General features: G+C 56.4%; 52 protein-coding genes (2 of these 52 cut by a window edge). 17 read left to right on the forward strand and 35 right to left on the reverse strand.

All coding sequences use genetic code 11. The annotated features are described in order from the left end of the window. Positions 1-487: the 3' portion of a cob(I)yrinic acid a,c-diamide adenosyltransferase gene (cobO, locus tag GUC22_RS18835; protein ID WP_004133429.1), read on the forward strand. The gene continues 116 nt to the left of window position 1, outside the view; 487 of the gene's 603 nt are visible here — the last part of the coding sequence; the start codon falls outside the window, past its left edge; it ends in the stop codon at positions 485-487. A gap of 615 nt (positions 488-1,102) precedes the next feature. Here cobO and GUC22_RS18840 read toward each other — a convergent pair. The 10 genes from GUC22_RS18840 to sdhC form a co-directional block, all read right to left on the reverse strand. After that, positions 1,103-2,005 (reverse strand): LysR family transcriptional regulator, encoded by a 903-nt coding sequence (locus tag GUC22_RS18840; protein ID WP_004133431.1) that lies wholly within the window; start codon positions 2,003-2,005, stop codon positions 1,103-1,105. Positions 2,006-2,388: 383 nt separating this feature from the next. After that, positions 2,389-3,081: a helix-turn-helix transcriptional regulator gene (locus GUC22_RS18845; protein ID WP_004133433.1), complete on the reverse strand. Its 693-nt coding sequence runs from the start codon at positions 3,079-3,081 to the stop codon at positions 2,389-2,391. A gap of 252 nt (positions 3,082-3,333) precedes the next feature. After that, the gene (gene sucD / locus GUC22_RS18850; protein ID WP_004100288.1) at positions 3,334-4,203 is read right to left on the reverse strand and encodes a succinate--CoA ligase subunit alpha; all 870 of its coding nucleotides are present in this window, start codon (positions 4,201-4,203) and stop codon (positions 3,334-3,336) included. Further along, positions 4,203-5,369, reverse strand: a complete 1,167-nt coding sequence (sucC, locus tag GUC22_RS18855) for an ADP-forming succinate--CoA ligase subunit beta (RefSeq protein WP_004130532.1) — start codon at positions 5,367-5,369, stop codon at positions 4,203-4,205. The genes sucD and sucC overlap by 1 nt, the downstream gene beginning before the upstream one ends. A gap of 99 nt (positions 5,370-5,468) precedes the next feature. Then, a complete protein-coding gene (gene odhB, locus GUC22_RS18860) occupies positions 5,469-6,692 on the reverse strand; it encodes a 2-oxoglutarate dehydrogenase complex dihydrolipoyllysine-residue succinyltransferase (protein WP_004130530.1) in 1,224 nt (407 codons plus the stop codon). Between the two features lie 14 nt (positions 6,693-6,706). After that, the gene (gene sucA, locus GUC22_RS18865; protein WP_004130528.1) at positions 6,707-9,514 is read right to left on the reverse strand and encodes a 2-oxoglutarate dehydrogenase E1 component; all 2,808 of its coding nucleotides are present in this window, start codon (positions 9,512-9,514) and stop codon (positions 6,707-6,709) included. A gap of 380 nt (positions 9,515-9,894) precedes the next feature. Then, positions 9,895-10,611: a succinate dehydrogenase iron-sulfur subunit SdhB gene (gene sdhB / locus GUC22_RS18870; protein WP_004130526.1), complete on the reverse strand. Its 717-nt coding sequence runs from the start codon at positions 10,609-10,611 to the stop codon at positions 9,895-9,897. A 15-nt stretch (positions 10,612-10,626) separates the two neighbouring features. After that, on the reverse strand, positions 10,627-12,393 hold the full coding sequence (gene sdhA / locus GUC22_RS18875; protein WP_009651647.1) for a succinate dehydrogenase flavoprotein subunit: 1,767 nt from the start codon (positions 12,391-12,393) through the stop codon (positions 10,627-10,629). After that, positions 12,393-12,740, reverse strand: a complete 348-nt coding sequence (sdhD, locus tag GUC22_RS18880; protein WP_004100278.1) for a succinate dehydrogenase membrane anchor subunit — start codon at positions 12,738-12,740, stop codon at positions 12,393-12,395. Before sdhD ends, sdhA begins: the two co-directional genes overlap by 1 nt. Further along, the gene (gene sdhC, locus GUC22_RS18885; RefSeq protein ID WP_004130523.1) at positions 12,734-13,138 is read right to left on the reverse strand and encodes a succinate dehydrogenase cytochrome b556 subunit; all 405 of its coding nucleotides are present in this window, start codon (positions 13,136-13,138) and stop codon (positions 12,734-12,736) included. The genes sdhD and sdhC overlap by 7 nt, the downstream gene beginning before the upstream one ends. 639 nt (positions 13,139-13,777) lie before the next feature. On the opposite strand from sdhC, the gene gltA reads away from it, so the two are divergent. Beyond that, positions 13,778-15,061: a citrate synthase gene (gene gltA, locus GUC22_RS18890; RefSeq protein WP_004100276.1), complete on the forward strand. Its 1,284-nt coding sequence runs from the start codon at positions 13,778-13,780 to the stop codon at positions 15,059-15,061. A gap of 45 nt (positions 15,062-15,106) precedes the next feature. Here the strand turns inward: gltA and nei are convergent, their stop codons facing one another. From nei to ybgI, 8 genes are all read right to left on the reverse strand, one after another. Beyond that, positions 15,107-15,898: an endonuclease VIII gene (gene nei / locus GUC22_RS18895; RefSeq protein ID WP_004133438.1), complete on the reverse strand. Its 792-nt coding sequence runs from the start codon at positions 15,896-15,898 to the stop codon at positions 15,107-15,109. 15 nt (positions 15,899-15,913) lie between these two features. Then, complete coding sequence (gene pcp, locus GUC22_RS18900; protein WP_024358784.1) at positions 15,914-16,558, reverse strand: pyroglutamyl-peptidase I; 645 nt, start codon at positions 16,556-16,558, stop codon at positions 15,914-15,916. Between the two features lie 9 nt (positions 16,559-16,567). Further along, positions 16,568-17,563 carry a DUF979 domain-containing protein gene (locus GUC22_RS18905; protein WP_049088759.1) on the reverse strand — a complete coding sequence of 332 codons (996 nt, stop codon included), beginning with the start codon at positions 17,561-17,563 and terminating at the stop codon, positions 16,568-16,570. Continuing rightward, positions 17,560-18,285 (reverse strand): DUF969 domain-containing protein, encoded by a 726-nt coding sequence (locus GUC22_RS18910; RefSeq protein WP_024358785.1) that lies wholly within the window; start codon positions 18,283-18,285, stop codon positions 17,560-17,562. The genes GUC22_RS18905 and GUC22_RS18910 overlap by 4 nt, the downstream gene beginning before the upstream one ends. A 62-nt stretch (positions 18,286-18,347) precedes the next feature. After that, positions 18,348-19,094, reverse strand: a complete 747-nt coding sequence (gene pxpA / locus GUC22_RS18915) for a 5-oxoprolinase subunit PxpA (protein WP_004132170.1) — start codon at positions 19,092-19,094, stop codon at positions 18,348-18,350. After that, positions 19,084-20,016 (reverse strand): 5-oxoprolinase subunit PxpC, encoded by a 933-nt coding sequence (gene pxpC / locus GUC22_RS18920; RefSeq protein WP_024358786.1) that lies wholly within the window; start codon positions 20,014-20,016, stop codon positions 19,084-19,086. The genes pxpA and pxpC overlap by 11 nt, the downstream gene beginning before the upstream one ends. After that, positions 20,010-20,666, reverse strand: coding sequence for a 5-oxoprolinase subunit PxpB (pxpB, locus tag GUC22_RS18925; protein WP_004132173.1), 657 nt, complete (start codon positions 20,664-20,666; stop codon positions 20,010-20,012). Before pxpB ends, pxpC begins: the two co-directional genes overlap by 7 nt. A gap of 15 nt (positions 20,667-20,681) precedes the next feature. After that, the gene (gene ybgI, locus GUC22_RS18930; protein ID WP_024358787.1) at positions 20,682-21,425 is read right to left on the reverse strand and encodes a radiation resistance protein YbgI; all 744 of its coding nucleotides are present in this window, start codon (positions 21,423-21,425) and stop codon (positions 20,682-20,684) included. A gap of 270 nt (positions 21,426-21,695) precedes the next feature. Here ybgI and dtpD point away from each other — a divergent pair, with 270 nt between their 5' ends. Next, a complete protein-coding gene (dtpD, locus tag GUC22_RS18935; RefSeq protein WP_004132624.1) occupies positions 21,696-23,177 on the forward strand; it encodes a dipeptide permease DtpD in 1,482 nt (493 codons plus the stop codon). On the opposite strand, the gene phrB is transcribed toward dtpD, so the two are convergent. Then, positions 23,146-24,588: a deoxyribodipyrimidine photo-lyase gene (gene phrB / locus GUC22_RS18940; RefSeq protein ID WP_064342357.1), complete on the reverse strand. Its 1,443-nt coding sequence runs from the start codon at positions 24,586-24,588 to the stop codon at positions 23,146-23,148. The genes dtpD and phrB overlap by 32 nt on opposite strands. Before the next feature lie 202 nt (positions 24,589-24,790). Continuing rightward, positions 24,791-25,000: a YbfA family protein gene (locus GUC22_RS18945; protein ID WP_162626030.1), complete on the reverse strand. Its 210-nt coding sequence runs from the start codon at positions 24,998-25,000 to the stop codon at positions 24,791-24,793. A gap of 306 nt (positions 25,001-25,306) precedes the next feature. On the opposite strand from GUC22_RS18945, the gene kdpF reads away from it, so the two are divergent. Genes kdpF through kdpE form a run of 6 tightly spaced genes read left to right on the forward strand, consistent with a single transcriptional unit; the run spans position 25,307 to position 33,094 of the window. Then, positions 25,307-25,396: a K(+)-transporting ATPase subunit F gene (gene kdpF / locus GUC22_RS18950; protein ID WP_049250631.1), complete on the forward strand. Its 90-nt coding sequence runs from the start codon at positions 25,307-25,309 to the stop codon at positions 25,394-25,396. Further along, a complete protein-coding gene (gene kdpA, locus GUC22_RS18955; RefSeq protein WP_024358789.1) occupies positions 25,396-27,075 on the forward strand; it encodes a potassium-transporting ATPase subunit KdpA in 1,680 nt (559 codons plus the stop codon). The genes kdpF and kdpA overlap by 1 nt, the downstream gene beginning before the upstream one ends. 21 nt (positions 27,076-27,096) lie before the next feature. After that, positions 27,097-29,145, forward strand: coding sequence for a potassium-transporting ATPase subunit KdpB (gene kdpB / locus GUC22_RS18960; protein WP_024358790.1), 2,049 nt, complete (start codon positions 27,097-27,099; stop codon positions 29,143-29,145). A 10-nt stretch (positions 29,146-29,155) separates the two neighbouring features. Beyond that, on the forward strand, positions 29,156-29,731 hold the full coding sequence (kdpC, locus tag GUC22_RS18965) for a potassium-transporting ATPase subunit KdpC (RefSeq protein WP_004132632.1): 576 nt from the start codon (positions 29,156-29,158) through the stop codon (positions 29,729-29,731). A gap of 1 nt (position 29,732) precedes the next feature. Further along, positions 29,733-32,420 (forward strand): two-component system sensor histidine kinase KdpD, encoded by a 2,688-nt coding sequence (gene kdpD / locus GUC22_RS18970; protein WP_098067082.1) that lies wholly within the window; start codon positions 29,733-29,735, stop codon positions 32,418-32,420. Next, positions 32,417-33,094 carry a two-component system response regulator KdpE gene (gene kdpE / locus GUC22_RS18975; protein WP_116944038.1) on the forward strand — a complete coding sequence of 226 codons (678 nt, stop codon included), beginning with the start codon at positions 32,417-32,419 and terminating at the stop codon, positions 33,092-33,094. Before kdpD ends, kdpE begins: the two co-directional genes overlap by 4 nt. A gap of 231 nt (positions 33,095-33,325) precedes the next feature. Here kdpE and araD read toward each other — a convergent pair whose 3' ends face one another. From araD to seqA, 11 genes are all read right to left on the reverse strand, one after another. Continuing rightward, positions 33,326-34,021 (reverse strand): L-ribulose-5-phosphate 4-epimerase, encoded by a 696-nt coding sequence (gene araD, locus GUC22_RS18980; protein ID WP_049088755.1) that lies wholly within the window; start codon positions 34,019-34,021, stop codon positions 33,326-33,328. Continuing rightward, positions 34,011-34,910, reverse strand: coding sequence for an L-ribulose-5-phosphate 3-epimerase (locus tag GUC22_RS18985; RefSeq protein ID WP_049086590.1), 900 nt, complete (start codon positions 34,908-34,910; stop codon positions 34,011-34,013). The genes araD and GUC22_RS18985 overlap by 11 nt, the downstream gene beginning before the upstream one ends. Then, positions 34,907-36,385: an FGGY-family carbohydrate kinase gene (locus GUC22_RS18990; protein WP_049086592.1), complete on the reverse strand. Its 1,479-nt coding sequence runs from the start codon at positions 36,383-36,385 to the stop codon at positions 34,907-34,909. Before GUC22_RS18990 ends, GUC22_RS18985 begins: the two co-directional genes overlap by 4 nt. A gap of 27 nt (positions 36,386-36,412) precedes the next feature. Next, the gene (locus GUC22_RS18995; RefSeq protein ID WP_049086598.1) at positions 36,413-37,342 is read right to left on the reverse strand and encodes an ABC transporter permease; all 930 of its coding nucleotides are present in this window, start codon (positions 37,340-37,342) and stop codon (positions 36,413-36,415) included. Between the two features lie 67 nt (positions 37,343-37,409). Then, positions 37,410-38,894: a sugar ABC transporter ATP-binding protein gene (locus GUC22_RS19000; protein WP_049086600.1), complete on the reverse strand. Its 1,485-nt coding sequence runs from the start codon at positions 38,892-38,894 to the stop codon at positions 37,410-37,412. Between the two features lie 105 nt (positions 38,895-38,999). Next, positions 39,000-39,866, reverse strand: coding sequence for an ABC transporter substrate-binding protein (locus GUC22_RS19005; protein WP_014228426.1), 867 nt, complete (start codon positions 39,864-39,866; stop codon positions 39,000-39,002). Between the two features lie 282 nt (positions 39,867-40,148). Then, positions 40,149-41,222, reverse strand: a complete 1,074-nt coding sequence (locus GUC22_RS19010; protein ID WP_160183719.1) for a zinc-binding dehydrogenase — start codon at positions 41,220-41,222, stop codon at positions 40,149-40,151. A gap of 116 nt (positions 41,223-41,338) precedes the next feature. Beyond that, on the reverse strand, positions 41,339-42,136 hold the full coding sequence (locus GUC22_RS19015; protein ID WP_160183720.1) for a DeoR/GlpR family DNA-binding transcription regulator: 798 nt from the start codon (positions 42,134-42,136) through the stop codon (positions 41,339-41,341). A 322-nt stretch (positions 42,137-42,458) separates the two neighbouring features. Then, positions 42,459-42,878, reverse strand: a complete 420-nt coding sequence (locus tag GUC22_RS19020) for a hypothetical protein (protein WP_049086596.1) — start codon at positions 42,876-42,878, stop codon at positions 42,459-42,461. Between the two features lie 56 nt (positions 42,879-42,934). Next, positions 42,935-44,575, reverse strand: coding sequence for a phosphoglucomutase (alpha-D-glucose-1,6-bisphosphate-dependent) (pgm, locus tag GUC22_RS19025; protein WP_004130488.1), 1,641 nt, complete (start codon positions 44,573-44,575; stop codon positions 42,935-42,937). 32 nt (positions 44,576-44,607) lie between these two features. Continuing rightward, positions 44,608-45,156, reverse strand: coding sequence for a replication initiation negative regulator SeqA (gene seqA, locus GUC22_RS19030; protein ID WP_004132642.1), 549 nt, complete (start codon positions 45,154-45,156; stop codon positions 44,608-44,610). A 184-nt stretch (positions 45,157-45,340) separates the two neighbouring features. On the opposite strand from seqA, the gene ybfF reads away from it, so the two are divergent. The 8 genes from ybfF (at position 45,341) to GUC22_RS19070 (ending at position 52,996) form a co-directional block, all read left to right on the forward strand. Beyond that, on the forward strand, positions 45,341-46,114 hold the full coding sequence (ybfF, locus tag GUC22_RS19035; protein ID WP_154963875.1) for an esterase: 774 nt from the start codon (positions 45,341-45,343) through the stop codon (positions 46,112-46,114). A 133-nt stretch (positions 46,115-46,247) separates the two neighbouring features. Beyond that, positions 46,248-46,541, forward strand: a complete 294-nt coding sequence (gene ybfE / locus GUC22_RS19040) for a LexA regulated protein (protein ID WP_004130480.1) — start codon at positions 46,248-46,250, stop codon at positions 46,539-46,541. Positions 46,542-46,690: 149 nt separating this feature from the next. Then, a complete protein-coding gene (fldA, locus tag GUC22_RS19045; RefSeq protein ID WP_004130478.1) occupies positions 46,691-47,221 on the forward strand; it encodes a flavodoxin FldA in 531 nt (176 codons plus the stop codon). 291 nt (positions 47,222-47,512) lie between these two features. Continuing rightward, on the forward strand, positions 47,513-47,965 hold the full coding sequence (gene fur, locus GUC22_RS19050; RefSeq protein WP_004130476.1) for a ferric iron uptake transcriptional regulator: 453 nt from the start codon (positions 47,513-47,515) through the stop codon (positions 47,963-47,965). 129 nt (positions 47,966-48,094) lie between these two features. Further along, positions 48,095-49,021, forward strand: coding sequence for a tricarballylate utilization LysR family transcriptional regulator TcuR (gene tcuR, locus GUC22_RS19055; protein ID WP_004134132.1), 927 nt, complete (start codon positions 48,095-48,097; stop codon positions 49,019-49,021). A gap of 97 nt (positions 49,022-49,118) precedes the next feature. Continuing rightward, complete coding sequence (gene tcuA, locus GUC22_RS19060; RefSeq protein WP_049088751.1) at positions 49,119-50,522, forward strand: FAD-dependent tricarballylate dehydrogenase TcuA; 1,404 nt, start codon at positions 49,119-49,121, stop codon at positions 50,520-50,522. Then, positions 50,509-51,648, forward strand: coding sequence for a tricarballylate utilization 4Fe-4S protein TcuB (gene tcuB, locus GUC22_RS19065; protein WP_024358796.1), 1,140 nt, complete (start codon positions 50,509-50,511; stop codon positions 51,646-51,648). The genes tcuA and tcuB overlap by 14 nt, the downstream gene beginning before the upstream one ends. Before the next feature lie 52 nt (positions 51,649-51,700). Further along, positions 51,701-52,996, forward strand: a complete 1,296-nt coding sequence (locus GUC22_RS19070; protein WP_160183721.1) for an MFS transporter — start codon at positions 51,701-51,703, stop codon at positions 52,994-52,996. Positions 52,997-53,048: 52 nt separating this feature from the next. Here the strand turns inward: GUC22_RS19070 and chiQ are convergent, their stop codons facing one another. From chiQ to nagE, 4 genes are all read right to left on the reverse strand, one after another. Continuing rightward, positions 53,049-53,381, reverse strand: coding sequence for a ChiQ/YbfN family lipoprotein (gene chiQ, locus GUC22_RS19075; protein WP_004134140.1), 333 nt, complete (start codon positions 53,379-53,381; stop codon positions 53,049-53,051). Positions 53,382-53,427: 46 nt separating this feature from the next. Next, positions 53,428-54,831, reverse strand: a complete 1,404-nt coding sequence (chiP, locus tag GUC22_RS19080; protein ID WP_024358798.1) for a chitoporin ChiP — start codon at positions 54,829-54,831, stop codon at positions 53,428-53,430. A gap of 436 nt (positions 54,832-55,267) precedes the next feature. Then, positions 55,268-56,935: a glutamine--tRNA ligase gene (glnS, locus tag GUC22_RS19085; protein ID WP_004134144.1), complete on the reverse strand. Its 1,668-nt coding sequence runs from the start codon at positions 56,933-56,935 to the stop codon at positions 55,268-55,270. 178 nt (positions 56,936-57,113) lie between these two features. After that, positions 57,114-57,671: the 3' portion of a PTS N-acetyl glucosamine transporter subunit IIABC gene (gene nagE, locus GUC22_RS19090; RefSeq protein ID WP_004134146.1), read on the reverse strand. 1,395 nt of this gene lie beyond the right edge of the window; the window shows 558 of its 1,953 coding nt (coding positions 1,396-1,953); the start codon falls outside the window, past its right edge — the gene reads right to left on this strand; its stop codon occupies positions 57,114-57,116.

Raw genomic sequence — 57,671 nt, forward strand, 5'->3', positions numbered from 1 at the left:
CGGCAACGGTAAAGGCAAATCCACTGCCGCCTTTGGCACCGCAACGCGCGCCGTCGGGCATGGTAAAACCGTCGGCGTCGCGCAGTACATCAAAGGCCAGTGGGATAACGGTGAATACAACACTCTGCAACCGCTCGGCGTTGAGTTTCACATCATGGGTACCGGTTTTACCTGGGAAACGCAAAACCGGGAGGCGGATATTGAGGCGGCGTCGGCCGTATGGCATGAGAGCAAGCGGATGCTGGCCGACCCGGGCTACGATCTGGTGGTGCTGGATGAACTCACCTATATGCTGGCGTATCGCTATCTGGATACTCAGGAAGTGATTGCCGCTATTGTCAATCGTCCGCCCGGGCAGAACGTGATTGTCACCGGCCGCGGCTGCCACGCCCGATTGCTTGAGCTTGCCGATACGGTCAGTGAGCTGCGCCCGGTAAAGCATGCCTTTGACAAGGGCATTCAGGCGCAGGTAGGAATTGACTGGTAGTCTTACCCGGCTCGCGCTGCGCCGACCGGGCTACGGGTCCACTGCGTTCTGCGGGACGGTAGCCCGGACAGGCGCGCCAGCGCCGCCTCCGGGGAAAGTGCCCGGCCTGATACCTCGGCGCGACTTCTTCCCGGTATCGCTACGCTGACCGGGCTACGGACTCACAGCGTTCTGCGGGACGGTAGCCCGGACAGGCGCGCCAGCGCCGCCTCCGGGGAAAGTGCCCGGCCTGATACCTCGGCGCGGTTTCTTCCCGGTGGCGCTGCGCCGCCTCCGGGGAATGCGCCCGGCCTGGTACCTCGGCGCGGTTTCTTCCCGGTGGCGCTGCGCTGACCGGGCTACGGGTTCACAGCGTTCTGCGGGACGGTAGCCCGGACAGGCGCGCCAGCGCCGCCTCCGGGGAAGGTGCCCGGCCTGATACCTCGGCGCGGTTTCTTCCCGGTGGCGCTGCGCCGACCGGGCTACGGGTCCACTGCGTTCTGCGGGACAGTAGCCCGGACAGGCGCGCCAGCGCCGCCTCCGGGGAAAGTGCCCGGCCTGATACCTCGGCGCGGTTTCTTCCCGGTGGCGCTGCGCTGACCGGGCTACGGGTTCACTGCGTTCTGCGAAACGCCATCAGGCAGCCGACACCACCGATTTTTGCAGCAGCCACTCGCGGAATACCTGTAGATGCCGGGATTCCGCTTTATCCTCCTGCCACGTCATAATAAAGCGGTTTCCGGTACGAATCGGCACATCGCAGGGGATCACCATCTCGCCACTATCCAGGTCATGTTGAATAGCAAAACGCGGCAGCAGCGCAACGCCCAGGTTCGAACGCACCGCCGCAATCAGCATCGAGAGCAGGTCAAAACGCGGACCAATGTTGATCTGCGGGCTGGTGATATTCGACAGCGCAAACCACTCCTGCCAGCCGTGAATTCGCGTGCTTTGATGCAGCAGCGGAAACTCGCTCAGCAGCTCCTCCACCGCCAGCTTCTGCCCGGGTTCGGGCAGCAGCCCGCAGCCGCACACCGGCAGAATTTCCTCTTCGAACAGATACTCAACCTCCGCCCACGGCGAGCAAAAATCCTCGCGCATAATGGCGGCATCGTACTCGCGGCTAAGAAAATCGCCAATATTCGCCAGCGAATGAATATTAACGATAATGCCCGCATGTAATTTATTAAACTCGCGCAGATTGGGGATCAGCCAGTGGGTGCTAAAGGTAGGGTTGACGGCCAGCTCAAGAACCTGCACCGTCGGTTGCCATGTCATAATCGAATTGGTATCACGCTCCAGTTTGTTAAGCGTTTCCTTAACGATAGTCAAATAATGCTTGCCAGCCTCATTTAAAAAAATCCTTTTTTTAGCATGGTTAAATAATGACGTATGGAGGAAATCCTCCAGCGCCGTGACTTGTCGGAACACGGCGCTTTGTGTTAAAGCCAACTCTTCCGCAGCTCGCGTATAACTTTCGTGGCGAGCCACAACCTCAAAGGTCACCAGTAATTCAGTTTTGGGTATTTTTCCTCTCATAACGTCTTCCATTTACGCCGTGCAAAAATTGTTTAATAGATAAAAAAAGCGCGCAAGGACATCCGGTTAGCCCCGTGTGTTATATTTTATTTTACCCTCAGATGTCATTGATCTATTCCATGATTAACGCATACTATAATCGATCAAATAATAACCAATGATACCCAGGCGCTACAATAAACACAATTTAAACAATGTGATTGCCATGCAAATAACGGCAAGAAGTTGTCAATATTTTTTCATATTAACTTGTTTATTTGCGAAGTCAGTCGATGGGCGGTGAAATTTAATTATACGCTGATGAACATAAATGGAAAATTTTCCGCGATCGGTCACACATAATGGACGCTCCAGGAAAAATCTGTATTAAGGTTAAACGGCGGCTAATCGGCCTGCGGAGAAGCCGCCGAGAGACGCCGATCGCGGAACAGTTGCGGGCTGGTGCGGTGAGCCGCGCGAAACACCCGGCAAAAATAGCTGGTTTGCGCGAACTGAAGCTTACGCGCTACGCTATCTATCGAATACCTCGGATCGGCGAGCAGTTCCCCGGCCCGCTGCATTTTTCGCTGATTAACCCAAACTTTAAAATTCACTCCCTGGCGTTTTTTAAAAAACCGGCTAAAATAATTCGCACTCAGACAAACGTGGGAGGCAACAGACTCCAGAGACAACTCGCCATATAAATTCTCATCAATATAGCGTAGCGCCGATATTAATTTTATTTCATGCGGAGATTTTTGCGAATAATAAAACCCCCTTTTCTCCAGCGATGTTTTCGAGCCCTCTTCTTTTTCCTCTGCAACCGCAGAAATATTATTAATGATAAAATTAAGTAATCTTATTGCCGCCGCCCGATGATGATTATCGGTCGATTTATGATGGTCGCATATAATATAGCCGAATAACTTATCGCCCTGAATCAGCGGTAAGACCAGGAAATTGACGCTACCATAGCAATCAGGCAATCGATTGTCTTTCACATCAATCACCGTTGCCACCAGCCCTGTTGCCCGAGAAAAAACCTCTGCCAGCGCCCTGAAATAATCCAATACTGCATCTTTGCTCTTTTGCGCCACGTTATTCTCCACAACTTTTGCAAACGCTTAATATGCAAAATAGTGCGGATAAAAAGGATGATGCCGGACGCAAAAAATAATCTCATTTGCGCAGGTGAAAATGATTAAATTGCATGAACGTGCGGCCGGAAGCCGAGTGATACCGGATAGCTCATCGCCAGGCAAAAAAAAAGGCCATCATCAGATGGCCAACCATGTCGAAATTGGACCAGCCCTTAACCATGCAGAAAGTCAGGGCTGTTTTTTTACTTATTACTTAATCACGGTTTTCAGCGCTTCGCCGATATCGGCCAGGCTGCGAACGGTTTTCACGCCTGCTGCTTCCAGCGCCGCGAATTTCTCGTCCGCAGTGCCTTTGCCGCCCGCGATGATGGCGCCCGCGTGACCCATACGTTTGCCTTTCGGCGCGGTCACGCCGGCAATGTAGCCGACAACCGGTTTGGTCACGTGATCTTTGATGTAAGCAGCCGCTTCTTCTTCCGCGCTACCGCCGATCTCGCCGATCATGACGATCGCTTCGGTCTGCGGGTCTTCCTGGAACAGCTTCAGGATATCGATGAAGTTAGATCCCGGGATCGGGTCGCCGCCGATGCCCACGCAGGTGGACTGGCCGAAGCCGTAGTCGGTGGTCTGCTTAACCGCTTCATAGGTCAGGGTACCGGAGCGGGAAACGATGCCCACTTTGCCCGGCTGGTGAATGTGGCCCGGCATGATGCCGATTTTGCATTCGCCTGGGGTGATCACACCCGGGCAGTTCGGCCCGATCATGCGCACGCCCGCTTCGTCCAGCTTCACCTTCACGGTCAGCATATCCAGCGTCGGGATACCTTCGGTGATGGTGATAATCAGTTTAATGCCCGCATCGATAGCTTCCAGGATGGAGTCTTTGCAGAACGGCGCCGGAACGTAGATAACGGATGCGGTTGCACCGGTCGCTTCTACTGCTTCGCGCACGGTATTGAACACCGGCAGGCCCAGATGGGTGGTGCCGCCTTTGCCCGGCGTTACGCCGCCAACCATTTGCGTACCGTAAGCAATGGCTTGTTCAGAGTGGAATGTACCCTGGCTACCGGTGAAGCCCTGGCAGATAACCTTGGTATCTTTATTAATTAAAACGGACATTATTTCCCCTCCACTGCGGCAACAACCTGCTGAGCTGCATCCGTCAGACTTTTCGCTGCAATAATATTCAGGCCGCTGTCAGCCAGTTTCTTCGCGCCCAGTTCGGCGTTGTTACCTTCCAGACGAACCACTACCGGGACGTTAACGCCCACTTCGGCTACCGCGCCGATGATGCCGTCGGCAATCAGGTCGCAGCGTACGATACCGCCGAAGATGTTAACCAGAACCGCTTTAACGTTGTCATCAGAGAGGATAATTTTGAACGCTTCGGTGACGCGCTCTTTGGTTGCGCCGCCGCCAACGTCAAGGAAGTTAGCCGGTTCGCCGCCGTGCAGCTTAACGATGTCCATGGTACCCATCGCCAGGCCCGCGCCGTTCACCATGCAACCGATGTTGCCGTCCAGCGCGACGTAGTTCAGTTCCCACTGCGCCGCCTGAGCTTCACGCGGATCTTCCTGAGACTGGTCGCGCATTTCGCGCAGATCCGGCTGGCGGAACAGCGCGTTGCCGTCAGCGCCCAGTTTACCGTCGAGGCAGATCAGGTCGCCCTGCCTGGTGATCACCAGCGGGTTGATTTCGATCAGCGCCAGGTCGCGCTCAAGGAAAATGGTCGCCAGACCCATAAAGATTTTGGTGAACTGCTGAACCTGTTTTCCTTCCAGACCCAGTTTGAACGCCAGCTCACGGCCCTGGTAAGGCATCGGACCCGCCAGCGGATCGATGGCGATTTTGTGGATCAGGTGCGGGGTCTCTTCCGCCACTTTTTCGATTTCCACGCCGCCTTCGGTAGAGGCCATGAAGACCACACGACGGGAGCTACGGTCAACGACCGCGCCGAGGTACAGCTCTTTATCGATATCGGTCGCCGCTTCCACCAGGATCTGGTTAACCGGCTGGCCGTTTGCATCTGTCTGGTAGGTCACCAGGCGTTTGCCCAGCCAGTGTTCAGCAAATGCGCGAATGTCTTCTTTGCTCTTAACTACTTTCACACCGCCCGCTTTGCCGCGGCCACCAGCGTGAACCTGACATTTCACTACCCACGGACCCGCGCCGATTTTTGAAGCGGCTTCTTCTGCTTCACGCGGAGTAGTACAGGCATAACCCACCGGCGCCGGTAAGCCATAGCGGGCAAAGAGTTGTTTTGCCTGATATTCATGTAAGTTCATGTGTTCAGTCCATCCTTCAGGGAATAATTATAAACCTGTAGGCCTGATAACGGCGCTAGCGCATGTTAGCCGGCCTACGGTAGGTAATACTCTTGCTGACTACACGTCCAGCAGCAGACGAGTCGGGTCTTCCAGCAGCTCTTTAATCGCAACCAGGTAGCCTACCGATTCACGTCCGTCTATCAGACGATGGTCGTAGGAGAGCGCCAGGTACATCATCGGCAGAATTTCGACCTTACCATTCACTGCCATCGGACGATCTTTAATGGCATGCATACCCAGAATCGCGCTCTGCGGCGGGTTGATGATCGGCGTGGACATCAGAGAACCGAATACGCCGCCGTTGGTAATGGTGAAGTTACCGCCGGTCAGGTCGTCTACGGTGAGCTTGCCGTCGCGGCCTTTTACTGCCAGCTCTTTAATTTTCTTCTCGATATCCGCCATGCCCAGCAGGTCGACATCGCGCAGAACCGGGGTAACCAGGCCGCGCGGCGTGGAGACCGCCATGCTGACGTCGAAATAGTTGTGGTATACCACGTCATCGCCATCGATAGAGGCGTTCACTTCCGGATAGCGTTTCAGCGCTTCAACCACCGCCTTCACGTAGAAGGACATGAAGCCCAGACGGATACCGTGACGTTTTTCAAACGCGTCACCATACTGCTTACGCAGATCCATAATCGGCTTCATGTTGACTTCGTTGAAGGTGGTCAGCATGGCGGTAGAGTTTTTCGCTTCCAGCAGACGCTCGGCAACGCGTTTGCGCAGACGAGTCATCGGCACGCGTTTTTCAGAGCGGTGGCCCAGCTGCGGAGCCGGAGCAGCTGCAGCGGGCGCAGCCGCCGGGGCTGGAGCTTTAGCCGGAGCGTTCGCCAGATGTTTCTCTACGTCTTCGCGGGTCAGGCGGCCGCCAACGCCGGTGCCTTTAATGGCCGCCGCGTCGAGGCTATGTTCCGCGAGCAGACGGCGAATCGCCGGGCTCAGCGCATCGTTGTTTTGTTCTTCCAGAGAAGCCTGCTGGCGCTGGGCCGGCGTCGACTCTTTGGCATCGGCTTTCGCGCCGGACTCTTTGCCCGCGCTGTTGCCTTCACGCAGGCGGCCGAGGATCTGACGAGACAGAACGGTGGCGCCTTCGTCTTCAATCACTGCGTCCAGAATGCCATCCGCTGAAGCCGGTACTTCCAGTACCACTTTGTCAGTTTCGATTTCTACCAGCACTTCGTCACGAACAACCGCATCGCCCGGTTTTTTATGCCAGGTGGCAACCGTTGCGTCAGCTACGGACTCAGGCAGGTCGGGAACCAGAATATCTACGCTACTCATTATGTATCCTTTAATTAATCGACGTTCAGCGCGTCATTGACCAGATCTTGTTGCTGTTTCTGGTGAACGGACAGGTATCCTACCGCCGGAGAGGCGGAGGCCGGGCGGCCTGCATAACGCAGAGAGGCCCCAAACGGAATCACTTCACGGAAGTGATGCTGGCTGCAGTACCACGCGCCCTGGTTGAGCGGTTCTTCCTGGCACCAGACAAAATCATGCACGTGCGCATAGGGTTTCAGCGCTTCCTGTACCGCCTGGTGCGGGAACGGGTAGAGCTGCTCTATGCGAACGATAGCGACATCTTTTTGCTCTTTCTTGCGGCGCTGTTCCAGCAGGTCGTAGTAAACCTTACCAGAGCACAGCACAACACGCTTCACGGCTTTCGGGTCGAGATCGTCGATTTCACCGATTGCCGGCTGGAAGGTGCCGTTCGCCAGTTCGTCCATGCTCGACACCGCCAGCGGGTGACGCAGCAGCGATTTCGGCGACATCACGATCAGCGGGCGACGCATACCGCGCAGCGCCTGACGACGCAGCATATGGTAAACCTGCGCCGGCGTGGACGGTACGCAAACCTGCATGTTCTGCTCGGCGCAGAGCTGCAGATAGCGTTCCAGACGCGCGGAGGAGTGCTCCGGTCCCTGGCCTTCGTAGCCGTGCGGCAGCAGCATCACCAGACCGCACATACGGCCCCACTTCTGCTCGCCGGAGCTGATGAACTGGTCGATAACCACCTGCGCACCGTTAGCGAAGTCGCCGAACTGCGCTTCCCAGATGGTCAGGGTGCGCGGCTCCGCGGTAGCGTAGCCATATTCAAACGCCAGTACCGCTTCTTCCGACAGTACGGAGTCCCAGACTTTGAAATGGCCCTGGCCGTTGTGGACGTGCTGCAGCGGCGTATAGGTTGAACCATTTTTCTGGTTGTGGATCACCGCGTGGCGGTGGAAGAAGGTCCCGCGCCCGGAGTCTTCGCCGGACAGACGCACCGAAATGCCTTCATCGACCAGCGTAGCGTAGGCGAGGTTTTCCGCGCCGCCCCAGTCGAACAGCTTCTCACCGGCGGCCATTGCCTGACGGTCGCCGTAGATTTTCGCGACGCGCGACTGCATCTCAACGGCTTCCGGCACCGTACTGATGCGTTTCGCCAGCTCCTGCAGACGCTTAGGTTCAACTTTATCCGGGTAGCTCTCATCCCACTCGTGGTTGAGGTACGGGGACCAGGTAAAGGAGTGCATGTTCATCGGACGCCACTCCTGCACCACGCATTCGCCGGCATCCAGCGCGTCGCGGTAGAGGTTCACCTGCTCGGTAGCGTCTTCCAGCGTCGCGACCTTATCGGCTTCCAGCTTGTCAGCGTAGATTTTGCGCGGGGTCGGATGCTTTTTGATTTTCTGGTACATCAGCGGCTGGGTCGCGCTCGGCTCGTCGGCTTCGTTGTGGCCATGACGGCGGTAGCACACCAGGTCGATGAAGACATCGCGTTTGAAGGTATTACGGAAATCCAGCGCCAGGCGGGTGACGAAAGCCACGGCTTCCGGGTCATCGGCATTAACGTGGAAAATCGGCGACTGAACCATCTTACCGATGTCGGTGCAGTACGGGGTAGAACGCGCATCCAGCGGGTTGGAGGTGGTGAAGCCAACCTGGTTGTTGATAACGATGCGTACGGTACCGCCCACTTCGTAACCGCGCGCTTTGGACATGTTCAGGGTTTCCTGAACCACGCCCTGGCCGGTAACCGCAGCGTCGCCGTGAATAGTGATCGGCAGAACTTTGTTGCTGCTCGGTTCGTCGAGACGATCGAGACGCGCGCGTACGGAGCCGATAACCACCGGGCTGACGATTTCCAGGTGCGACGGGTTAAACGCCAGCGCCAGGTGCACCAGACCGCCTTCGGTTTCCATATCGGACGAGAAGCCCATGTGGTACTTCACGTCACCGGTACCAAGGTGCTCTTTATGTTTACCGGCGAATTCGTCGAACAAGTCCTGCGGTTTTTTACCCAGCACGTTGACCAGTACGTTCAGACGACCGCGGTGCGCCATGCCCAGCACCACTTCGCGGGTGCCGCTCTTACCCGCGTGGCGGATAATCTCTTTGAGCATCGGGATCAGCGCATCGCCGCCTTCCAGCGAGAAGCGTTTAGCGCCCGGGAATTTTGCGCCGAGGTAGCGCTCCAGGCCTTCCGCCGCGGTCAGCTCGCTGAGGAAGCGCTTTTTCTCTTCGGCGCTAAAGCTCGCTTTGCCCGCTACCGACTCAATACGCTGCTGGATCCAGCGTTTTTCTTCGGTAGAGGTAATGTGCATATATTCCGCGCCGATGGAGCCACAATAGGTCTGCTTCAGGGCGGAGATCAGATCGCCCAGCTTCATCGTGTCTTTACCGATGGCAAAAGAGCCTACGTTATAGATCTCCTGGAAATCGGCCTCGGTCAGATCGTGGTAAGCCGGATCGAGATCCGCCACTCTCTCTTGCTGCCACAGGCCCAGCGGATCGAGATTCGCATGCTGGTGACCACGGAAGCGGTATGCGTTGATGAGCTGCAGGACTTTAACCTGCTTCACATTGGTGTCAGGGTCGGAAATCGAAGAAGTGTAACGCGAGGCATCCTTCGCCAGGCGGCGGAAATAATCACGCGTTTTGGAATGAAATTGATCCGGTTTGACTCCGGTGCCAGGTAACTGCTGGAACATAGAACGCCAGTTGGCGTCAACAGAGTCAGGATCGGTTAAGAAGTCTTCATAGAGCTGTTCTATCCAGCTCTGGTTCGAACCAGAGAGGTAAGAAGAGTCCAGCCAGGCTTTCATTGCGCCGTTCTGCATCGTGATCCCTTAAGCATTTATATGCTTATTTCGCCGTAGAAACTACCACGCACAGAAGTTGTACGTGCCGGGGTTCACTTTTTGCGGAGGAGTTGTGGTTTCGTCCGCTAAGGAACCTTTAAAAACTGTCTAATAATCTTCTTTGTTCAGGCTGCGACTGTGTTGCGACCCTCACTCACTCCGGTCACATCGTTCACTATGCTCCCGGAGATTCGTTCTGCTCGCGCCTTGTCTCGCGCTGAACATCTCGATTATTACTATTAATGTGGCAGTTTTTAGAGGTTTCCTGCTATATCCCCCGGCGGCGCGAACGCTTGCCGGGGCAACTGCTTCGGGTAGCCCGGATAAGCGATAGCGCCATCCGGGACAGACCGGGTTGCTTACGCACTGCGCTGCAGCAGCATCGACTTAATATGGCCGATGGCGCGCGTCGGGTTCAGCCCCTTAGGACACACACTGACGCAGTTCATAATGCTATGACAGCGGAATACGCTGAAAGCATCGCTCAGCCCTTCGAGGCGCTCGCTGGTTTCGGTATCGCGGCTGTCGATCAGGAAGCGATACGCGGCCAGCAGGCCAGCCGGGCCGATAAACTTGTCCGGGTTCCACCAGAACGACGGGCAAGAGGTTGAACAACATGCGCAGAGAATACACTCGTACAGACCATCGAGTTTCTCACGCTGCTCTGGCGACTGCAGATGCTCGCGAGCAGGAGGATTTTGCCCATTATTCAACAAGTAAGGCTTAATCTTCTCATATTGTGCATAGAATTGCCCCATGTCTACCACCAAATCACGGATAACCGGTAATCCTGGCAGCGGACGGATAACAATTTTCTTGCCCGGCTGATTCAGCGCCGAGATCGGCGTGATGCACGCCAGACCATTTTTCCCGTTCATGTTCAGACCGTCGGAGCCACATACCCCTTCACGGCAGGAGCGGCGGAACGACAGCGACGGATCTTTCTCTTTCAGCTGGATTAACGCATCCAGCAGCATCATGTCACGACCTTCTTCCGCTTCGAGGGTGTAGTCCTGCATGCGCGGAGCATCGTCTACGTCCGGGTTATAACGATAAACTGAAAACTCGAGTTTCATATTCCTGTCTCCGCATTAATAAGTACGAATCTTCGGCGGGAATGCCGGACGCAGCTTCGGTTCCATATTGACGCTACGACGCGTCATGGATTCCGACTCTGGCAGATACAGGGAATGGCACAGCCAGTTTTCATCATCACGATCCGGGAAGTCGAAGCGGCTATGTGCACCGCGGCTTTCGGTACGGTAGTTCGCAGACATTGCGGTGGCGTAAGCGGTTTCCATCAGGTTATCCAGCTCCAGACACTCAACGCGCTGAGTGTTGAACTCGCTGGAAGTATCATCCAGGCGGGCGTTTTTCAGACGCTCGCGGATCGCTTTCAGCTGCTCAAGGCCCTTCGCCATTGCGTCCCCTTCGCGGAATACCGAGAAGTTATGCTGCATACACTCTTGCAGCGCTTTGCGGATTTCGACCGGGTCTTCACCATTGCGGTTGCCGTTCCAGCGGTTCAGACGTTCCAGCGAAGCATCGATCTCGTCATCCGTCGCATCGCGCAGTACGCCCTGTTCGGCGATAGACTCCTGCAGATGCAGGCCCACCGCGCGGCCAAAGACCACCAGGTCAAGCAGCGAGTTGCCGCCCAGACGGTTCGCGCCGTGTACCGATACGCAGGCGATTTCGCCTACCGCGAACAGCCCCGGAATCACCACGTCTTCGCCCTGCTCGTTAACGGTCAGCGCCTGGCCGCTCACTTTGGTCGGAATACCGCCCATCATATAGTGGCAGGTTGGGATAACCGGAATCGGCTCTTTCACCGGGTCGACGTGAGCAAAGGTACGAGAGAGTTCCAGAATACCCGGCAGACGGGATTCGAGAACCTCTTTACCGAGATGGTCAAGCTTCAGCTTGGCGTGCGGGCCCCAAGGACCGTCACAGCCGCGACCTTCACGGATTTCGATCATGATGGAACGCGCCACCACGTCACGACCCGCCAGGTCTTTCGCGTTCGGCGCATAACGCTCCATAAAGCGCTCGCCGTGTTTATTCAGCAGATAGCCGCCTTCACCGCGGCAGCCTTCGGTCACCAGAACGCCCGCACCGGCGATACCGGTCGGGTGGAACTGCCACATTTCCATATCCTGCACCGGAACGCCGGCGCGGATCGCCATACCCACGCCGTCGCCGGTATTGATATGAGCGTTGGTGGTGGACTGGTAAATACGGCCTGCGCCGCCGGTCGCCAGCACGGTGGCGCGAGCTTTAAAGTAAACCACTTCACCCGTTTCGATGCACAGGGCGGTACAGCCGACCACCGCGCCATCGGCGTTTTTCACCAGATCCAGCGCGTACCACTCGGAGAAAATAGTGGTGTGGTTTTTCAGGTTCTGCTGATAGAGGGTGTGCAGCAGGGCGTGACCGGTACGGTCAGCCGCCGCAGCGGTACGTGCCGCCTGCTCGCCGCCGAAGTTTTTCGACTGGCCGCCGAACGGACGCTGATAAATAGTGCCATTTTCGAGACGCGAGAACGGCAGACCCATATGGTCCAGCTCCAGAATCGCTTCCGGGCCGGTTTTACACATATATTCGATGGCGTCCTGATCGCCAATGTAGTCCGACCCCTTGACGGTGTCGTACATATGCCATTCCCAGTTATCTTCATGGGTATTACCGAGCGCGACGGTGATGCCGCCCTGCGCGGAAACGGTATGGGAACGGGTCGGGAAGACTTTGGAGAGCAGCGCACAGGTCTGGCCGCTTTGGGAAATCTGCAGCGCCGCGCGCATACCTGCGCCGCCGGCACCGATCACAACTGCATCAAATTCTCTGACTGGCAATTTCATTACACACCCCACACCACAACAAATCCATAAAGAACGTAAGCCACCAGCGCAACAACGATCAGCAGTTGCAGAATTAAGCGCACGGCCAGTGGTTTAACGTAGTCCGTTAACACCTGCCACATCCCAATCCAGGCGTGGATCAGAATGGAAACGAGAGCCAGCAGGGTGAAGACTTTAGTGAACGCGGAGGAGAAAAAGCCCGTCCAGACTTCCCATGAAATTTCACCGGTGGTGGCAAAAAAGCCCACCATATAGATGATGTAGAGGGTCAGAACGATAGCGGTAGCACGGACCAGAATAAAGTCATGTACGCCGTTGCGTCCTAGTGCTGAGGCGTTGCTTACCATACGAGGACTCCTGCGAGAAGTGAAAGCACGACAGTAATAACAAAAGAAATTTTGGCGGAGCGTGTCCCTACTTCGAGGGTTTCTTCAAGGTAGCCAAAATCCATCAGCAGGTGGCGAATACCGACCACCGCGTGATACGCCAGCGCGGTCAGGATGCCCCACATGATGAACTTCACAAAGAAGCTATCCATAATGGATGCCGCAGTGAGAAAACCTTCGGGAGAGGAAAGGCTGGTGCCCAGCAGCCAAAGCAGAATCCCGACCGCCACGAAGGTGATCACTCCGGATACGCGATGGAGAATGGACGCTATCGCCGTGATTGGGAACCGGATCGTTTGCAGATCCAGATTGACAGGTCTTTGTTTTTTCACATTTCTTACCATGAATAACGCCCACATGCTGTTCTTATTGTTTCCTTCCTCCGGTCTGCTTGCGGGTCAGACAGCGTCCTTATCTATAACTAAAAGTCATGTTAAAACGCCTTTTCAGGAGTTAAAGCGTGACAAAATAACGCTGGGTGGCTCGGGATTGCAGGGTGTTCCGGAGACCTGGCGGCAGTATAGGCCGTTCACAAAATCATTACAATTAACCTACATATAGTTTGTCGGGTTTTCTCCCGAACAGTGATCAATGTCACGATAACAACATATTTTTAATTTTTAATCATCTGATTTGACAAATATTAAACATTATTGTTACAACCATTACCAGATAAATGCAATAATACGCAAAAGTTATGGGGTCACTCTTTTACCTGAGAATAAGTTATGCAACAGTGAGAGAGTATTGACCGATGTAATCAGGACAGTTATTAGTGGTATATAGTTTTAAAATATTCGGGCTGCTAAAACGCTGATTTGCTGTTGTTTCATCGTAGGCTGAAGTCGTACCATCAAGCGCCCTTGCTCTGTACCCTGCCCCTTTCGCGACGCAGAGCGATGTGCAACATAACAAACTGGTAACGTCATCTGCTACGGGCCGAATGCAAATCCACCACCCGGCAGTCTTAAGCAATAAAGGCGCTAAGGAGACCATAAATGTCTGATGCTAAAGCAAAAATCACCCTGGGTGGTGATACTGCTATCGAACTGGATGTGCTAAAGGGCACTCTCGGTCAGGATGTTATTGATATTCGTAGTCTTGGTTCAAAAGGCGTATTTACTTTTGACCCTGGTTTCACCTCAACCGCATCCTGCGAATCTAAAATCACCTTTATAGACGGTGATGAAGGTATCCTGCTGCACCGCGGTTTTCCGATCGATCAGTTAGCAACCGACTCCAACTATCTGGAAGTATGCTACATCCTGCTGAACGGTGAGAAGCCGACCCAGGCCCAGTACGACGAATTCAAAACTATCGTTACTCGCCACACTATGATTCACGAACAGATTACCCGTCTGTTCCACGCGTTCCGCCGCGATTCACATCCGATGGCCGTTATGTGCGGTATCACCGGTGCGCTGGCCGCCTTCTATCACGATTCGCTGGATGTGAATAACCCACGCCACCGCGATATCGCCGCATTCCGCCTGCTCTCCAAGATGCCGACTATGGCGGCAATGTGTTACAAATATTCTATCGGCCAGCCTTTCGTTTATCCGCGCAACGACCTCTCCTACGCGGGTAACTTCCTGAATATGATGTTCTCCACGCCGTGTGAAAAATATGAAGTGAACCCGATTCTGGAACGCGCCATGGACCGTATCCTGATCCTGCACGCCGACCATGAACAAAACGCTTCGACTTCCACCGTGCGTACCGCCGGCTCTTCCGGCGCCAACCCGTTTGCCTGCATCGCTGCGGGTATTGCCTCCCTGTGGGGACCGGCGCACGGCGGCGCCAACGAAGCGGCGCTGAAGATGCTCGAAGAGATCAGCTCCGTTGAGCACATTCCGGAATTCGTCCGTCGCGCGAAAGACAAAAACGACTCTTTCCGCCTGATGGGCTTTGGCCACCGGGTGTACAAAAACTACGACCCGCGCGCCACCGTTATGCGTGAAACCTGCCATGAAGTGCTGAAAGAGCTGGGCACCAAAGACGATCTGCTGGAAGTGGCCATGGAGCTTGAGCACATCGCGCTCAACGACCCGTACTTCATCGAGAAGAAACTTTACCCGAACGTCGATTTCTACTCCGGTATCATCCTCAAAGCGATGGGCATCCCATCCTCCATGTTTACCGTTATCTTTGCGATGGCGCGTACCGTGGGCTGGATTGCGCACTGGAACGAAATGCACAGCGACGGCATGAAAATCGCCCGTCCACGTCAGCTGTATACCGGCTATGAAAAGCGCGATTTCAAAAACGATATCGCCCGCTAAGTCGGCTATCGCTACGACAAAAAACGCGCCTTCTGGCGCGTTTTTTTATTGCTGGCATCCCGGGCACCAGTAAAACGGCCGCGACGACAGCATGGTCCTCTCGATAATCCCGCCGCAGCGCTCGCAGGCCTCCCCTTCGCGATGAAAAACCTTAAAGCGAAACAGCGCGCCGTGGTGCTTATTCTCATCGGCCAGACCGCGGGTGTTGTAGGACAATCGCGGGATCTCCAGCAGCGCATGCGCCAGCGCATCGAGCTGTTTTTCATCCAGTTCTGAGGCTTTATGCCGCCCGGTCAGCCCCACCTGCCAGAGGATCTCCACGCGCAGATAGTTGCCTAATCCGGCAAGAAACGCCTGATCCAGCAGCAGACCGGAGAACTGGCGGTTGCGAAATTTCGCCGACAGCAGCCGCGCTTTAACCTGTTCAACGCTAAGGCGCATATCGAGCACATCCGGCCCGACCCGCAGCAAAAATGGATGGCGGGCGAGCTGCTCGGGCGTCAGCATTTCAATATCGGAGGCGCTGTAGAGCAAAATCGCCCTGCGCGCGGTCTGCAGCCGGACGCGCAGAACGCGCGTCGTTTCAGGCTGCTCTCCCGCGTCCACCACTCGCCAGACGCCGTACAGCTGATTGTGACTATACAGCGTTAGCCCGCCGGAGAAGTGGGTCAGCAGCGCCTTGCCGCGAGTTTCAATGTGCGTCACTCGCTGGCCGACCAGCTGAGATTGGTATTGTTGTAACTGCGGGAAGGCGAACCACGCCCCGGTCAGGGGTTCGCCTTTAATCGCCGCTTCCAGGCTATCCGCCGCGCGGCGAATTTCCGGACCTTCCGGCATAATCTTATCCTTGTGTTAATGCGTTGCGCCGCCGCCGACTTTCACGTCCCCGTCCTGCTGCAGGGCAACGGCGATAGCCGTTTCCAGCGCCGCACGCACCGTGTCTACCGCCATACTCGCTTCGCCGGGGTGAGCCGCGGCCTGCTCCGGCAAATACGGTATATGGATAAACCCGCCCTTCGCGCCGCTGCGATGACGCAGGCTATGCAGCAGGCCATACATCACGTGATTACAGACAAACGTCCCCGCCGTCTGCGACACCGACGCCGGAATGCCTTTGCTCCGCAGGGCGGTCACGATCGCTTTGATCGGCAGCGTGCTGAAGTACGCCGCCGGGCCTCCGGCTACGATCGGCACGTCGATCGGCTGCAGGCCTTTATTGTCCGGGATCCGCGCATCATCGACGTTGATCGCCACCCGTTCAACGGTGATGTCGACGCGACCGCCCGCCTGGCCAATCGCCAGCGTTAAGACAGGTTTCAGCTCATCCAGCGCGGCGTTCAGCGCCGTAAGGGCGTCGCCAAAGACGCACGGCAGCTGCCGCGCCACCACCGGCTGCCCGGCGATGATAGCGCCGTCCAGCCGCTTTACCACTTCCCACGAAGGGTTAACCGCTTCGCCGCCAAACGGTTCAAAACCGGTAATCAGTACGCCAGCCATGATCCCTCCTTACAGGAACATCAGGAAATAGAGCAAAAATACGTTCACGATAAGCAGCATAACGCCGGTCGGCACCTGGGCTTTGATCACCGCGTTTTTATCCGGCAACTCCAGCAGCGCGGCCGGGACGATATTGAAGTTCGCCGCCATTGGGGTCATCAGGGTCCCGCAGTAGCCGGAGAACATGCCAATTGCCGCCATCACCGCCGGGTTACCGCCGTGCTGCAGCACCAGAATCGGGATCCCGACGCCCGCCGTCACGATGGGAAACGCGGCGAAAGCGTTGCCCATCACCATCGTCAGCAGCGCCATACCCAAGGTATAGACGGCCACGGCGATAAACCGGCTGTCTACCGCCAGATAGTGCTGCGTCAGCCAGGAGATGCTATTGCCGACGCCCGCGGCGGTAAACAGCAGCCCGAGCACCGCGAGGATCTGCGGCAAAATAAACGCCCAGCCCACGGAATCCAGCAGGCGACGAGCTTCCTGCAACGGCTGCGCCGCCGTTTCATGGGTCATGCGGATAGCCATCACCAGGCCGAGCAGCGTACCTGCGGTCATTGAAAACAGCGTGATCAGCGTGGCGTGATTGCCCGGACCAAAGATAGCGATCTGCAGCGAGGGGAGATTATTAAACAGCAGCACGCCGATCACCGTCACCACCGGTATCGCCAGCGCCGGGAAAAACAGCCGGTTGCCAAGACGCGCGGCGCTGGCGGTACGTTCTTCCTGCGAGCGCTGATGATAGCGACCGAGGCGCACGCCGCCAAAACCGGCGATCAGCGCCAGTACCACCACCACCACGCCAACGCCGATATTGACGGTGCGCTTGTCGCCGACCAGCTCATAGGTCCAGTCGCCAAACAGAAACACCAGGCCGTACAGCCCCCAGAACAGGCCGGTTGTCAGCCTGCGCGGGTTGGCCTTATCGCGCCATGACATCACCGCTACCACCAGCAGAACGACGCCCGCCAGCCAGTAAAGCCAGGTTTGCTGAAAATTCATACGGCACCGCCTTTCGCCTGGCCGGCGTTAACCTTGTCCAGCTCACGCTGGAGATGGCGGTCGAGGCGCCACAGGCGGGCGGAGTGGATCAGGAAAGCGCAGACCGCCGTGGGGATCCCCCACAGGGCGATGTGCAGCGGCTCGGTCTGAATGCCGCCCGACTCCAGCATAAAGTTATGCATAAAGATAATCGCGCCGAAGGCGACGAAAATATCTTCCCCGAAGAACAGGCCGACGTTATCGGTCGCCGCCGACATCGCGCGCAGGCGATAGCGGACCTCGCCAGGCAAGGCGCCAAAGTTTTTCTCCGCCGCCCCTTCCGCCATCGGCGCCAGCAGCGGGCGCACCATCTGCGGATGTCCGCCCAGGCTGGTGAGGCCCATCGCCGCGGTCACTTCACGCACGAACAGATAGACGATAAGCAGACGACCGGCGGTGGCGCTGCGGATCTTCGCGATCCACATCTGCGCGCGCTCTTTCAGCCCGTGCCGCTCCAGCAGGCCAATCACCGCCAGCGGCAGCAGCAGAATAAACGGCAGGTTGCGGGTATTGAGAAACCCTTCACCCAGCTTTTCCAGAATGGTCGCGATCGGCATATGCGCCGTCAGACCGGTGATGATCCCGGAGACAATAACCACCAGCACCGGGTTAAAACGCAGAACAAATCCGACCACGATCGCCGCAATGCCGATCAGTGGCCAGAGAGATAATGACTCTCCCATAGTAACATCCTGTATGTTGTTGTGAGTTGTTGTCTAATTTTAAGAAATTGATTTTATTGTTTTTATTCTTGCACTTCCGCACTGACCTGTATATTGCGCCCGGCAAACGCCGCGCGCAAGCGGCGCGCAAAATCCAGCGCGTGCTCGCCGTCACCGTGCAGGCAGACGGTTTCCGCCACCACGTGCGCCCATTCGCCGGTGATACTGCGCACCCGGCTGTGCTGCACCATTTCCAGGGTTTGCGCCAGCGACTGTTCTTCGCTTTCGATCAGCGCGCCGGGCTGGGTACGCGGCACCAGGCTGCCGTCCGCCAGATAGCCGCGGTCGGCGAAGACCTCCTGGCGAGTGGTCAGCTGATAACGCTGCCCGGCGCGAATCAGCTCGCTGCCCGCCAGGCCCACCAGCACCAGACCCGCGTCAACGTCATATACCGCTTTGGCGATAGCGTCAGCTAGCTGCGGATCTTTTGCCGCCTGGTTATAGAGCATACCGTGCGGCTTGACGTGCCGCAGCTCGCCGCCCTGAGCGCGCACCAGCGCCGCCAGCGCGCCAACCTGATACAGCGTTTGCGCATAAACCGTTTCCGGCGGCAGCTGCATCGCCGTACGGCCAAAATTTTCCCGGTCGGGAAAGCTGGGATGCGCGCCCACCGCGACGCCATATTTCAGCGCTTCGCGGACGCACTGCAGCATCATTAGCGCATCGCCCGCATGGAAACCGCAGGCGATATTGGCGGAAGAGACCAGCTGTAGCAGCGCGCTATCGTTGGCGCAGCCTTCGCCGAGATCGGCGTTTAAATCAATCTTCATCGTTAAGTCTCCATGCCAGTTGTTCAAAGTAACGTTGCCTGTCGGCGCGCGCTTTCAGCGCTTCCTCCAGGGAGCAGGGAACAAAGTGGATCGGTTGTCCCAGCGGGATCTGCGCCAACTGGTACATGTCGGCTTCGATAATGGTCGCAATCCGCGGATAGCCGCCGGTGGTCTGCGCGTCGTTCATCAGTACGATGGGCTGGCCGTTATGCGGAACCTGCACCACCCCAGGCAGCAGGCCGTGGGACAGCATCTCGCGATCGGTCATTCGCTTCAGCGGTTGCCCCTGCAGGCGGTAGCCCATGCGATTGCTCTGCGGGCTAAGCCGCCACGGCGAACGCCAGAAGGCGTCCTGCGACACGCTATCGAACTCCTGGTACTCCGGCCCGGGCAGCGCGCGGATGCGGTTGCCGATGGGCAGCTGCTTCACGCCGCGCGGTCCGCGGAACTGCTTATCCGATTTCCCCAGCTTCAGCCGGTCGCCGTCCTGCAAGCGTCGCCCTTCCAGGCCGCCAATTCCCACTTTCAGGTCAGTGCTGCGCGAACCCAGCACCTTCGGCACCGCAATTCCCCCCGCCACCGCCAGATAGCTGCGCACGCCGTGCTGGGGATTCTTGAGCACCAGATGCTGCCCGGCCTTGACCGCCGTTCGCCAGCCCACCCATACCGGCTCGCCATCGAGCTTCGCCTCGCAGGCGGCGCCGGTCAGCGCAAACCAGCCGCTACGCTCAAACTGAATATCCACCTGGCCCAGGGTTATCTCCAGCGCCGCGGCGTTGGCGCCGTTACCCACCAGCAGATTGGCGGTGACCAGCGCCGGCTTATCCATCGCGCCGCAGCGGCTGATGCCCAGCTGACGCAGCCCTTCACGCCCGCCGTCCTGCACCGAGGTATACATTCCGGCGCGGATAATTTTTAACATACGCCCTCCTTTTGCGGCACGAAACGCACTCTGTCGCCGGAACGCAGCAGCACCGGTTCCTTGCGCTTCGGATCAAATAGCGCCAGCGGCGTACGCCCCAGCAGCTGCCACCCCCCCGGCGTCGCCAGCGGATAGATCCCGGTTTGCGCGCCGCCAATACCGACGGACCCGGCGGGCACCAGCAGGCGCGGCTCCGCCCGTCGCGGCATCGCCAGCTTTTCTGGCAGGCCGCCGAAATACGGGAAACCCGGCTGAAAGCCGAGGAACCACACCACGTACTCCACCGACGAATGCAGCTCAACCACCTGCTTCTCGCTCAGGCCGCTGTGGCGGGCAATTTCCCCCAGATCCGGTCCGTATTCGCCGCCGTAAACCACCGGAACCGACACCTGCCGCGATTCCGGTTCGAGCGTATCGCACTCCTCCCACCAGAGCTGCAGGCGCTCAATCGCATCCCACGCCGTCTGCTGCGGATTACGCAATATCACGGTAATGTTGTTCATACCCGGGATGGCTTCCACCACCTCGGTATGGCCTACCAGCCGCTGGGCTAACCGCCAGATCCGCTTCTGGCTTTCGAGCGTTACCGGCGGCTCAAGCTCCAGTACCACTGCCGTTTCACCTAACAAATAACAACGCGCTCGCTGCACTTTTGCCTCCGTTCATCAAGCCGGGTTGGGGATATCAATAAACGTGACGTCCAGTTCGGTATTTTCCGTTAGCCATTCGCTTAACGCGCGAATTCCGCCGCGCTCGGTGGCATGGTGCCCGGCGGCGTAAAAATGCAGCCCCTGCTCGCGCGCCGAGTGGATGGTTTGCTCTGAAACCTCACCGGTAATAAACGCGTCGACGCCAAAGCGGGCGGCGCTGTCGATAAAGCTCTGGCCGCCGCCGGTGCACCACGCCACGCGAGCGACTTTGTCCGGCCCGGTGTCGCCGCACCACAGCGGTTTGCGTCCCAGCCGCGCTTCAATCCACGAAGCCAGTTCCAGACCCGATACCGCCATCGACAGTTCGCCCCACGGCACCAGCGGCTCGATTTCGCCCATCACGTTGATGCCGAGCAGCGACGCCAGCTGGGCGTTATTGCCCAGTTCCGGGTGGGCATCAAGCGGCAGGTGCCAGCCGTAGAGGTTAATGTCGTTAGCCAACAGCGTTTTGAGGCGGTTGCGCTTCATGCCGCGAATCACCGGCGATTCACCTTTCCAGAAGTAGCCGTGATGGACGATCACCGCATCGGCCTCCAGGCGCACGGCTTCATCCAGCAGCGCCTGGCTGGCGGTTACGCCGGTGACGATTTTTTGTATCGTCTCGCGCCCTTCCACCTGAAGCCCATTGGGGGCGTAATCACTGATGGCCGCGCTATTCAGCTTTTCATTAATCAGTTGTTCCAGTTCACTATTTTTCATTGCCGCTCCACCAGGTCATCATTCTATGCAGAGGGATAACATAACGGTATCCGCCCGGTCAGTCGATAGTTCTGCCGCTTCGCCGTCCATTTTGACTTTTCGCGAAATCCCGCAATTTGTCTACTCCCTCCTTCGCGCATTCGTGTATATTTATGCACTATTACAGCATATTAAATAACCAGAAAGCCTATAACGCCATGAATATCGCTAGTTAATAGCTATTCATGCAGAAAGATCGACTTTCTTTTTTATGGCAGGACGAAGCATTACATGAACACACAATCCTCACAGCCGCGGGCGATTTATTACGTCGTCGCGCTGCAAATCTGGGAATACTTCAGCTTTTACGGCATGCGCGCGCTGCTGATTCTTTATCTCACCAATCAGCTCAAGTATGACGATAATCACGCTTATGCGCTGTTCAGCGCCTACTGTTCTTTAGTTTACGTCACGCCGATTCTCGGCGGCTTCCTGGCCGATAAGCTGCTGGGCAACCGCATGGCGGTGATGCTCGGCGCGCTGTTGATGGCCATCGGCCATCTGGTGCTCGGCGCCAGCGAAATCGCCCCCACCTTCCTCTATCTGTCGCTGGCGATTATTGTCTGCGGCTACGGGCTGTTTAAATCCAACGTCAGCTGCCTGCTCGGCGAACTGTATGAACCCACCGACCCGCGCCGCGACGGCGGTTTTTCGCTGATGTACGCGGCGGGCAACGTCGGGTCTATCATTGCGCCAATCGCCTGCGGCTACGTGCAGGAGGAGTACAGCTGGGCGATGGGCTTTGCGCTAGCGGCGGTAGGCATGATCGCCGGGCTGGTCATTTTCCTCAGCGGCAACCGCCATTTCCGCCATACCCGGGGCGTCAATCGCGAAGCGCTGCGGGCGCGGAGCTTTGTTTTACCAAACTGGGGCTGGCTGCTGGTGCTGCTGATCGCCGCGCCGCTGCTAATCACCGTGCTGTTTTGGCAGGAGTGGTCGGTCTATGCGCTGATTGTGGCGACGGTTATCGGCCTGGCGGTACTGACGCGGATCTACCTGCGCGCGGAGACCGCCGGGCAGCGTAAAGATCTGCGGCTGATTATGGTGCTCACCTGCTTCAGCCTACTGTTCTGGGCCTTTGCGCAGCAGGGCGGCAGTTCCATCAGCCTGTATATCGACCGTTTCGTTAACCGCCATTTTATGGGCTATGAAATACCGACCGCGATGTTCCAGTCGGTCAACGCCTTTGCGGTGATGCTCTGCGGAGTGGTGCTGGCGTGGCTGGTGAAAGAGAATATCAACGGCAACCGTACCGTGCGCATCTGGGGCAAGTTTGCGTTGGGCCTCGGCCTGATGAGCGCCGGGTTCTGCATCCTGACCCTCAGCGCCCGCTGGTCAGCCGCCTATGGCCACTCCTCGATGCCGCTAATGGTATTGGGTCTGGCGGTGATGGGCTTTGCCGAGCTGTTTATCGACCCGGTTGCGATGTCGCAAATCACCCGCATTCAGATCCCCGGCGTGACCGGCGTGCTGACCGGCATTTATATGCTGCTCTCCGGCGCAATCGCCAACTATCTGGCGGGGGTGATTGCCGACCAGACCTCGCAGGGGTCGTTCGACGCCGCCGGGGCCATCAACTACTCGATTAACGCCTACATTGAGGTGTTCAGCCAGATAACCTGGGGCGCGCTGGCCTGCGTCGGCCTGGTGCTGGCGATCTGGCTGTATCACTCCGTTAAGATCAGGGCTCGTCGCCTGGCGATGGAGTCTTAAGTTCTCTGGCGGCTTCCCAGGCCGCCAGCGTCTCCAGCCGCGCCTGCTTGTGGTCAACAATCGGGCGCGGATAATCCAGCTTTACGCCCTGCTTTTCCGCCCACAGCCACGGTTGATGCACCGCTTTCTCTGGCACTCCGGCCAGCTCCGGCAGCCAGTGACGAATAAACCGCCCCGCTTTATCGAAGCGTTCTCCCTGGGTCGTCGGGTTAAAAATACGAAAATAGGGCGCGGCATCGGTACCCGTGGAGGCCGCCCACTGCCAGCCGCCGTTATTCGCCGCCAGATCGCCATCAATAAGCTGTTCGATAAAGTAGCGCTCGCCCAGCCGCCAGTCGATTCGCAGGTCTTTCACCAGGAAGCTGGCGACAATCATCCGCAGGCGATTATGCATCCACCCTGTGGTATTAAGCTGACGCATGGCGGCATCGACAATCGGGAAACCGGTTTGCCCGCGCTGCCAGGCCTGAAGCGCGGATTTATCATCCAGCCACGCCACGTTATCGGTCCAGCCGATAAAAGGGCGACCTTTACACAAGTTTGGGTAGTAAACCATCAGATGACGGTAAAACTCGCGCCAGATAAGCTCGTTGAGCCATACTGCCCCGGCTTCGCCATCCAGCGCCCGCGGCTGCTCAACCAGCAAACGGTGCAGGCACTGGCGCGGCGAGAGCGCGCCCACCGCCAGGCACGGCGACAGCCGGCTGGTTCCTTCGACGGCGGGAAGATCGCGCTGCTGTTCATAATCGGCGGCTTTTTGCTGGCAGAAACCGCGGAGCCGGGCGATAGCGCTTTTTTCATCCGCGGCGAACAGCTCGCTATCAAAGGGCGTCTGCGGATAGTCTATTTCCACATTAGAGGCGGCAGCGATGGGGCCACTCGCGCGGACTTTCGGCGCGGCGACGCACTCGGGCAGCGCTTCCTGTAAACGGCGAAGAAAGGCATTTTTAAACGGCGTAAACACCTTATACATTTCGCGATTGCCGGTCAGCACGCTGCCCGGCGGCAGCAGGACGCTGTCATCAAAACCCTGACAAGTCACTCCGGCCAGGGTATTTTCCACCGCGGCATCGCGCTGGCGTTCGTTAATTTCGTACTGATAGTTGTAAAACAGATGTGTGACCTGCTGCTGCCCGCAGAAGCTGGCGAGCCGTTTTACGCTGGCGGCAAAATCTTCCGCCTGTTCAACGTGCAGCGGGATCCCCTTTTCCGCCAGCGCCGCTTGCAGGCTGTGAAGGTGGCTGACGATAAATGCCGCCTGACGCGCCGCCATCCCGTGCTGGCGCCATTGCCCTGGCGTGGCGATAAATAACCCCAGCACCCTGGCATGGGGGTCGCGGCAGGCGGCAGCGAGCGCCAGATTATCGTGCATGCGCAAATCCGCGCGAAACCAGACCAGATGGGTGGCCATAACATTCCTTTCATCATTAAAATGGATACATACGACGTCTAAAACAGCTATCCCCCGGGCTTAGCCTGCGGGAAGTTAATAAGTGTAAGCCACTCCAGGCAAAAAAAAACCGCCGGATAAACCGGCGGCGTGATTGATAACAAAATTCTTAGGCGCAGCGCCTGCGCTTCAGCAGGCTTAGCCGTTCGGCCATCTGCAAAGGTTAATAAAAATCTGCGGAGGCCTTTTCCGCCTGCGCCATCCATACCGGCTGTTCGCTGGTTTTTGCCCACACGCGGTGCAGCCAGCTGTAAAAACGCGCGCGGTCTTTCCAGAACAGCATTACCGGCAGCGCCAGCACGCCAGCCGTCACGGCGAAAGCGCGACGCGCAAAGATGATATGAGCAGGATAAGTTTTGTACAACGCCATAATTTCTCTCCCCTTTGTCAGGCCGGCAAGCAAGGCCGGAAAAGTTACAATGTTTCTCTGCTTAAAATAGTACCGCTTTGGCTGTAATTTTACTACTCATCCGACCACTAAAAAGCGCCTATTTAGCTTTTATTTACATTCATCCGGTAACTTAGTTACAAAAAAGTTAAATTAACACTAATCATTAGTTAAATTGTGGGCTTGGTGATTTTTATATTTTTTTTACACCCCCGTCGCTGATTTTTGCGAAATCTTTGCGCCCGACTGCCTATTCTCCTCGTAAATCGAAAATACACCCGGAGGTGGATTGTGACTGCAGGCGTAATCGCTGGCGTAGCGCTGGTGTTCCTGTTGCTGGTTTATCTGGTTTATGCCCTGATACACGCGGAGGCATTCTGATGGCCGCTCAAGGATTTTTGCTCATTGCGAGCTTTATTCTGCTACTGATGATCCTGGCGCGTCCGCTGGGCGCGGCGCTGGCGACCATGATCAATGATGCCCCGCTACCGGGCCTGGCCGGTATCGAACGCGGTTTATGGCGGGCGGCGGGCATTCGTTCGCAGGAGATGAACTGGTATCAATATTTATTCGCTATCCTGCTGTTTAACGCGCTGGGACTGGCGGCGCTGTTCGCGCTGCTGACGTTCCAGGGCTCGCTGCCGCTCAACCCGCAGCATCTGCCCGGCCTGTCGTGGGACCTGGCGCTGAATACGGCGGTGAGCTTTGTCAGCAACACCAACTGGCAGGCCTATGCCGGTGAAACCACCATGAGTAGTCTTAGCCAGATGGCCGGGCTGGCGGTGCAAAACTTCCTCTCCGCCGCCACCGGCATCGCGGTGATCTTTGCCCTCACCCGCGCCTATGCCCGACAGAAAGTCAGCACCCTGGGCAACGCCTGGGTCGACCTGACCCGCATCACCCTCTGGCTGCTGCTGCCGATTTCGCTGCTCATCGCGCTGTTCTTTATTCAGCAGGGCGTACCGCAGAGCTTTTCCCCCAATCAGGGATTTACCTCGCTTGAAGGGGTACGCCAGATGCTGCCGATGGGGCCGGTGGCCTCGCAGGAAGCGATAAAAATGCTGGGGACCAACGGCGGCGGCTTCTTTAACGCCAACTCGGCGCATCCGTTTGAAAACCCCACCGCGCTGACCAACCTGGTGCAGATGCTGGCGATCTTTCTCATCCCGGCGGCGCTGTGCTTCGCCTTCGGCGAGGTGGTGGGCGACCGCCGTCAGGGACGCGCGATTCTGTGGGCGATGACGCTGATCTTCATCGTCTGCGTGGCGGTAGTGATGTGGGCGGAGACCCGCGGCAACCCGCATCTGCTGAGCCTTGGCGCCGATAGTAGCCTGAATATGGAAGGCAAAGAGAGCCGGTTCGGCATTCTCGCCAGCAGCCTGTTCGCCGTGGTCACCACCGCCGCGTCATGCGGCGCGGTCAACGCCATGCATGACTCCTTTACCGCGCTGGGCGGGATGGTGCCGATGTGGCTGATGCAGATAGGCGAAGTGGTCTTCGGCGGCGTGGGCTCTGGCCTGTACGGCATGCTGCTGTTCGTCATGCTGGCGGTCTTCATCGCCGGGCTGATGATTGGCCGCACACCGGAATACCTCGGCAAAAAGATCGACGTGCGCGAAATGAAAATGATCGCGCTGGCGATCCTCGTGACCCCAACGCTGGTGCTGCTCGGTACGGCGCTGGCAATGATGACCGAGGCCGGGCGCGCGGGCATGTTCAACCCCGGACCGCACGGCTTCAGCGAAGTGCTGTACGCCGTCACCTCCGCGGCCAACAACAACGGCAGCGCCTTTGGCGGCCTGAGCGCGGCGACGCCGTTCTGGAACCTGCTGCTGGCGTTCTGCATGCTGGTTGGCCGCTTTGCGGTGATTATCCCGGTGATGGCCATTGCCGGTTCGCTGGTGACCAAGAAAATTCAGCCCGCCGGCAGCGGCACGCTCGCCACCCACGACGCGCTGTTTATCGGCCTGCTGATCGGCACCGTACTGCTGGTGGGCGCCCTGACCTTTATTCCCGCGCTGGCGCTCGGCCCGCTGGCGGAACACTTTTCCTTACTTTAAGCGATTGCGGAGCAACCTGTTATGAGTCGCAAATCATTAGCCCTGCTGGAGCCGACGCTGGTGCGCCAGGCACTGCTGGACGCCGTGAAAAAACTGAGCCCTGCCGTACAGTGGCGTAACCCAGTGATGTTTATCGTCTGGATCGGCAGCCTGCTGACCACCCTGCTCGCTATCGCCATGGCCAGCGGGCATATCGCCGGCAGCGCCGGTTTTACCGCCGCCATTAGTCTCTGGCTGTGGTTCACCGTCCTGTTCGCCAATTTCGCCGAAGCGATGGCCGAAGGCCGCAGTAAAGCGCAGGCCAACAGCTTGAAGGGGGTCAAAAAGACCGCCTTTGCCCGTAAGCTGCGCGCGCCGCAGCACGATGCGCAAATTGACCACGTACCCGCTGAAGATCTGCGTAAAGGCGACGTGGTGCTGGTCGAAGCGGGGGATATTATTCCCTGCGACGGCGAGGTTATCGAAGGCGGCGCATCCGTGGATGAAAGCGCCATTACCGGCGAATCCGCGCCGGTTATCCGCGAATCCGGGGGCGACTTCGCCTCGGTGACCGGCGGGACGCGTATTCTCTCCGACTGGCTGGTGATCCGCTGCAGCGTCAACCCGGGCGAAACCTTCCTTGACCGGATGATCGCCATGGTTGAAGGCGCCCAGCGCCGCAAGACGCCGAACGAAATCGCCCTGACGATCCTGCTTATCGCCCTGACCCTGGTGTTCCTGCTGGCCACCGCCACCATCTGGCCCTTCTCCGCCTGGAGCGGTAACGCGGTCAGCGTGACGGTGCTGGTGGCGCTGCTGGTGTGCCTGATCCCGACCACTATCGGCGGCCTGCTGTCGGCTATCGGCGTCGCCGGGATGAGCCGCATGCTCGGCGCGAACGTGATTGCCACCAGCGGACGCGCGGTTGAAGCGGCGGGCGATGTCGACGTTCTACTGCTGGATAAAACCGGCACCATTACCCTCGGCAACCGCCAGGCTTCAGCGTTCCTGCCCGCGCAGGGCGTGGAAGAGAAAACCCTTGCCGATGCCGCCCAGCTCTCTTCGCTGGCCGACGAAACGCCGGAAGGCCGCAGCATCGTGGTGCTGGCAAAGCAGCGCTTTAATCTGCGCGAGCGCGATCTGCAATCGCTGCACGCCACCTTCGTGCCATTTACCGCCCAGACCCGGATGAGCGGGATTAACATCGACCAGCGGATGATCCGTAAAGGTTCCGTGGATGCCATTCGCCGCCACGTTGAGGCTAACGGCGGCCACTTCCCGGCCGATGTCGATAAACAGGTTGAAGACGTGGCGCGTCTTGGCGCCACGCCGCTGGTGGTCGCCGAAGGCGAGCGGGTGCTGGGGATTATTTCGCTGAAAGATATCGTCAAAGGCGGCATCAAAGAGCGTTTTGCCCAGCTGCGTAAAATGGGGATTAAAACGGTGATGATCACCGGCGATAACCGCCTGACCGCCGCCGCTATCGCCGCGGAAGCGGGCGTGGACGACTTTCTCGCCGAAGCGACGCCGGAAGCCAAGCTGGCATTAATCCGCCAGTATCAGTCGGAAGGACGGCTGGTGGCGATGACCGGCGACGGTACCAACGACGCCCCGGCGCTGGCGCAGGCCGACGTCGCGGTGGCGATGAACTCCGGTACCCAGGCGGCGAAAGAGGCGGGTAACATGGTGGACCTCGACTCCAACCCCACCAAACTGATCGAGGTCGTGCACATCGGTAAACAGATGCTGATGACCCGCGGTTCATTAACCACCTTCAGTATCGCCAATGACGTGGCGAAGTACTTTGCCATCATTCCGGCCGCCTTTGCCGCGGTCTATCCGCCGCTGGCGATGCTTAACGTGATGCATCTGCACTCGCCCTCTTCGGCGATCCTGAGCGCGGTGATTTTTAATGCGCTGATTATCATCTTCCTGATCCCGCTGGCGCTGAAGGGGGTGAGCTATAAGCCGCTGACGGCCTCGGCGATGCTGCGCCGCAACCTGTGGGTCTATGGCCTGGGCGGACTGCTGGTGCCGTTTATCGGTATCAAAGCGATCGACCTGTTACTGACCCTGACCGGGCTGATGTGAGGAAAAAACCATGTCATTGATTCGTCCTGCTGTTGTGCTGTTTATTCTGTTAACGCTGCTCACCGGCGGCGTCTATCCGCTGTTAACCACCGCGCTAGGACAGTGGTGGTTCCCGCAGCAGGCCAACGGCTCGCTGCTGAGGATTGACGGCGAAGTGCGCGGTTCCAGCCTTATCGGGCAGAACTTTACCGCGCCGGGCTATTTCCAGGGTCGCCCATCCGCCACGGCGGAGATGCCGGATAATCCGCTGGCATCCGGCGGCAGCAACCTCGCCGCCAGCAATCCGGCGCTGGATAAAGCCATCAGCGAACGAGTGCAGACCCTGCGCGTCGCCAACCCGGACGCCACGTCCAGGGTTCCGGTGGAGCTGGTCACCGCTTCGGCGAGCGGACTGGATTACAGCCTGACCCCGGCCGCCGCCCTGTGGCAGGCGCCGCGCGTCGCCAAAGCCCGGCAGCTGAGCGTGGAGCAGGTCACGCAACTGGTCAACGAGGCAACGCAAAAACCGTTGCTCAGCTTTCTCGGCCAACCTGTGGTAAATATACTGCAGCTGAATATGTCGCTGGATGCCCTGAAGGATAAGTGAAATGAGTGACGAGCCGCTGCGTCCGGACCCCGATCGCCTGCTGCAACACACCGCCGCCCCGCATCGCGGTAAGTTAAAGGTTTTTTTCGGCGCCTGCGCGGGGGTGGGGAAAACCTGGGCGATGCTGGCGGAAGCGCAGCGGCTGCGCGCCCAGGGGCTGGATATTCTGATTGGCGTGGCGGAAACCCACGGGCGTAAAGAGACGGCGGCGATGCTTGAGGGGCTCTGCACCCTGCCCCAGCGCCGCCTCTCCCACCGCGGGCGCTACGTTAAAGAGTTTGACCTTGACGGCGCCCTGGCCCGCCGCCCGGCGCTGATCCTGGTCGATGAGCTGGCGCACAGCAACGCGCCCGGCTCCCGTCATCCTAAACGCTGGCAGGACGTCGAAGAGCTGTTGGAAGCCGGCATCGACGTGTTTACCACCATTAACGTCCAGCACCTCGAGAGCCTGAACGACGTCGTCAGCGGCATCACCGGCGTGCAGGTCCGTGAAACCGTCCCCGATCCGTTTTTCGACGCCGCCGACGACGTAGTGCTGGTCGACCTGCCCCCGGACGATCTGCGCCAGCGGCTCAATGAAGGGAAAGTCTATATCGGCGGCCAGGCCGAGCGGGCTATTGAGAACTTCTTTCGCAAGGGCAACCTGATCGCCCTGCGCGAGCTGGCGCTGCGCCGTACCGCCGATCGGGTCGATGAGCAAATGCGCGCCTGGCGCGATCGTCAGGGACAGGAAAAAGTCTGGCACACCCGCGACGCCATTTTGCTCTGCATCGGCCACAACACCGGCAGCGAAAAGCTGGTTCGCGCCGCCGCCCGCCTCGCGGCCAGGCTGGGGAGCGTCTGGCATGCGGTGTATGTGGAAACCCCCTCTCTGCATCGCCTGCCGGAAGCGAAACGGCGGGCGATCCTCGCCGCGCTCAGGCTGGCTCAGGAACTGGGGGCGGAAACCGCGACCCTCGCCGATCCTTCTGAAGAGCGGGCCGTTCTGCACTACGCCCGCGAGCATAACCTCGGCAAGATAGTGATTGGCCGCCAGCAAAAAAGGCGCTGGTGGGACCGCAGCGGCTTCGCCGATCGGCTGGCCCGCCACGCGCCGGACCTCGATCTGGTCGTGATCGCGCTGGATGAAAAAGCCGCCCCCCTGCCCGCTCGCGCCAGCGATGGCCGGACCGCAATGGAAAAATGGCGTTTGCAGCTCCAGGGATGCGTCGTCGCCATCGCCCTGTGCGCGGTGATAACCGTCGTCGCCATGCAGTGGCTGATGGCTTTTGAAGCCGCCAACCTGGTGATGCTGTATCTGCTGGGCGTGGTAATTATCGCCCTGTTGTATGGACGCTGGCCGTCGGTGCTGGCGACGGTGATTAACGTGGTCAGCTTTGACCTGTTTTTTGTCGCGCCGCGCGGTACGCTGGCGGTTTCCGATGTGCAGTATCTGCTGACCTTTAGCGTGATGCTCACCGTCGGGCTGCTTATCGGCAACCTCACCGCCGGCGTACGCTATCAGGCGCGGGTGGCGCGCTATCGCGAACAGCGCACCCGGCATCTGTACGAAATGTCAAAAGCGCTGGCGGTGGGCCGCAGCCGTGAGGATGTCGCCGCCACCAGCGAGCGCTTTATCGCCTCGACGTTTCAGGCGCGCAGCCAGCTGCTGCTGCCCGATGAAACGAACCGGCTCTCTCCGCTGACTCCGCAAACGGCGGCCATCACCTGGGATGACGCCATTGCCCGCTGGAGCTTCGATAAAGGGCAGCCCGCCGGGGCGGGTACCGATACGCTACCCGGCGTGCCGTACCAAATCCTGCCGCTGAAAAGCGCCGCCCGCACCTGGGGGCTGCTGGTCGTGGAACCCGCCAACCTCCGCCAGCTGATGATCCCCGAACAGCAGCGCCTGCTGGAAACCTTCACCCTGCTGGTCGCCAGCGCGCTGGAGAGACTGACGCTTACCGCCAGCGAAGAGCAGGCGCGGCTGAACAGCGAACGGGAAAGCCTGCGTAACTCGCTGCTGGCAGCGCTGTCCCACGATCTGCGGACGCCGTTAACGGTGCTGTTCGGCCAGGCTGAAATCCTGACGCTCGATCTCGCCAGCGAAGGGTCGAAACACGCGCCGCAGGCCAATGAGATTCGTCAGCACGTGTTGAACACCACCCGGCTGGTAAATAATCTCCTCGATATGGCGCGGATCCAGTCCGGCGGCTTTAATTTGCATAAAGAGTGGCTAACTCTGGAAGAGGTGGTCGGTAGCGCGCTGCGTATGCTGGAGCCGGGGCTCGGCGGCCGGCATATTCAGCTCGCGCTGCCGGACCCGCTGCTGCTGGTTCACGTCGACGGGCCGCTATTTGAACGGGTACTGATTAATCTGCTGGAAAATGCGGTGAAGTACGCGGGAACAGAGGCGCACATCGGCATTACCGCGCACGTCGACCCGCACAATTTACTGCTTGAGGTTTGGGATAACGGACCGGGTATTCCTGCCGGCCAGGAACAGGCTATCTTTGATAAATTCGCCCGCGGGAATAAAGAGTCGGCGATCCCCGGCGTCGGTCTGGGCCTGGCGATTTGCCAGGCGATCGTTGAGGTGCACGGCGGAACGATTAGCGCCGCGACGCGCCCGCAAGGCGGCGCCTGTTTCCGTGTTACACTGCCGAGAGAAGCGCCCCCTGAACTGGAAGATTTAGCCGAGGAAATGTGATTAACGTTTTGATCATCGAAGATGAGCATGCTATCCGCCGCTTTCTGCGCACCGCGCTGGAAGCCGACGGCATGCGCGTATTTGAAGCGGAAACGCTGCAGCGCGGGCTGATTGAAGCCGCGACCCGCAAGCCGGATTTAACCATTCTCGATCTTGGCCTGCCCGATGGTGACGGCAACGCGTTTATCCGTGAGGTTCGCCAGTGGAGCCTGATGCCGATTATCGTCCTCTCTGCGCGCACCGAGGAGCAGGACAAAATCGCCGCGCTTGACGCCGGCGCCGATGATTATCTCAGCAAACCCTTTGGTATCGGTGAACTGCAGGCGCGGCTGAGGGTGGCAATGCGCCGCCATGCCGGCGCCCAGGCCGATGAGCCGCTGGTGCGTTTTGCCGATGTCGAAGTCGATATCCCCGCCCGCCGCATCGTGCGCGGCGACGAAGAGATCCACCTGACGCCCATTGAATTTCGCCTGCTGGCGGTACTGCTGAATAATCCCGGCAAAGTGCTGACCCAGCGGCAGTTGCTCAACCAGGTCTGGGGGCCGAACGCGGTGGAACACAGCCACTATCTGCGGATCTATATGGGACATCTGCGACAGAAGCTGGAGGCCGACCCGGCGCGCCCGCAGCATCTGCTGACCGAAACCGGGATCGGCTATCGGTTTATGCCCTAGCTGATCCCCGGCTCGCGCTTTGCTTAGCCGGGCTACAGGCCCGCCGTCGTCTGCCAGGCGGTAGCCCGGACAAGCGCGTCAAGCGCCGCCTCCAGGAAATGTGCCGGGCCTCATAAATCAACGCTGTTTCATCCCGGTGGCGCTGCGCTGACCGGGCTAAGGGTTCACCGCCAACTGCGGGCCGGTAGCCCGGATAAGGCGTTTACGCCGCAATCCGGGGAATGCAGGCGATTATTGCCCGTAGTAGGCCCCTGCCCCGTGTTTACGCAAATAGTGTTTATCCAGCAGCGTCGCAGAGACCGGCTGTTCATCAATGCTCAGCTGACGGGTCCACATATTCATATAGGCAATCTCCTCCAGCACCACCGCATTATGCACCGCGTTCGCCGGATCTTTTCCCCATGCAAATGGGCCGTGCCCGTGGACCAGCGCGGCGGGCACGCTGAGCGGATCGGTATGCTGCGCCCCCAGCGTTTCGATAATCACGTGACCGGTATTGGTTTCATAATCACCGCGGATTTCATCATCGCTGAGCGGGCGGGTACAGGGGATCGGCCCATAAAAATAGTCGGCGTGGGTAGTGCCCATCGCCAGCAGCGGCCTGCCCGACTGCGCCCAAATCGTCGCGTGGCGCGAATGGGTGTGCACAATTCCGCCCACGCCGCTAAACGCCTTATACAGCTCCAGATGGGTCGGCGTATCCGACGAGGGCTTATAGCGCCCCTCTACCACCCTGCCGGTCGCCAGCTCCACCACCACCATATCCTCGGCCGTCATCACGGCGTATTCCACGCCGGAGGGTTTGATCACCACCAGCCCGGCCTCGCGATCGATACCGCTGACGTTGCCCCAGGTAAAGGTCACAAGATGAAATTTCGGCAGCGCCAGATTGGCGTCAAGAACCGTCTGCTTGAGTTTATCCAGCATACTTCACTCCTGAATTCACATTAACTTCATGCTGCGGGGCAAGAAAACCCTGCTGGTATTTATCCGTTAACCACGCTTTGGCCTCGGCAATTCTCTCGCTATCCAGCCCGTCATTTTTGGCCCACATCTCAATCAACCATGCGCCGCGATAGTTCAGCGCGGCAAGCGAACGGAAGATCTCGCTGAAATCCACGCAGCCGGTGCCGAACGGCACATCGCGGAACTGCCCCAGCGAGGCGTGTGAAACGGGCTGGGTGTCTTTCAAATGGATGGCGCTGATTTTATGAATGCCCTTACTCAACTCTTCAGGAACATCGTTTTGCCACGCGCTTAAGTTGCCAACGTCCGGATAGACGCAAAACCACGGACTGCAAACCTTCCGTTCGAGATCCAGCCAGCGCGAGATATTGCTCATAAAGGCGGTATCCATAATCTCCATCGACAGCATCACCTGTGCTTTCGCCGCTTCGGCCACCGCCCAGTTGATGCCCTCAATAAAGTATTCCCGGGTCTGTGCCGAAGAGGATTCGTAATAGACGTCATAGCCTGCCAGCTGGATGTTGCGGATCCCGACGTGGCTGGCAAAATCCAGCGCATCAAGCATCAGTTCCCGCGCCTTGAGCCGGGTATCGCGATTGACGCTACCAAAGGGATGGCTGCGGTGCGCGGAGAGGCACATGCTCGGCACATCAATGCCGCTGTTGATTTTGTCCGCCACGAACGCCAGCCGCTGCCCCCGATTCCAGCGCAGCCTGGCCTGGCGTTCGGGGCTTTCATCAACGGAGATTTCGATAAAATCAAACGCCAGGCCGGCCGCCATTTCGAAGCGTTTCGGCCAGTCCAGCGCTGCGGGGAGCGCTTTTTCGTAGATGCCAAGTCTGGGTTTCATTGCGCCGCTCCCGTCGCCCTGGAGAGGCTTTGCGCGACAGCTAAGTAACGGGCGTAGCCTTCGCGCAGCTGCTGATGCCGATTGCTATCGGGTTGATAGCAGACCACCTCGGGCTGCGTGGCCGCAATCGCCTCGCTGAAGTTAGCGTAGGCGCCACTGCCGGCCGCGGCGCACAGCGCGGCGGCTCGACAGCCGGCCTGTTCGATATCCACTACTTCCAGCGGAAGATTGGCCGCATCGGCGTACATCTGCGTCCAGCCTCTCGACTGGCTCGGCCCGCCGGTAAAGCGAATTTTTTGAATATCCCGATTGAGTTCAATAATGCGGTCCTGATGCACCAGGTGAGAAAAAACGATCCCGCGATAGATGGCCGCAATAATATCCTTTTTCGTATGATGCCCCGCGAGGCCCACCAGCGCGCCGGGCAGATCCATCGCCAGATTGGAACCGAACAAATAGGGTAAAAAAATGAGGTTGCTGTCGGTATCTTGCGCGATCCAGCTTTCGAAATGGTCGTAGCAGCGGTCATCGTCAGGGAAAAACTGCTTCACAAACCAGGAGAGATTGCTCGCCGAAGTGGGGCTGCCCTCGTGAACGAAGTATTTGCCCGGAATGCAGTATTTCCCCCAGATGTAGGGAAAGTCGCTGGCAATAATGCTATCCGTCACCGAGGTGGCGATACTCCAGGTTCCGGCCACCGCGCTCAGGGTATCCGCCCGATCAATGCCCGAGGAGACGGCGGAGGCGACCACGTCGAAAAAGCCGCCGAAAACCGGCGTCCCCGGGCATAAACCGCAGTCCAGCGAGGCCTGCAAGGTAATGTGGCCCACGCAATCCGTTGAGTTCACCACCGGCGCGGTTTTATCCACCACTTCCTCAATGCCAAATAGCGCCATCATGTCGCTGTCGTAGCGAGAGGTGAACTGGTTATAAAAATTACTGCCGGAGATATTGGTGATTTCTGCCGTCGCTTCGCCGGTCAGGCGGAAACGGATGTAGTCGTGGACCATCAAAACGGCATCGATTCTGTCGTAATTGGCCGGCTCATACTCTTTAAGCCACGCCAGCAGCGACACCGGATGTCCGGTCCACAACTGCTGCAATCCTTTTGGATAGGCCAGTTTGTCGATACCTTCACGGTACCATTTTTTGACAAACTCAAGCGCCCGGGTATCAGATGAAATAATCCCATTGCGCACCGGCTCGCCTTTTTTGTCAATCGCGTAGAGCCCTTTGCCGTGCGAGGAGAAACCGATCCCGCCGATGCTTAGCGGCGGCACCTGGCTTTCATACAGCGCTTTTTTTATCACGCTGCAAACGGTATCCCATAGCTCATGCATGTTCCGCTCGGTAAAGCCCGGCTGTTCGGATAATACCTGCGCATATTGCGACGCCACATGAATCTCTTGCCCTAACTCATTATATATACCGGCTTTGGTTACCGTACCACCGATATCAACCCCGATAAAATTCATTTCCCTTCGCCTCATATTTAAAATAAATTAACGTCTGGCTGAGCTAATAAAGGTGGCGCCCCAAATAATAAGCCCTTTCACCACATACTGAACGTAAGGTGAGATCCCAAGGAGGTTTAAACCATTATTCAGTACGCCGAGCATCATGGCGCCAATCAGCGTGCCGATAATCATTCCGCGGCCGCCGGCAATTGATGCCCCGCCGAGCACCACGGCGGCAATTGCATCCAGTTCAAATCCGACGCCGGCATTCGGCTGGCCGCTCATCACGCGCGAGGTGAAAATAAGACCGGCAAAACTGGCGGTAAAGCCGCTGATCACGTAAACCAGCAATTTATAATATTTCACCCGCAGCCCGCTCAGGCGCGCCGCTTCTTCATTACCGCCGAGGGAATAAACATAGCGACCAAACGGCATATGATTCAGGACGATATAAAAGATGAGATATAAAACCACCATCAGAATAATAGGCACCTGAATACCGAACAGATATTCGCGGCCCCAAAAAGCGAATGAATCCGGTAAACCGGAGATGGGGTAGCCGCCGGTATAGATCAGCGCCAGTCCCTTCGCAATAATCATTGCCCCGAGGGTCACGATAATCGGCGGCATTTTACCGTAGGCGGTTAAAAAGCCGTTCAGCGCGCCAAAGGCGACGCCGGAAAACAGGCCGATAAGAATGGCTAACCACGGTTCTAAACCATAGTACTTCATTAATCCCGCCATCAGGGTACCGGCCAGGGCCATGACCGCGCCGACGGAGAGGTCGATCCCGCCGGTCAGGATGGCAAAGGTCATCCCGATAGCAATGATGGCATTAATCGAGACCTGGCGGGCGACGGTCGATAAGTTATCGACCGTTAAAAAGTAGTCATTAAAAATAGCCATACAGGAGAACAGGAGTACCAGACCAACAAACGGCAGGAACGCGGGCATTTTTAATAAACCATGGAGCATCTTTTTATTTTTATCAGGAGATGCGGCGGGCGCTAATGACACGTTTTCATTACTCATTTAATACTCCCTAAATAATATTACCGGCAGCGTGCAGCATAATCACAGTGGAATTTATTTGGTCGCTCTCGAGTTCGGCAACGATATTACCGTCGCGAAAAACCATCACCCTGTCGCTAACGCCAATCACCTCTGGTAGCTCAGATGAAATCATAATTATTGAAATACCCTGGGCGGTGAGGTCACGCATGATTTGATAGATTTCTGATTTCGCTCCGACATCAATACCGCGAGTCGGTTCGTCAAAAATAAGAATATTGACATCATGATTTAACCAACGAGAAATAACGACTTTCTGCTGGTTACCGCCGCTCAACGTCCCTACCGCGGTTCCAGCATCCGGCGTTTTCACGCCAACGTGATTAATTAAACGCTCGGCGGTCAGGCGCTCTTCGTTATCGCGGATAAGCGAGAACTGGCAGGCGTGTTTGTTAAGCCAGATATTATCTTTGACCGAAAAAGGAAGCACCAGCCCCTGCGTTTTTCGGCTTTCCGGCAACAGACCAATGCCCAGACGCAGAGCCCGGTCGGTGGATTTTATCGTCACCTCTTTTCCGGCCAGGCGGACGCGCTTTTTGAAGCATTTATCCGCGCCGGTCAGGGCCAGGATCGCTTCGGAACGCCCCGATCCCACCAGCCCGGCGAGGCCTAAGATCTCCCCTTTGCGCAGCGTCAGTCGATTGACCTGGCTAGTTTCGGTAAGCTGAATTTCCGCCTCCAGTAGTATGTCGTCATGCGCCAGCGTCCGCCGTGCGGGATAGATATTCTCCACTTCACGGCCGACCATCATCTGGATCATCTCGGCGATATCGATATTGTCGACCTTTGCCGACCCGATATATTTGCCGTCGCGGAGAATGCTCAGGCTGTCACAGATCTCATATATCTCCTCAAGATGGTGAGAGATAAAGAACATCCCGACGCCTTTGGCCTTTAAATCGCGCATCACGCGGAAAAGATGCTCCGCCTCACTCGGGGTTAAGGTCGCGGTGGGTTCATCCAGAATGAGAATTCGCGCATCTAGCGACAGCGCTTTGGCAATTTCCACGAACTGCTGCTCGGCGACGCTGAGATGGCAAATTTGCTCATCGGGATCGAGGGTCACGCCAAGATCTTTAAAAATCCGCAACGCCTCGCGGCGCATCGCTTTACGATCTAACAGACCAAAACTATTTACCTTTTCGCGATTAAGGAAAATATTCTCATAAGCGTTCAGATAGGGAATAAGAGAAAATTCCTGAAAGATAATCCCTACGCCGCAGGCAATCGCGTCACGATAGTTATGAAAATGCTGTTGCTTACCGTCAATAAAAATATTACCGGCGTCAGGTTGATATATCCCGCAAAGGATTTTCATTAACGTCGATTTACCCGCGCCGTTTTCACCTAATAAAGCATGCACCTCCCCTCGGCCAAGGGTGATATTAACATTATCCAGCGCCTTGACCCCGGGGAAGCTTTTACTGACGTTTTTAACTTCCAGTAAGCTGGGCATAAACATCGCTCCATAATGGCTCGATAAAATAGCGAGCCATACTTTAATAAGAATCCGGCACGGCTCACCTGAATTAGCGAGAGCCGCTATGGCGTAATAACGCGATTACCAGTGGAAATCTTTGGCGTTGGTTTTATCGATAAGCTTCACATCAACAGGGATCTCCTTAGGAATATTCGCACCCCAATGTTTCGCCAGGGCAATGCCTAAGCCAATACGCAGCTGATCGCGTGGGAACTGAGCGGCGGTAGCAATAAACGGCGTATTACCTTTAGCAATTTCAGCGACTGCTTCCGGGGAACCATCAACGCTCACCAGCTTCACATCGCGTCCTGATGCCTGAATCGCCGCCAGAGCGCCGAGTGAGCCAACATCATTCACGCTAAAAATACCGTTGAGCGTCGGGTTGGATTGCAGCATATTTTCCGTCACGCTCATGGAGGTATCGCGCTCTTGTTTACCATTCAGTTTGGTAATCACTTTAATATTGGGATGCTTTTTCATCGCATCTTCAAAGCCGCGCACGCGCTCCAGAATAGGCACTACCGGAATCCCGTCGAGAATCGCTACGTTGCCTTTATCACCCAGCGCTTTGGCTAAGTGTTCACCGGCAATAAAGCCTGCATCATAGTTTTTTGAGCCGACAAAAGAATCTATCGGGCCATTAGCCTGAGCATCTATCGCCACCACCACCACGCCAGCTTTTTTAGCGGCCAGCACGGCGGTTTCCGCACCGACGCTATCAGCCGGGTTAATCAGCAAAATATCTATTTTCTTTTGCAGCATATCCTCAACATCGCTAATCTGCTTGGAGACATCATGCGCCGCATCCGCTGTATAGACGGTGGCGTTAATATCTTTTGCCGACTGCTCAAGCGACTCTTTCATGGTGACGAAATATTCGTTATTCAATTCCTGGAACGACATGCCGATAGTTAGCGGCTTAGCATTAACGCAGGCGACCATACTCATCGCCAGAAGTCCTGAGAGTAATGCTTTCGTATTCAATTTTACAGGCATTCAATATCTCCTTTTTGAGTTATGCGCTAAAGGATAAAGATTATCCTTTAGCGTTTTCATGGTACGAATGTTGCCTGATAGCCTGAGCAATAAATTAATGACCGGTAGACTTCACCAGACCACCGATATTTACTCCAGTTATCACCATGATACAAATCCAGTATTTATTTAGCCGCCATTCATTTCAAAGCGGATGATAATTAAAATAAATGGCGCTATTTAAGAATTACGTTTTTATGGCTTAATAACGACCTTGATAGAATTGAGCGATTTTGCCATTTCAAACGCCGCTTTCCACTCATCGATAGAATAGAAATGAGTGACGACGCCTTTTGCAGTCAGCAGGCCGCGCTCAAAGAGATCGATGGCGATTTCATAGCTGTACGGGCCAAGATGCGCACCGCGAATATCCAGCTCTTTGCGGTCGCCAATGATCGACCAGTCGGCGGTGGTTTCTTTACCAAACACGCTGAACTCGACAAAACGACCTAGCTTACGAATCATCTCCAGTCCCTGAGTAACGCCAATCGGCGCGCCGGTAGCTTCAATGTAGACGTCGCAACCGTAGCCTTCAGTCATGGCTTTAACAATGGCAATGGCGTCTTCTTTGGCCGCATTGATAACCACATCCGCCCCAAACTCTTTCGCCAGCGCCAGACGGTCTTCCATGGTGTCGATCACCACCAGCTTTTTCGGCGTTTTCAGATGAGCGACCTGCACCATACACAGCCCCAGCGGCCCGGCGCCGGCGATAACAACCACATCATCCAGTTCGATATCTCCGCGGCGTACCGTGTGGATTGCGCAGGCCATAGGTTCGATCAGCGCAGCATCTTCTTCACTCAATGATTCAGGAATTTTATGAATAATCGCGCGTTCGGAGAAACGCATATATTCAGCCATACCACCATCGGCGACATCTTTCTGGAAGCCGTAAATATCATGGGTTTCGCACATCCAGTATTTGCCGGTTTTACAGAAACGACATTCATGACAAGGTACAATCTGCTCCGCCAGAATACGGTCGCCAATTTTTAATTTATATTTTTCTGCCGAGCCGGGGCCTAATTCAGCAACCCGGCCATAGAATTCATGTCCTGGCACCACTGGCGTTTTCACCCACGGATTATCGCCCCAAAACATCGGTGCGCCGTCCTGGGCTTTGCAATCACCAGCACATATTCCACAGCCATCAACTTTTATAACCACTTCTTTTTCTTGTGCTACCGGGCGCGTAATCTTTTCAAAGCGATAATCCTGGGGACCATGGCACACAACAGCTTTCATAGCTTCAGGTAATTGTTCCATCGTAAACCTCATTTTCGGATAAGTAATGAAGATGGATAGTATTGCTGACGCAATTATCCTCCACCTGGCACAAGAGTCGTGAGATGATGATGCAAATATATTATTACGTAGAGAGTTTAACTGGTCTCTACGATTTCAAGGCATTCCTGACGATAGATATCTTTTGGTAGATTATTAGTAATAAGAACATCAATATCTGCCAGGTCGCATATTTTATATAATGAATAGCGCTCAAACTTACTGCTATCGACCATCAGAATTTTTTGGTCGGCCACTTTCAGCATTTCTTGTTTCAGACGCACGTTGACTTCATTGCTATCTTTGATTTCCAGGCCTGAATCAAGGCCCTGGCAAGAAAAGAACAGTTTATTGACCTTAAAGTTATTAATAATAAATTCAGCTACTGGCCCATGAAAATCGCCGTGTCTTTCAGAATACTCGCCACCCACGCTGACAATTCTTATTTTCTTTCGGCAGGCTAATGTCTGAATAATATTTAATGAATTGGTAATTACCGTCAGTTCGATATCGGGCAACTGCCGTGCTAAAAACCAGCATGAACTACTATTATCCATAATAATGCATTCATGCTCATGAATGTACTGTAATGCGCTTTTGGCAATGCGCATTTTTCGCTCTGGTTGCTCTTTTGTTCGCTTAATAAATGCTTCAGCTTTATCGACAAAATTCCCATTATTTGTGGGATTATCCACATCTAAAAATGATGCATTATTTTCTGAAATCATCGCACCGCCAAAGCTGCGAACTATTTTTTTATTTTTCGCCAGCGAGGTTAAATCTCGGCGAATGGTTTCTGGAGATACGTCAAATATCTGTGAGAGCTCATTAACTCTGGCACATCCTTTTTCTACGACATATTCCAAGATTAATGAATGACGTTTCACTTGTAACATAGACGTTCTCAAGAAAGCATTCAGGATTTAATGACATAAATATAACAAAATCGTCCATATCAGTAAGTGATATAAATCATACAAAATCAAAACAAGTTTTTAGCTTTTTTTAGTTTGAAGCTGATCATATATATCAAGTAACTTTCATTTTGAATGAGATAAATTTGTGATTAAAATCGCAGAATTAGCCGTCATTGTTCGTTTGCTTTAGCAGCATATTCACTAAAACGGGCAAACCCGGTCAAAGCAATAATACCCGTTTATGCCCGATTCAGTCAGCGTAATGCCCGGCAAGGCTGTGCCGTCTTGATAACACGTAACGTCAAACTTTGCGACATCGCCAAAGGGTGACGACTTTTGCCGCCTCTGAAACCAGCAGGAACCCAATATAAAACGCGCTCCCCTTAAACTCCATCTCGCGCAGCATCCAGAACACCAGCGAAAGCGAAGGTAGCATGAAGATCAGACGCAACGGCGTCTGCGCATACGCCAGCCACAGCGCATAGCGACTGTGTCGCCAGAAGAGAATCATCGAGACGGGAATAGTGATAATCAATATGGCATTAAGCGGATATAGCCAGGCTGCCGCGGAACCGTAGCTTTGCACAAGCTGTAGATAAGCGAGGATATCGCTGTAGAAAGGCACTCGCTGATGGTAGACATTCCAGACAATAAACTGGAGGAGATAGAACAGATCCATCCCACCCCAGAACCAAAAAACGTTTTTTCGTTCCAGTTTCATCGCTATCCCTGCGAAAAAATCAGGCCCTGAAAAGGGCCTGATTATCATGATGTCAATTACGCGTTTTTCAGCACTTCGCTGACAATCTCCACCGCTTCTTTCTCAATCTGCTGACGATGTTCAGCGCCGAGGAAGCTTTCGCAGTAGATTTTATAGGCGTCTTCGGTTCCTGACGGACGCGCGGCGAACCAGCCGTTGTCGGTCATCACCTTCAGGCCGCCAATCGCCGCCCCGTTACCCGGCGCCGCGGTCAGACGCGCGGTAATCGGGTCGCCCGCCAGGGTGCTGGCGCTGACCATTTCCGGAGAGAGCTTAGACAGCGCCGCTTTCTGGGCAGAAGTCGCGGAAGCCTGCAGACGGTTGTAGCTCGGCGCGCCGAAGCGCTCTGCCAGCTCGTCGTAGTGCTGCTGCGGGTTTTTCCCGGTGACCGCGGTGATTTCCGCCGCCAGCAGGCACATGATGATGCCGTCTTTGTCGGTAGACCACGGGGTGCCGTCAAAGCGCAGGAACGAAGCCCCCGCGCTCTCTTCACCGCCGAAGCCGAAGCTGCCGTCAAACAGACCATCAACAAACCACTTAAAGCCGACCGGCACTTCCACCAGCTTACGGCCGAGGTCGTTAACCACACGGTCAATCATCGCCGAGGAGACCAGGGTTTTACCCACAGCGACATCTTTGCCCCACTGCGGGCGATGCTGGAACAGGTAGTTAATCGCCACCGCCAGATAGTGGTTCGGGTTCATCAACCCGGCCGGCGTGACGATACCGTGACGGTCGTAATCCGGGTCATTCGCGAAGGCCAGGTCAAATTTGTCGCGCAGCGCCAGCAGGCCCGCCATCGCGCACTCGGAGGAACAGTCCATACGGATTGCGCCGTCTTTATCGAGATGCATAAAGCGGAAGGTCTGATCGACGTGGTCGTTGACGATGGTCAGATTGAGGTTGTAATGCTCAGCGATACGCTTCCAGTATTCGATACCGGAGCCGCCCAGCGGGTCGACGCCGAGGGTCAATCCGGCTTTCTGGATCGCCGCCATATCGACGATATCCGCCAGCCCTTCAATAAACGGCTGCACCAGATCCTGTTCTTTAACGTGGCCGGAGGCCAGCGCCGCGTCAAGAGAAATACGCTTGACGCCCTGCAGACCGGCAGCCAGCAGTTCATTGGCGCGATTTTCGACAACCTTGGTCACGTTGGTATCAGCCGGGCCGCCGTTTGGCGGATTGTACTTGATACCACCGTCTTCCGGCGGGTTGTGGGACGGCGTGATCACAATACCGTCAGCCAGCGGACCGCCCTTTTTGTTATGCACCAGAATCGCATTAGAAATCGCCGGCGTCGGGGTGAAACCGTTGTTTTCCTGAACGATGACGTCAACGCCGTTCGCCGCCAGCACTTCCAGTACGGAAATGAAGGCCGGTTCGGAGAGTGCATGAGTGTCCTTCCCGACGTAGCATGGGCCGGCGATCCCGTTCTTCGCGCGGTCTTCCGCAATTGCCTGAGCAATCGCCAGAATATGCTGCTCGTTGAAGTTGTGGCGCGCCGCGCTGCCGCGGTGACCGGAGGTGCCAAACTTCACCGCATGTTCCGCGTTGCCGACTTCCGGCTTCAGCACATAGTACTGGGCAGTCAGCTGGGCGACGTTAATCAAATCACTCTGTTGCGCAGGTTGACCCGCGCGCTTATCGATTGCCATTGCCTGATCCTTCTGGTGCAAAAGTTAATTAACTAGATCGTACCGCAAACCTTTTCGATCAATTCCGCAGGGAACTGCATAGACTGCATGATATGTTCGATCATGCTGCATTTGCGACCGGTATTGGTATTTGTAATGACCCACCACGGCGTGCCCGGAACCTGCTTAGGTTTCGTCTGATTACCGTTTTTCTGCAGCGTGCGCTCATCCTCAGCGAAATAAACGCGAGTGCGGCCGTGGAGGGACTCGGTCGCCTCCGCGAACGCTTTGCTGTCTAAGGAGTAGAGGGTAGTCAGAACCAGCATGAAACGGTTTACCGCGCGCTTTTGATCAGCGTACTCATCAGATAACAGCAGCTCACGCATCGCGCGGACTTTATCCTTCAGAGGATTAGCGGGCTTCACTTCAGCGACAGGCGTTGGCGCAGGGGCCGGAGCGGCTTTCGCTACCGGCGCGACAGGCTGGGAAACGGCGGAAAACTTCAACATACGCCGTAAAATGTCGGATGCGCTCTCGCCAATATGCTTGGTGTGGCTGGCAATATAGCTATAGAGTTCATCATCAACTTCAATTGTTTTCATCTTAATCCAGTGCGATATCTTTTTCTGAATACAAGTTGTCGGGATTATAGGGTCAAATCCCAACCGCGGATAGCGTCAAACCAGGATGGCGGTAAAACTCGGAAATCTTCCGGGTCTTGCAGCCGGATGGCAGAATGTCCAACATAATACCCTAACCCGACGGAGCGAAAAAAAGAACTTTGCCATGAAATTAAATAGCCGAGCGCAATCTGCACAGAATCCGCACAATAATCCCCCTATCGTCCTGGTCCACGGCCTTTTTGGCAGCCTGGATAACCTTGGGATCCTCGCCCGCGATCTGGTTCACGATCGCGATATTTTACAGGTCGACATGCGAAACCACGGTCTTTCGCCGCGCTCGCCGGAAATGACCTATTCCGCGATGGCCCAGGATCTGCTTGATACTCTCAATGAATCACAGATTGAGAAAGCTACCTTTATTGGTCACTCAATGGGCGGAAAGGCGGTGATGGCGCTGAGCGCGCTGGCGCCGGAGCGCATCGCGGGCCTGGTCGCCATTGATATCGCCCCGGTGGATTATCACGTTCGCCGTCATGATGAAATCTTCGCCGCCATCAACGCCGTCACCGACGCGGGCGCCGCAACGCGTCAACAGGCGGCGACGGTCATGCGCCAGCACCTTAACGAAGAGGGCGTGATTCAGTTTCTGCTGAAGTCTTTCGTGGACGGCCAGTGGCGGTTTAACGTACCGGTGCTGTGGGAGCAGTACGATAATATCGTCGGCTGGCAAGCCGTCCCGGCCTGGCCGCATCCGGCGCTGTTTATCCCCGGCGGTAACTCCCCCTACGTCACCGACGCATACCGTGATGCACTATTGGCTCAGTTTCCCCAGGCGCGCGCGCACGTTATCGCCGGCGCCGGTCACTGGGTGCATGCCGAAAAACCGGAGGCCGTGATCCGCGCAATTCGCCGTTATTTAACCTCGATCGCCGCCTGACTGGCTAAAATCTGCCCGACCGCGCGGCTTAATGCCCGCGGTCGTTGGCGCAGCCCGTCGCCTGATGTATTATGGCGCGCTGTCTGCGTCGGCTATGCCCGATAGCTTGTTTCCCCCGAAGTCACTCTGAATCATGGCAAAAGAACAAACGGACCGTACGACATTAGATTTGTTCGCAACCGAGCGTCGGCCGGGTAGACCGAAAACCAATCCGCTTTCGCGCGATGAACAGCTGCGCATCAACAAACGCAATCAGCTTAAACGCGATAAGAGTCGCGGTCTTAAGCGCGTGGAGCTAAAGCTGAATGCCGATGCGGTCGATGCGCTTAATGAGCTGGCGGAAGCCCGTAATATGAACCGCAGCGATCTTATCGAAGAGATGCTGATGAGCCAGTTGGCGGCCCTGCGCGGCCAGGATAAAGCCTAAAACCCTCAAAAAATAAGCTTTCATGTAGCAGAGTGTGCAGTTGGGCGTGATTGCTGTTTCCGCGCCCTTCTCTGTTCTGCTATCATTGCCCCTATCTGCGGGCATTACGCCACTACCACATCATTAAGTTTCAAGAGGTTATTTTACTCATGGCAATCATCGGCATCTTTTTTGGCAGCGACACCGGCAACACCGAAAATATTGCAAAAATGATCCAAAAGCAGCTTGGTAAAGATGTTGCTGATGTTCACGACATTGCCAAAAGCAGCAAAGAGGATCTGGAAGGTCACGATATCCTGCTGCTCGGCATTCCGACCTGGTACTACGGCGAAGCCCAGTGCGACTGGGACGATTTCTTCCCGACGCTGGAAGAGATCGATTTCAACGGCAAACTAGTCGCGCTGTTTGGCTGTGGCGATCAGGAAGACTATGCTGAATACTTCTGCGATGCGCTGGGTACCATCCGCGACATCATCGAACCGCGCGGCGCAACTATCGTTGGCCACTGGCCGACCGCGGGCTACCATTTTGAAGCGTCTAAAGGCCTGGCCGATGACGATCACTTTGTTGGCCTGGCCATTGACGAAGACCGTCAGCCAGAATTGACTAACGAACGCGTGGAAAAATGGGTAAAACAGATTTCTGAAGAGCTGCACCTTGAAGAAATCAAGAATGCCTGAGTCTAAACGGCGAAATCATCAGATTTCGCCGAATTGATAGATAAAAGCAATCAAAGTTATAGCTACAAGTTTTTAACTTTTAATCACATATCTGTACAATGTCCTCTGATTTAACGGGGTCGCGTGAAGCACTTTGTAGCGAGTGCCTCGTTTTTGACAGCATACAAGGCCCGATGCTTGCAGTTTTCATTTCACCATGGCAGTTCTATAATGAGACGCATTACATCGGGTGATTCTCTGTATTACTTCCGCTGATGGAAGTAGATCGTTTAGCAACAGGACAGATTCCGCATGACTGACAACAATACCGCATTAAAGAAAGCTGGCCTGAAAGTGACGCTTCCGAGATTAAAAATCCTGGAAGTGCTGCAAGGACCGGATAACCATCATGTCAGTGCGGAAGACTTATACAAACGCCTGATTGATATGGGTGAAGAGATTGGCCTGGCCACCGTCTACCGCGTACTGAACCAGTTCGACGACGCCGGTATCGTCACCCGTCATAATTTTGAAGGCGGTAAATCCGTTTTTGAACTGACGCAGCAGCATCATCACGATCACCTGATTTGCCTCGACTGCGGCAAAGTGATCGAATTTAGCGATGATTCCATCGAAGCGCGCCAGCGTGAAATTGCCGCAAGGCACGGTATTCGTCTGACCAACCACAGCCTGTACCTGTACGGACACTGTGCGGAAGGCGACTGCCGCGAAGATGAACATGCCCACGACGCGGCAGAGAAATAATCACCGCATCGTATACCGCCAAAAGCCAACCTGAAGGTTGGCTTTTTTTTGCCCGGAATTTGCCGCCTCTTTCTCTCGCGCTGCAATACGTTTACTGTCAGTGCATCCTGAGGTGTACGGAGAGTCGACATGGAGCTTCGCCAGCTACGCTATTATGTGCGCATTATTGAAACCGGCAGTATGGGCCGCGCCGCGCTTGACCTGAATATCGGCGTCTCCGCGCTGAGCCAACAGATGGCGCGCCTGGAGAACGAACTCGCCATCCGTCTGCTGCAGCGGACATCGCGCGGCGTAATGCCGACCAGCGCTGGTCTCGCCTTCTACTCCCAGGCGCAGCTGGCGCTGCGCCACGCCGACGATGCGGTTCTCGCCGCGCGCGAGGCGCGCCTTTCCGGCCACGTCAGCGTCGGTATGGCCCCCAGCACCGCCTCTGTACTGGGGGTACCTTTTATTCACGCGATGCGCGAAAGCTATGCCGACGTCCGCCTGCATTTGGTCGAGAGCCTCTCTGGTAATCTGGAACGCATGATCAACACCCGCCAGCTTGATTTAGCTATCGTGTTCCAGAAGGAGAAGCTTGCGCGCTGGAGCGCCAGGCCGATTCTCGAAGAGCGTCTGTTTCTGATTGGCACCCATGACGTGCTGGCCCCCCTTCCCGAAGCGAGCATCTCGCCTGGCCAACTGGCCGCTATCCCGCTGATAATGCCAAGCCTGGGGCATGGCCTGCGCGGCAGGCTGGAGGCGATCTGCCAGGAGCACGCCCTGAGCGTCGATGTGGTGGCTGAAATCGACGGTCTGGCCCTGCTGATGCGCGCCGTCCGCGACGGACTTGGCGCCACGCTGCAGCCGGGGGCGGCGATTTCCCATCTCGACGGCGAGTCCCTGAGAGTGATCGGCGTAGAGAATCCGATACTCAGTCGGCCAAACTTTCTCGTCAGCCTTTCCGATGATGAACTGACCCCAGCGGGCCTTGCCGCGCGGGTGATACTGGCGAAAGTCATGCGTCAGCTCGTGGAGTCAGGCCGCTGGCCCGGCGCCAGCCTTTACGCGCACTAAACCCCCCTTTAGCAATACGCCATAGCGTCCTTACGGCCAAAACGAATACATTTCCATTACAAATTTAACAATCAAGCAAAGCGTAATGGAGCCAAAAATGGTGGATGTACTGGTGATTGGCGGCGGCAATGCCGCGCTATGCGCCGCATTAACCGCCCGGGAAGCCGGCGCGTCCGTGCTGCTGCTGGAGGCTGCGCCGCGGGAATGGCGAGGCGGAAACTCTCAGCACACGCGGAATCTTCGCTGTATGCACGATGCTCCGCAGGATGTTTTAATCGACAGCTATCCGGAAGAAGAGTACTGGCAGGACCTGCTGCGCGTCACCGAGGGCAACACCAACGAAGCGCTGGCGCGGCTGGTGATCCGCACTTCAGCGCAATGCCGGGACTGGATGCGCCAGCACGGGGTTAACTTTCAGCCGCCGCTCTCCGGCGCCCTGCACGTTGCCCGCACCAACGCCTTTTTTATGGGCGGCGGTAAAGCCCTGGTCAACGCCTATTACCGCAGCGCGGAGCAGATGGGCGTTAAGATCCGCTACAACACGCCGGTACAGGCGCTCGAATTAGATAACGGCGAATTCGTCGCCGCGCTGGCGGGCGAAGAAAGGATCGTCGCCAAAACCTGCGTCCTCGCCGCCGGCGGGTTTGAATCTAACCGCGAGTGGCTGCGTGAAGCATGGGGACAGAACGATCGTGGTGAATGGCCAGCCGATAACTTTCTCATCCGCGGCACCCGCTTCAACCAGGGCGTGCTGCTCAAGTTTATGATTGACGCCGGGGCTGACATCATTGGCGATCCTTCACAATCCCACTGCGTCGCCATTGACGCCAGGGCGCCGCTCTACGATGGCGGGATCTGTACGCGCGTGGACTGCGTGTCGCTGGGGGTGGTCGTCAACCGTGACGCCAGGCGCTTTTATGACGAAGGGGAAGATTTCTGGCCCAAACGTTATGCCATCTGGGGCAGACTGGTCGCCCACCAGCCGGGGCAAATCGGCTATTCAATTATCGACAGCAAAGCGATCGGCCACTTTATGCCGCCCGTTTTCCCCGGCGCCCAGGCCAATACCATTGAAGAGCTGGCGCGCCAGCTGGGATTGGACGCAGAAAGCCTGGCGCAAACCATCGCCCGCTACAACGCCGCCTGCGCGCCCGGCAAGTTCGATCATACCCGCCTTGATAACTGCGCGACATCCGGCCTGACGCCGCCGAAAACCCACTGGGCGCGGCCCATCGATACGCCGCCCTACTACGGCTATGCCCTACGACCGGGGATCACCTTCACCTACCTCGGGCTGTACGTCAATGAACACGCCGCCGTCCATTTTGCGGGCAAGCCCAGCCGAAGCCTGTTCGTTGCCGGTGAAATGATGGCCGGCAACGTGCTGGGCAAAGGCTATACCGCCGGCGTGGGCATGTCGATCGGGACGACATTCGGCCGCATTGCCGGCCAACAAGCCGCCAGGGCGGCACTGCAGGAGAGACACCATGAAGTCGCTTGAAAAGCTAATCATTGACGCGCAAATCATCACCCAGCCGGAAGCGGAGGTCGAACGGGTGATGCAGGTCTGTAACGCCTGCCGCTATTGCGAAGGGTTTTGCGCCGTGTTTCCGGCCATGACCCAACGCCTGGCTTTTGGTAAAGCGGATATAAACTACCTGGCCAACCTGTGCCATAACTGCGGTGCCTGCCTGCATGCCTGCCAGTACGCGCCGCCGCATGAGTTTGCCATTAATGTCCCGAAGGCGATGGCGGAAGTGCGGCTGGAAACCTATCAACATTATGCCCAGCCCGCGGCTTTCGGCAGCCTGTATCGTCGGGCCGGCGTGACCACGGCGCTGGCGCTGGTCGGTGGGTTGATCCTCTTTCTGCTGCTGGCGATGGGGCTCAAAGGCTCCCTGCTACATCCGCCGCTGGCCGGCGATTTCTACCAGATTTTTCCCCATAACCTGCTGGCGTGGATGTTTGGTTCGGTCTTCGTACTGGCCATGGGCTTACTGATGGCCGGCGTGATCCGTTTCTGGCGCGAGATCTCCCCGGGGCATCCCCACGCCGTTGATATCGCCAAAGCCTCGCATAACGCGCTGACCTTAAAATATCTCGACGGCGGCCACGGTAAGGGCTGCAACGAGGCTGATGACGCGTTTACCCTGATGCGCCGTCGTTTCCATCATCTTACCTTTTATGGTTTTCTGCTCTGTTTCGCTGCCACCCTGGTGGCCACGGGCTATCACTATTTTGCCGGATGGGAAGCTCCCTACCCGTTCTTCAGCGCACCGGTTCTGCTGGGCACGCTTGGCGGAATCGGCCTGCTGGTGGGCCCGGCAGGCCTGCTATGGCTGAACCTTCGTCGTTCGCCGCTGCACGGCGACCCGCGGCAAAAACCGATGGATCGCGCCTTTATCCTGCTGCTGCTGCTGACCAGCTTCACCGGCCTCGCCCTGCTGGCGGGACGGGACACCTCGTGGATGGGCATTCTGCTTGCCATTCATCTCGGCGTGGTGATGGCGCTGTTTTTAACCCTTCCTTACGGAAAATTCGCCCACGGATTTTATCGCTGTGCGGCGTTACTCAAGTGGGCGATTGAGAAACGGCGCGGAAAACAGGCGGCAGTCGCAGGCGACTAGCCCCCCTCTTACCTCTATAAAAACAAGATAAAGACAATGGAGAGCAAACCCTATGACGCAACCCTCATCGCGCGCCGGTACCATTGGCGCCATCCTCCGCGTGACCAGCGGTAATTTTCTCGAACAGTTCGACTTTTTTCTGTTTGGTTTTTACGCCACCTACATCGCCAGAACGTTCTTTCCGGCGGAAAGCGAGTTTGCGGCGTTAATGCTCACCTTCGCCGTCTTTGGTTCGGGCTTCCTGATGCGCCCTATCGGCGCGATAGTGTTGGGGGCCTATATCGACAGAATCGGCCGCCGTAAAGGGCTGATGGTGACGCTGGCGATTATGGGCTGCGGGACGCTTCTGATAGCGCTGGTGCCCGGCTATCAGACTATCGGCATTCTCGCCCCCATCCTGGTGGTTGTCGGGCGGCTGTTGCAGGGTTTCTCGGCGGGCGTCGAGCTCGGCGGCGTGTCGGTCTATTTATCGGAAATCGCCACGCCGGGGAACAAGGGATTCTATACCAGCTGGCAATCCGCCAGCCAGCAGGTGGCTATCGTTGTGGCGGCGCTGATTGGCTACGCGCTGAATGAAACGCTCGGCCACGATCAGATCGCCGAATGGGGCTGGCGCATTCCCTTCTTTATTGGCTGTATGATTATTCCGCTGATTTTTGTGCTGCGGCGTTCGTTACAGGAAACCGAAGCCTTCCTGCAGCGTAAACATCGTCCTGATACCCGGAAGATCCTGAGCACAATTGTCAAAAACTGGCGCATCATCTCGGCGGGCACCTTGCTGGTGGCAATGACCACGACAACTTTTTACTTCATTACCGTCTATACCCCGACCTACGGCAGAGCCGTGCTGCACCTGAGCGCCCGCGACAGTCTGCTGGTGACCATGCTAGTCGGCATCTCCAACTTTATCTGGTTACCGATCGGCGGGGCAATTTCTGACAAAATAGGCCGTCGACCGGTGCTGATGGGCATTACCCTGCTGGCGCTGCTCACTACCTGGCCGGTAATGCACTGGCTCACCGCCGCGCCGGATTTCACCCGCATGACGCTGGTCCTGCTCTGGTTCTCGTTCTTCTTTGGTATGTATAACGGCGCGATGGTGGCCGCGCTGACGGAAGTGATGCCGGTCTACGTCCGCACCGTCGGCTTTTCACTGGCCTTTAGCCTCGCCACCGCGATCTTCGGCGGCCTGACGCCAGCAATTTCCACCGCGCTGGTAGAGATAACGGGCGATAAAAGCTCGCCGGGCTGGTGGCTGATGTGCGCCGCGCTATGCGGCCTGGCCGCTACCGCAATGCTCTTCGTACGCCTGAGCCGCGGCTACCGGCCGGCAGAAATACCCCGCTAAAATAGCAACGGGCGGAGTTTTCGCTCCGCCCGTTTGCTTGCCGCCGTCTGGCTTAACGCGGTGTATTATTGCTGCGGATCTCTTTCCAGATCTGGTCGCAGCGCGCCTCTACAGCCTGATCGTTCCCGGTTTTGCGCGCCTGGATGCACTGCTGATAATCCAGAACCCGCACGCTTTCCTGGGTCGCGAACTGCTGATGCTGTTTCTCCTGTTTCAGCACGTTCAGTACGCTCTGACAGGCTTCCACTTTATCCGGATTGCCCTCAGCGCTATTGATGCAGGCGCTGTAGGCATCTTTTAACTTTGAGTCTTCCTTAGGCGCTGGCGACTGGGTACAGGCAACCAGACCTGCTGCCATAATGGCGACAAGCATTAACTTTTTCATCATGAACCTCGGGAAATTGCGGCGGGTTTTCCCCGCCGCAGTGGCATCAGAAAATGGTGAACGGAGCGATAACCATGAACTTCACGTCGCGCTCATCCTGGAAGATGTTGCCGTAACCGCCGCTCCAGCTTGGGATATCGGAGTGGTTGTCGTATTGCGTAAAGTGGAGTTTGAACAGCGTGCCCTTCGCGCGTCCTTCCTGAACGGTGTACATGGCATCCAGGCTATAAGCGGACTCTTCCAGACGTTTATCCGGGTTGTAGTACGCATCAGGTGAGGACATTCTCCCCGGCTTCGCATCCCAGGCATAAACGTAGGATGCGCCGAAGGCCCAGCCCGGCATGTTCCAGTTCTTCATGTCATACATCGCGCCGAAGAACACCGCTTTTTCACCGTTGGCGTTGAAGTCCGAACGGTTATCCCACCAGATATCCAGTCGCCCGTTAGACGATGCATAGGTAGGCGTCATACGCTGCAGGAAGTAGCCCTGCTGGCCATCAGCTTTAACCCAGGTGCCTTCCAGACGCAGATCCAGAACGTCGGCAACCTTATAGCCAAAGGTCAAGGCCTGCAGCCACGCGGTGCCGTCATAGATATCGTTAGCCCCGCCGTTGCTGACTTTATCGCGGGTGCCGTAGAACTGATAGCTGGTGGTTAACGGCGTGCCGGCGACATCAAACTTATAGCTGGCCTTGGCAAAATACTGGTCGATGTAACCCTGTGCCTGGCCAAACGCCGCTTCCAGTACAAGGTCGTTTTTAAAATCATATTTGGCGCCGAGAGAGTGGAGATAATCCACCTTGGTTTTCTTGTCGTTCTGATAGAACTCATCCATCTCAATGTGCCACGGCGCTTTATATTCGTTTGTCCACATATAGGAGAAACTCAGCGCGCCCGCATCACCGTAGTCAAAGTTCGCGCCAGCTTCCGCGCCCTGGTAAGTACCGGGCATAAAGCTCCAGTGCGGCGCCAGCAGCGTTTGGCCGGTTGGCTGAATATAGCCCGCGCGCGCCCATGCCGGACCAAATTTAAATTTCGCGGCTGCTTTATACAGGCTGATCCCGCTCTTATCGCCGGAATAGTCTTCATCGTAGCCTTTATTACGCGAGGAGAAAGCGATTTCGTTCGGGTGACCGCTCTCGCTGCTTTCACCCATTTCGATGGCGGTAAAGGCAGCGACGTCAATACCGAACATGTCGGCGGCATAGCCGGACTGGAAGTCGAGGTTGGCGTTCCAGGTGGAGTGTGACAGGTTAGTTTTATATTTATCGCCGTCGGTCACATCTTTACGGTCGCGTTCACGCTGCCAGTAATAGATGCCGCCGGTTAACGTTGAATCATCAATGAACCCTTCTGCTTTTGCATCCGGCACCATTGCAAATCCTGACAGGGCTGTGACACCGGCAATAGCCAGCGCCAGCGTACTACGTTTGCCACTAAACGTACGCATATGCATATCCTCTTTGACGTTTTAAAGTGCGGTCACCAAAGGGCAACACGCAAAAAATAAAATAAAACTGCTAAAAAAGTGGTGCGCTAAAAATTCGCATAACCACTGGGTATAGACTATTTTTCGTGACGCGAATTATCAATCTCTTTCGCCGACCAAAGATGAAGATTATGACAAAGCGCACATAATTTATGTCTTTATGTTTCAGTCTTAGACATCACACATTTAGCGTGGAAGTGCTTGCAAAAACAGAGAAAATCAATAGAAATGAAAGTGATCACCTAATTTCAGGTGATATGCCGGAAGGATTAAAAATAACGCTTATTACAATCTGTAAACAAGATTAATTCGCATCGCGAAAATATGGTAATTTAATTCGCTGATTCTGAATAAAAAAAACGCCGCAGTTAGCGGCGTTCTTAATGATGGCGAATAGCTACGCGCCGACTTTCGTCCAGGTATCGCGCAGGCCGACGGTGCGGTTAAACACCAGATGGCTTGCGGTGGCATAGCGGCTATCCAGGCAGAAATAACCTTCACGCTCGAACTGGTAGGCTTTTTCCGCCTGCGCCTGCGCCAGGCTCGGCTCAGCGAATCCCTGTTTAATCACCAGCGATTCCGGGTTCATCACCGCGAGGAAATCTTCCGCCGCGCCCGGGTTCGGTACGCTGAACAGGCGATCGTAGAGGCGGATTTCTACCGGCAGCGCGTGCGCCGCGCTCACCCAGTGAATCACGCCCTTCACCTTGCGACCGTCGGCCGGGTCTTTGCTCAGGGTGTCGGCATCGTAGGTGCAGAAGATAGTCGTGATATTGCCTTCCGCATCTTTCTCCACGCGTTCCGCTTTAATCACGTAAGCGTTACGCAGACGAACTTCTTTACCCAGCACCAGACGCTTGTACTGCTTGTTCGCTTCCTCACGGAAGTCGGCGCGATCGATCCAGATTTCGCCGCTGAACGGCACCTCGCGGCTGCCCATCTCCGGCTTGTTCGGATGGTTCGGCATGGCCACCATTTCACTTTCGCCCTGCGGATAGTTTTCGATAACCAGCTTAACCGGGTCGATAACCGCCATCGCGCGCGGGGCGTTTTCGTTCAGATCTTCACGAATGCAGGATTCCAGCGACGCCATCTCGATAGTGTTGTCCTGCTTGGTCACGCCGATACGTTTGCAGAACTCGCGGATAGATTCAGCGGTATAGCCGCGGCGGCGCAGACCGGAGATGGTCGGCATACGCGGGTCATCCCAGCCTTCAACGTGCTTCTCGGTCACCAGTTGATTCAGCTTACGCTTGGACATCACGGTATATTCGAGATTCAGGCGCGAGAATTCGTACTGGCGCGGATGCACGGGAATGCTGATGTTATCCAGCACCCAATCGTACAGGCGGCGGTTATCCTGGAACTCAAGGGTACATAGAGAGTGGGTAATCCCTTCCAGCGCATCGCTGATGCAGTGGGTGAAGTCGTACATCGGGTAGATGCACCACTTGCTTCCGGTCTGGTGGTGATCGGCAAACTTAATGCGGTACAGCACCGGATCGCGCATGACGATAAACGGAGAGGCCATATCGATTTTTGCGCGCAGGCAGGCTTTACCCTCAGCAAATCCGCCGCTACGCATTTTTTCAAACAGCGCCAGATTCTCTTCCACGCTGCGATCGCGGTACGGGCTATTTTTACCCGGCTCTTTCAGCGTGCCGCGGTACTCACGGATCTCCTCCGCTGACAGTTCGTCAACGTAGGCCAGACCTTTATTGATCAGCTCAACCGCATACTGGTGCAGCTGATCGAAATAATCAGACGAGTAGCAAACATCCCCGGACCAGTGGAAACCTAACCACTGCACGTCGTTTTTAATCGACTCAACGTATTCGATATCTTCCTTCACCGGGTTGGTGTCATCGAAACGCAGGTTGCATTGGCCCTGGTAATCCTGGGCGATGCCAAAGTTCAGGCAAATAGACTTCGCGTGGCCAATGTGCAGATAGCCGTTCGGTTCCGGTGGGAAACGGGTATGAACGGTGGTGTGCTTACCAGTAGCCAGATCTTCATCAATGATCTGACGAATAAAGTTAGTCGGGCGGGCTTCTGCCTCACTCATCGTGGGTTCCTCAAAGCGTAAACAACGTATAACGGCACATGATCTTACAAGCAGGGCGTAGAGACAACTATTAGTTACGCAAAATAGCGATTAGAAGGAGATTATGGGGGTGTTTGCGGTAAAAAAAAGCGGCGCAGCTTTCGCTGCGCCGCTGAGGCATAAACGCCACTCAGGAGTCTTACTTGCCTTTAATTTCGTACAGCGGCGTCTGGCCCGCAACAACCTTACCGGTTGCCTGGATAACCAGCGCGCTGTAGTCGTCGCTGTTGCTGCAGACGACCGGGCTAATCATCGAACGCGCGTTAGCGTTGAGGAACTCAAGATCCAGTTCCAGAATCGGCTCACCCGCTTTCACTTCCGCGCCCTCTTCCACCAGGCGTTTAAAGCCCTGGCCGTTAAGCGCAACGGTATCGATGCCCATATGGACGACGATTTCCGCACCGTTTTCAGTTTCCAGACAGAAAGCATGGTTGGTGTTGAAAATCTTCACCACGGTGCCCGCTGCCGGCGCAACAACAATCTTATCGGTCGGTTTTACCGCCACGCCGTCGCCGACGGCTTTGCTGGCGAAGGCTTCATCCGGAACCTGCTCCAGCGCCACAATGTCGCCGGTAATCGGCGAAACCAGCGCTTCGACAGTCTTCGCGTTAGCAACAGCCTGTGGTTTAACTGCCTGAGCGGCTACGGGTGCGCTATGAGACGCTGCAGCCGCTGCGGCAACCGGGCCACGGGCAAC

Source organism: Klebsiella sp. MPUS7, from assembly GCF_009905335.1.
Lineage (GTDB): Bacteria > Pseudomonadota > Gammaproteobacteria > Enterobacterales > Enterobacteriaceae > Klebsiella > Klebsiella grimontii.

Bases quoted from the DNA above. Each gene is read 5' to 3' on its own strand.
- GUC22_RS18840 (WP_004133431.1), bottom strand. From the start codon at position 2,005: ATGAGAGGAAAAATACCCAAAACTGAATTACTGGTGACCTTTGAGGTT.
- sucD (WP_004100288.1), bottom strand. From the start codon at position 4,203: ATGTCCGTTTTAATTAATAAAGATACCAAGGTTATCTGCCAGGGCTTC.
- sucC (WP_004130532.1), bottom strand. From the start codon at position 5,369: ATGAACTTACATGAATATCAGGCAAAACAACTCTTTGCCCGCTATGGC.
- odhB (WP_004130530.1), bottom strand. From the start codon at position 6,692: ATGAGTAGCGTAGATATTCTGGTTCCCGACCTGCCTGAGTCCGTAGCT.
- sucA (WP_004130528.1), bottom strand. From the start codon at position 9,514: ATGCAGAACGGCGCAATGAAAGCCTGGCTGGACTCTTCTTACCTCTCT.
- sdhB (WP_004130526.1), bottom strand. From the start codon at position 10,611: ATGAAACTCGAGTTTTCAGTTTATCGTTATAACCCGGACGTAGACGAT.
- sdhA (WP_009651647.1), bottom strand. From the start codon at position 12,393: ATGAAATTGCCAGTCAGAGAATTTGATGCAGTTGTGATCGGTGCCGGC.
- sdhD (WP_004100278.1), bottom strand. From the start codon at position 12,740: ATGGTAAGCAACGCCTCAGCACTAGGACGCAACGGCGTACATGACTTT.
- sdhC (WP_004130523.1), bottom strand. From the start codon at position 13,138: ATGTGGGCGTTATTCATGGTAAGAAATGTGAAAAAACAAAGACCTGTC.
- gltA (WP_004100276.1), top strand. From the start codon at position 13,778: ATGTCTGATGCTAAAGCAAAAATCACCCTGGGTGGTGATACTGCTATC.
- nei (WP_004133438.1), bottom strand. From the start codon at position 15,898: ATGCCGGAAGGTCCGGAAATTCGCCGCGCGGCGGATAGCCTGGAAGCG.
- pcp (WP_024358784.1), bottom strand. From the start codon at position 16,558: ATGGCTGGCGTACTGATTACCGGTTTTGAACCGTTTGGCGGCGAAGCG.
- GUC22_RS18905 (WP_049088759.1), bottom strand. From the start codon at position 17,563: ATGAATTTTCAGCAAACCTGGCTTTACTGGCTGGCGGGCGTCGTTCTG.
- GUC22_RS18910 (WP_024358785.1), bottom strand. From the start codon at position 18,285: ATGGGAGAGTCATTATCTCTCTGGCCACTGATCGGCATTGCGGCGATC.
- pxpA (WP_004132170.1), bottom strand. From the start codon at position 19,094: ATGAAGATTGATTTAAACGCCGATCTCGGCGAAGGCTGCGCCAACGAT.
- pxpC (WP_024358786.1), bottom strand. From the start codon at position 20,016: ATGTTAAAAATTATCCGCGCCGGAATGTATACCTCGGTGCAGGACGGC.
- ybgI (WP_024358787.1), bottom strand. From the start codon at position 21,425: ATGAAAAATAGTGAACTGGAACAACTGATTAATGAAAAGCTGAATAGC.
- dtpD (WP_004132624.1), top strand. From the start codon at position 21,696: ATGAACACACAATCCTCACAGCCGCGGGCGATTTATTACGTCGTCGCG.
- phrB (WP_064342357.1), bottom strand. From the start codon at position 24,588: ATGGCCACCCATCTGGTCTGGTTTCGCGCGGATTTGCGCATGCACGAT.
- kdpA (WP_024358789.1), top strand. From the start codon at position 25,396: ATGGCCGCTCAAGGATTTTTGCTCATTGCGAGCTTTATTCTGCTACTG.
- kdpB (WP_024358790.1), top strand. From the start codon at position 27,097: ATGAGTCGCAAATCATTAGCCCTGCTGGAGCCGACGCTGGTGCGCCAG.
- kdpC (WP_004132632.1), top strand. From the start codon at position 29,156: ATGTCATTGATTCGTCCTGCTGTTGTGCTGTTTATTCTGTTAACGCTG.
- kdpD (WP_098067082.1), top strand. From the start codon at position 29,733: ATGAGTGACGAGCCGCTGCGTCCGGACCCCGATCGCCTGCTGCAACAC.
- araD (WP_049088755.1), bottom strand. From the start codon at position 34,021: ATGCTGGATAAACTCAAGCAGACGGTTCTTGACGCCAATCTGGCGCTG.
- GUC22_RS18985 (WP_049086590.1), bottom strand. From the start codon at position 34,910: ATGAAACCCAGACTTGGCATCTACGAAAAAGCGCTCCCCGCAGCGCTG.
- GUC22_RS18990 (WP_049086592.1), bottom strand. From the start codon at position 36,385: ATGAATTTTATCGGGGTTGATATCGGTGGTACGGTAACCAAAGCCGGT.
- GUC22_RS18995 (WP_049086598.1), bottom strand. From the start codon at position 37,342: ATGCTCCATGGTTTATTAAAAATGCCCGCGTTCCTGCCGTTTGTTGGT.
- GUC22_RS19000 (WP_049086600.1), bottom strand. From the start codon at position 38,894: ATGCCCAGCTTACTGGAAGTTAAAAACGTCAGTAAAAGCTTCCCCGGG.
- GUC22_RS19005 (WP_014228426.1), bottom strand. From the start codon at position 39,866: ATGAGTATGGTCGCCTGCGTTAATGCTAAGCCGCTAACTATCGGCATG.
- GUC22_RS19010 (WP_160183719.1), bottom strand. From the start codon at position 41,222: ATGGAACAATTACCTGAAGCTATGAAAGCTGTTGTGTGCCATGGTCCC.
- GUC22_RS19015 (WP_160183720.1), bottom strand. From the start codon at position 42,136: ATGTTACAAGTGAAACGTCATTCATTAATCTTGGAATATGTCGTAGAA.
- GUC22_RS19020 (WP_049086596.1), bottom strand. From the start codon at position 42,878: ATGAAACTGGAACGAAAAAACGTTTTTTGGTTCTGGGGTGGGATGGAT.
- pgm (WP_004130488.1), bottom strand. From the start codon at position 44,575: ATGGCAATCGATAAGCGCGCGGGTCAACCTGCGCAACAGAGTGATTTG.
- seqA (WP_004132642.1), bottom strand. From the start codon at position 45,156: ATGAAAACAATTGAAGTTGATGATGAACTCTATAGCTATATTGCCAGC.
- ybfF (WP_154963875.1), top strand. From the start codon at position 45,341: ATGAAATTAAATAGCCGAGCGCAATCTGCACAGAATCCGCACAATAAT.
- ybfE (WP_004130480.1), top strand. From the start codon at position 46,248: ATGGCAAAAGAACAAACGGACCGTACGACATTAGATTTGTTCGCAACC.
- fldA (WP_004130478.1), top strand. From the start codon at position 46,691: ATGGCAATCATCGGCATCTTTTTTGGCAGCGACACCGGCAACACCGAA.
- fur (WP_004130476.1), top strand. From the start codon at position 47,513: ATGACTGACAACAATACCGCATTAAAGAAAGCTGGCCTGAAAGTGACG.
- tcuR (WP_004134132.1), top strand. From the start codon at position 48,095: ATGGAGCTTCGCCAGCTACGCTATTATGTGCGCATTATTGAAACCGGC.
- tcuA (WP_049088751.1), top strand. From the start codon at position 49,119: ATGGTGGATGTACTGGTGATTGGCGGCGGCAATGCCGCGCTATGCGCC.
- tcuB (WP_024358796.1), top strand. From the start codon at position 50,509: ATGAAGTCGCTTGAAAAGCTAATCATTGACGCGCAAATCATCACCCAG.
- GUC22_RS19070 (WP_160183721.1), top strand. From the start codon at position 51,701: ATGACGCAACCCTCATCGCGCGCCGGTACCATTGGCGCCATCCTCCGC.
- chiQ (WP_004134140.1), bottom strand. From the start codon at position 53,381: ATGAAAAAGTTAATGCTTGTCGCCATTATGGCAGCAGGTCTGGTTGCC.
- chiP (WP_024358798.1), bottom strand. From the start codon at position 54,831: ATGCGTACGTTTAGTGGCAAACGTAGTACGCTGGCGCTGGCTATTGCC.
- glnS (WP_004134144.1), bottom strand. From the start codon at position 56,935: ATGAGTGAGGCAGAAGCCCGCCCGACTAACTTTATTCGTCAGATCATT.